The organism is Streptomyces sp. NBC_01233, assembly GCF_035989305.1.
Classification (GTDB): Bacteria; Actinomycetota; Actinomycetes; order Streptomycetales; family Streptomycetaceae; genus Streptomyces.
This window is the reverse complement of sequence record NZ_CP108514.1, coordinates 3,309,023-3,366,693: the sequence shown is the minus strand read 5'-3', so window position 1 is coordinate 3,366,693 and position 57,671 is coordinate 3,309,023. Positions and strand designations below refer to the sequence as shown.

The 57,671-nt window shown below is 73.0% G+C and carries 46 protein-coding genes and 1 tRNA gene (2 of these 47 running past the window's edge); 26 read left to right on the top strand and 21 right to left on the bottom strand.

Translation table 11 applies throughout. From position 1 onward, the window contains the following. From OG332_RS15765 to OG332_RS15730, 8 genes are all read left to right on the top strand, one after another. Positions 1–347, top strand: partial view of an aspartate aminotransferase family protein gene (locus OG332_RS15765; protein ID WP_327414077.1) — the final stretch only. The gene continues 1,012 nt to the left of window position 1, outside the view; 347 of the gene's 1,359 nt are visible here — the last part of the coding sequence; the start codon falls outside the window, past its left edge; it ends in the stop codon at positions 345–347. Between the two features lie 356 nt (positions 348–703). Continuing rightward, positions 704–1,603: a homoserine O-succinyltransferase gene (locus OG332_RS15760; RefSeq protein WP_327414076.1), complete on the top strand. Its 900-nt coding sequence runs from the start codon at positions 704–706 to the stop codon at positions 1,601–1,603. Between the two features lie 93 nt (positions 1,604–1,696). Beyond that, positions 1,697–2,965, top strand: a complete 1,269-nt coding sequence (locus OG332_RS15755) for an ATP-grasp domain-containing protein (protein ID WP_327414075.1) — start codon at positions 1,697–1,699, stop codon at positions 2,963–2,965. Continuing rightward, positions 2,962–4,242: an MFS transporter gene (locus OG332_RS15750; RefSeq protein WP_327414074.1), complete on the top strand. Its 1,281-nt coding sequence runs from the start codon at positions 2,962–2,964 to the stop codon at positions 4,240–4,242. Before OG332_RS15755 ends, OG332_RS15750 begins: the two co-directional genes overlap by 4 nt. Beyond that, entirely contained in the window at positions 4,239–5,519 is a 1,281-nt protein-coding gene (locus OG332_RS15745; RefSeq protein ID WP_327414073.1) for an aspartate kinase, read from the top strand. The genes OG332_RS15750 and OG332_RS15745 overlap by 4 nt, the downstream gene beginning before the upstream one ends. Before the next feature lie 14 nt (positions 5,520–5,533). Continuing rightward, entirely contained in the window at positions 5,534–6,076 is a 543-nt protein-coding gene (locus OG332_RS15740; RefSeq protein ID WP_327414072.1) for an FcoT family thioesterase, read from the top strand. Between the two features lie 41 nt (positions 6,077–6,117). Then, positions 6,118–6,987, top strand: coding sequence for a (3R)-3-[(carboxymethyl)amino]fatty acid oxygenase/decarboxylase (gene scoE / locus OG332_RS15735; protein ID WP_327414071.1), 870 nt, complete (start codon positions 6,118–6,120; stop codon positions 6,985–6,987). A gap of 141 nt (positions 6,988–7,128) precedes the next feature. Beyond that, positions 7,129–7,434 carry a cupin domain-containing protein gene (locus OG332_RS15730; RefSeq protein ID WP_327414070.1) on the top strand — a complete coding sequence of 102 codons (306 nt, stop codon included), beginning with the start codon at positions 7,129–7,131 and terminating at the stop codon, positions 7,432–7,434. A 74-nt stretch (positions 7,435–7,508) separates the two neighbouring features. On the opposite strand, the gene OG332_RS15725 is transcribed toward OG332_RS15730, so the two are convergent. After that, positions 7,509–7,581 (bottom strand) — tRNA-Arg (locus tag OG332_RS15725). 332 nt (positions 7,582–7,913) lie between these two features. On the opposite strand from OG332_RS15725, the gene OG332_RS15720 reads away from it, so the two are divergent. The 9 genes from OG332_RS15720 to OG332_RS15680 all read left to right on the top strand — a co-directional run bounded on the left by OG332_RS15720 (position 7,914) and on the right by OG332_RS15680 (position 18,712). Next, positions 7,914–9,533, top strand: a complete 1,620-nt coding sequence (locus OG332_RS15720) for a dynamin family protein (protein WP_327414069.1) — start codon at positions 7,914–7,916, stop codon at positions 9,531–9,533. Positions 9,534–9,537: 4 nt separating this feature from the next. Then, complete coding sequence (locus OG332_RS15715; RefSeq protein ID WP_327414068.1) at positions 9,538–11,391, top strand: GTPase; 1,854 nt, start codon at positions 9,538–9,540, stop codon at positions 11,389–11,391. 99 nt (positions 11,392–11,490) lie between these two features. After that, positions 11,491–11,898 carry a single-stranded DNA-binding protein gene (locus OG332_RS15710; RefSeq protein WP_327414067.1) on the top strand — a complete coding sequence of 136 codons (408 nt, stop codon included), beginning with the start codon at positions 11,491–11,493 and terminating at the stop codon, positions 11,896–11,898. Between the two features lie 161 nt (positions 11,899–12,059). Further along, positions 12,060–13,247: a thioester domain-containing protein gene (locus tag OG332_RS15705; RefSeq protein WP_327414066.1), complete on the top strand. Its 1,188-nt coding sequence runs from the start codon at positions 12,060–12,062 to the stop codon at positions 13,245–13,247. Between the two features lie 105 nt (positions 13,248–13,352). Next, positions 13,353–14,840: a bifunctional phosphatase PAP2/diacylglycerol kinase family protein gene (locus OG332_RS15700; protein ID WP_327414065.1), complete on the top strand. Its 1,488-nt coding sequence runs from the start codon at positions 13,353–13,355 to the stop codon at positions 14,838–14,840. Positions 14,841–15,033: 193 nt separating this feature from the next. Next, positions 15,034–15,546 (top strand): allene oxide cyclase barrel-like domain-containing protein, encoded by a 513-nt coding sequence (locus OG332_RS15695; protein WP_327414064.1) that lies wholly within the window; start codon positions 15,034–15,036, stop codon positions 15,544–15,546. A 310-nt stretch (positions 15,547–15,856) separates the two neighbouring features. Beyond that, positions 15,857–17,521: an energy-dependent translational throttle protein EttA gene (gene ettA / locus OG332_RS15690; protein ID WP_327414063.1), complete on the top strand. Its 1,665-nt coding sequence runs from the start codon at positions 15,857–15,859 to the stop codon at positions 17,519–17,521. A gap of 10 nt (positions 17,522–17,531) precedes the next feature. Next, positions 17,532–18,014, top strand: a complete 483-nt coding sequence (locus OG332_RS15685) for an acyl-CoA thioesterase (RefSeq protein ID WP_327414062.1) — start codon at positions 17,532–17,534, stop codon at positions 18,012–18,014. After that, positions 18,011–18,712 carry a hypothetical protein gene (locus tag OG332_RS15680; RefSeq protein ID WP_327414061.1) on the top strand — a complete coding sequence of 234 codons (702 nt, stop codon included), beginning with the start codon at positions 18,011–18,013 and terminating at the stop codon, positions 18,710–18,712. The genes OG332_RS15685 and OG332_RS15680 overlap by 4 nt, the downstream gene beginning before the upstream one ends. Before the next feature lie 15 nt (positions 18,713–18,727). Here OG332_RS15680 and OG332_RS15675 read toward each other — a convergent pair whose 3' ends face one another. Beyond that, complete coding sequence (locus OG332_RS15675; RefSeq protein WP_327414060.1) at positions 18,728–19,132, bottom strand: globin; 405 nt, start codon at positions 19,130–19,132, stop codon at positions 18,728–18,730. Positions 19,133–19,244: 112 nt separating this feature from the next. Between OG332_RS15675 and OG332_RS15670 the strand changes: the two genes are divergently transcribed. Then, complete coding sequence (locus OG332_RS15670) at positions 19,245–20,234, top strand: methyltransferase domain-containing protein (RefSeq protein ID WP_327414059.1); 990 nt, start codon at positions 19,245–19,247, stop codon at positions 20,232–20,234. Here OG332_RS15670 and OG332_RS15665 read toward each other — a convergent pair whose 3' ends face one another. From OG332_RS15665 to OG332_RS15600, 14 genes are all read right to left on the bottom strand, one after another. After that, complete coding sequence (locus OG332_RS15665; protein WP_327414058.1) at positions 20,235–21,269, bottom strand: FHA domain-containing protein; 1,035 nt, start codon at positions 21,267–21,269, stop codon at positions 20,235–20,237. A 44-nt stretch (positions 21,270–21,313) separates the two neighbouring features. Continuing rightward, positions 21,314–22,639 (bottom strand): VWA domain-containing protein, encoded by a 1,326-nt coding sequence (locus OG332_RS15660; protein WP_327414057.1) that lies wholly within the window; start codon positions 22,637–22,639, stop codon positions 21,314–21,316. 31 nt (positions 22,640–22,670) lie between these two features. Continuing rightward, positions 22,671–24,275, bottom strand: a complete 1,605-nt coding sequence (locus OG332_RS15655) for a protein phosphatase 2C domain-containing protein (protein ID WP_442816354.1) — start codon at positions 24,273–24,275, stop codon at positions 22,671–22,673. 9 nt (positions 24,276–24,284) lie between these two features. Beyond that, a complete protein-coding gene (locus tag OG332_RS15650) occupies positions 24,285–27,278 on the bottom strand; it encodes a serine/threonine-protein kinase (protein ID WP_327414055.1) in 2,994 nt (997 codons plus the stop codon). Then, positions 27,275–28,564 carry a hypothetical protein gene (locus OG332_RS15645; RefSeq protein WP_327419239.1) on the bottom strand — a complete coding sequence of 430 codons (1,290 nt, stop codon included), beginning with the start codon at positions 28,562–28,564 and terminating at the stop codon, positions 27,275–27,277. Before OG332_RS15645 ends, OG332_RS15650 begins: the two co-directional genes overlap by 4 nt. A 119-nt stretch (positions 28,565–28,683) precedes the next feature. Beyond that, positions 28,684–29,634, bottom strand: a complete 951-nt coding sequence (locus tag OG332_RS15640) for a glutamate ABC transporter substrate-binding protein (RefSeq protein ID WP_327419238.1) — start codon at positions 29,632–29,634, stop codon at positions 28,684–28,686. A 164-nt stretch (positions 29,635–29,798) separates the two neighbouring features. Continuing rightward, the gene (locus OG332_RS15635; RefSeq protein ID WP_327414054.1) at positions 29,799–31,208 is read right to left on the bottom strand and encodes a hypothetical protein; all 1,410 of its coding nucleotides are present in this window, start codon (positions 31,206–31,208) and stop codon (positions 29,799–29,801) included. Between the two features lie 207 nt (positions 31,209–31,415). Further along, the gene (locus tag OG332_RS15630; protein WP_327414053.1) at positions 31,416–32,411 is read right to left on the bottom strand and encodes an N-acetylglucosamine kinase; all 996 of its coding nucleotides are present in this window, start codon (positions 32,409–32,411) and stop codon (positions 31,416–31,418) included. After that, a complete protein-coding gene (locus tag OG332_RS15625) occupies positions 32,402–33,667 on the bottom strand; it encodes a 6-phospho-beta-glucosidase (protein WP_327414052.1) in 1,266 nt (421 codons plus the stop codon). Before OG332_RS15625 ends, OG332_RS15630 begins: the two co-directional genes overlap by 10 nt. A gap of 5 nt (positions 33,668–33,672) precedes the next feature. Continuing rightward, a complete protein-coding gene (locus OG332_RS15620; RefSeq protein WP_327414051.1) occupies positions 33,673–34,512 on the bottom strand; it encodes a carbohydrate ABC transporter permease in 840 nt (279 codons plus the stop codon). Further along, complete coding sequence (locus tag OG332_RS15615; RefSeq protein ID WP_327419237.1) at positions 34,509–35,390, bottom strand: carbohydrate ABC transporter permease; 882 nt, start codon at positions 35,388–35,390, stop codon at positions 34,509–34,511. The genes OG332_RS15620 and OG332_RS15615 overlap by 4 nt, the downstream gene beginning before the upstream one ends. Positions 35,391–35,513: 123 nt before the next feature. Then, a complete protein-coding gene (locus OG332_RS15610) occupies positions 35,514–36,848 on the bottom strand; it encodes an ABC transporter substrate-binding protein (RefSeq protein WP_327414050.1) in 1,335 nt (444 codons plus the stop codon). 142 nt (positions 36,849–36,990) lie between these two features. Further along, positions 36,991–38,235: an ROK family transcriptional regulator gene (locus OG332_RS15605; RefSeq protein ID WP_327414049.1), complete on the bottom strand. Its 1,245-nt coding sequence runs from the start codon at positions 38,233–38,235 to the stop codon at positions 36,991–36,993. A 134-nt stretch (positions 38,236–38,369) separates the two neighbouring features. Further along, on the bottom strand, positions 38,370–39,467 hold the full coding sequence (locus tag OG332_RS15600; RefSeq protein ID WP_327414048.1) for a mechanosensitive ion channel family protein: 1,098 nt from the start codon (positions 39,465–39,467) through the stop codon (positions 38,370–38,372). A gap of 270 nt (positions 39,468–39,737) precedes the next feature. Between OG332_RS15600 and OG332_RS15595 the strand changes: the two genes are divergently transcribed. Continuing rightward, entirely contained in the window at positions 39,738–40,274 is a 537-nt protein-coding gene (locus OG332_RS15595; RefSeq protein WP_189737015.1) for an HNH endonuclease, read from the top strand. 75 nt (positions 40,275–40,349) lie between these two features. Here OG332_RS15595 and OG332_RS15590 read toward each other — a convergent pair whose 3' ends face one another. After that, positions 40,350–43,352, bottom strand: coding sequence for a beta-N-acetylglucosaminidase domain-containing protein (locus tag OG332_RS15590; RefSeq protein WP_327414047.1), 3,003 nt, complete (start codon positions 43,350–43,352; stop codon positions 40,350–40,352). A gap of 201 nt (positions 43,353–43,553) precedes the next feature. On the opposite strand from OG332_RS15590, the gene OG332_RS15585 reads away from it, so the two are divergent. Continuing rightward, positions 43,554–45,590: a 4-alpha-glucanotransferase gene (locus OG332_RS15585; protein ID WP_327414046.1), complete on the top strand. Its 2,037-nt coding sequence runs from the start codon at positions 43,554–43,556 to the stop codon at positions 45,588–45,590. Between the two features lie 20 nt (positions 45,591–45,610). After that, the gene (locus tag OG332_RS15580) at positions 45,611–45,850 is read left to right on the top strand and encodes a hypothetical protein (protein WP_327414045.1); all 240 of its coding nucleotides are present in this window, start codon (positions 45,611–45,613) and stop codon (positions 45,848–45,850) included. A gap of 126 nt (positions 45,851–45,976) precedes the next feature. Here the strand turns inward: OG332_RS15580 and OG332_RS15575 are convergent, their stop codons facing one another. Beyond that, a complete protein-coding gene (locus tag OG332_RS15575; protein WP_327414044.1) occupies positions 45,977–46,390 on the bottom strand; it encodes a MarR family winged helix-turn-helix transcriptional regulator in 414 nt (137 codons plus the stop codon). A 50-nt stretch (positions 46,391–46,440) separates the two neighbouring features. On the opposite strand from OG332_RS15575, the gene OG332_RS15570 reads away from it, so the two are divergent. From OG332_RS15570 to OG332_RS15555, 4 genes are read left to right on the top strand one after another with little or no spacing between them, the layout of a single operon-like run. Further along, positions 46,441–47,751: an MFS transporter gene (locus OG332_RS15570; RefSeq protein WP_327414043.1), complete on the top strand. Its 1,311-nt coding sequence runs from the start codon at positions 46,441–46,443 to the stop codon at positions 47,749–47,751. 50 nt (positions 47,752–47,801) lie between these two features. After that, positions 47,802–48,734 (top strand): EamA family transporter, encoded by a 933-nt coding sequence (locus OG332_RS15565; protein ID WP_327414042.1) that lies wholly within the window; start codon positions 47,802–47,804, stop codon positions 48,732–48,734. Positions 48,735–48,787: 53 nt separating this feature from the next. Then, a complete protein-coding gene (locus OG332_RS15560; protein ID WP_327414041.1) occupies positions 48,788–49,717 on the top strand; it encodes a DMT family transporter in 930 nt (309 codons plus the stop codon). Between the two features lie 10 nt (positions 49,718–49,727). After that, a complete protein-coding gene (locus OG332_RS15555; protein ID WP_327414040.1) occupies positions 49,728–50,627 on the top strand; it encodes a LysR family transcriptional regulator in 900 nt (299 codons plus the stop codon). Between the two features lie 242 nt (positions 50,628–50,869). Here the strand turns inward: OG332_RS15555 and pepN are convergent, their stop codons facing one another. Further along, positions 50,870–53,464, bottom strand: coding sequence for an aminopeptidase N (gene pepN / locus OG332_RS15550; RefSeq protein WP_327414039.1), 2,595 nt, complete (start codon positions 53,462–53,464; stop codon positions 50,870–50,872). Positions 53,465–53,603: 139 nt separating this feature from the next. Here pepN and OG332_RS15545 point away from each other — a divergent pair, with 139 nt between their 5' ends. Beyond that, positions 53,604–54,104 (top strand): DUF1203 domain-containing protein, encoded by a 501-nt coding sequence (locus tag OG332_RS15545; RefSeq protein ID WP_327414038.1) that lies wholly within the window; start codon positions 53,604–53,606, stop codon positions 54,102–54,104. Between the two features lie 58 nt (positions 54,105–54,162). Here the strand turns inward: OG332_RS15545 and OG332_RS15540 are convergent, their stop codons facing one another. Together OG332_RS15540 and OG332_RS15535 are read right to left on the bottom strand one after the other, a co-directional pair. After that, entirely contained in the window at positions 54,163–55,194 is a 1,032-nt protein-coding gene (locus OG332_RS15540) for an aspartate-semialdehyde dehydrogenase (protein WP_327414037.1), read from the bottom strand. 660 nt (positions 55,195–55,854) lie between these two features. Further along, positions 55,855–57,671, bottom strand: the 3' portion of a protein-coding gene (locus OG332_RS15535) for a S8 family serine peptidase (RefSeq protein ID WP_327414036.1). 1,507 nt of this gene lie beyond the right edge of the window; 1,817 of the gene's 3,324 nt are visible here — the last part of the coding sequence; its start codon lies off the right edge, out of view — the gene reads right to left on this strand; the stop codon is at positions 55,855–55,857.

Sequence of the window (57,671 nt, the reverse complement as noted above, 5' to 3'; positions counted from 1 at the left end):
TGGTGCGCCGGGACGGGATCCTGCAGAACGTACGGGACCGCGGCGATCAGCTGATGGCCCGCCTGAACTCGCTGCGCGAGCGCTGCTCCTGGGTGAGCGACGTCCGTGGCCGCGGGCTGATGCTGGGCATCGAGCTGACCGACCCCGAGACCGGTGCCCGCGGATCCGCCCTGGCCAAGCAGGTGCAGTCCGAAGCACTGGCGCAGGGGCTGATCCTCGAACTCGGCGGCCGCGACGACTGCGTCGTCCGGCTGCTGCCGCCGCTCGTCCTCACCGAAGCGGAGGCCGACTTCGCGGCCGATGTCCTCGACCGCGTCCTCGACCGGCTGACCCCGCCCCGCGCCTGACGGCCGGGCGGGCCTCGGCCCGCGGGCCGCATCGGGCCCACCCCCTGGGCCGCCGACCGGTCGCCTTCGGCGGCCGGGCCCGGTGCGGCCCCCTCGAACCGGTGCGGGGGCCGGACGTCTCGGAGCCAACCGGCTTCCGGCCCCCGCACGCTTTCCGCGCGCCCGCACGCTTTCCGCGCGCCCGCACGCTTTCCGCGCGCCCGCACGCTTTCCGCGCGCCCGCACGCTTTCCGCGCGCCCGCAGCTTCCCCGCGCCCCACGCCTTTCCCGTGCCCGCGCGCTTCCGCGCCCCCGGCCCTCGTGCCACCGCCGCGCGGCCCGCGGCCACCCGTACCACCCGACCCGGAGCCCAGACGATGCCCCTCATCCTGCCCACACCCGTCGACGCCAAGGCCGAGCTGGCCAAGGAGAACATCCCGGTCCTGGACGAGGTCCCGGACGGCGCGGACTTCCTCGACGTCGCGGTCCTCAACATCATGCCGAACAAGCCGGTGACCGAGACCCAGCTGCTCAGGCTGCTGTCGGTCTCCCCGCTGCCGGTGCGCACGACGTGGCTGCGGCCCGCGGCGCACGTGTCCAAGAGCACCCCGCAGGCCTACCTGGACGAGCACTACCAGGTGCACGCCGAGGTCGCCGACCGCCGCTTCGACGCGCTCATCGTGACCGGGGCGCCGGTCGAGGAGCTGGACTTCGAAGAGGTCACGTACTGGGACGAGCTGCGCGAGATCATGGACTGGGCGCGCACCCACGTCACCTCCACGATGTACATCTGCTGGGGCGCGCAGGCCGCCCTCTACCACCACTACGGAATCTCCAAGCACCACCTGGGTTCCAAGATGTTCGGGAACTTCGCGACACGCGCAGTGGAGGAGAACGCGCCGCTGCTGGCGGGCTTCGACGAGGAATTCCACGTACCGCATTCCCGCTACACGGGCACCCTGCTGGCCGACCTCCAGGCCGAACCCGAGATCGAAGTGCTGGCGCAGGCGCAGGAGACCGGCTTCTACGTCGCCGGGCGGCGCGACGGCCGGGAGTTCTACGTCTCCGGGCACCCCGAGTACGACCGGAACACCCTGCGCGAGCAGTACGAGCGCGACACCGCCAAGGGCCTTCCCATGCACGTCCCGCCGGGCTACTACCCCGGCGACGACCCGGCCCGGACCCCGGTCCGCAACTGGCACGCCCACGGGCGGCTGCTCTACGCGAACTGGCTCGGCCACTACGTACACGGCCGGCGCGCGGCCGGCGCCCGCTGACGGCCGTCCCGGCTCACGAGGCAGACCGGCCGCCGCCCCGGCAGGCCCGGCACCACATCCCCCGTACCAACCACCCGTCGAGGAATGGACACCATGAGCACCCCGCTTGCGCATGAAGACGGAATTCTGCTCGTCATCGGCATCGGCAGCCAGAAGGACCGCGACAGCCGGCCCTATCGCGAGTACTTGCTCTCGGCGGCCGCGCGGCGTTTCACCCTGTGGCTCTTCGATTCGGACGAGCCCACCTGGCAGAAGGAATACGTCGTCGGCGCGACGGCCCTGAACTGCTACGACCCCGATGCCGTGGTCCAGGCGGCCAAGGCGCTGGCCGAGGAGCACCGGATCATCGGCATGTTCTGTCCCGACGAGGGCACCCTGCTCTCGGCCGCGCACGTCACCGAGGCACTGGGCGTGCCGGGCATGTCGGTCGACACCGTCCTCGGCTGCCGGGACAAGAAGCTCAGCCGCGCCCGCCTGACCCAGGCCGGCGTCCGCCAGCCGCAATTCGCGACCGTCCGGTCCGCGGAGGAGGCCCTCGAGGCCGCGGAGCGGCTGGAGTACCCGGTGGTGCTCAAGCCGCGGACCCTCGGTTCCAGCCTGGGCGTGGTCAAGGTCTCCGGGCCCGGCGAGATGGCCGACGCCTTCGCCGTGACCACGGCGGCCGTCTACCCGGGTGTGCACGTGCCGGACGACTACATCATCGAGCAGTACCTCGACGGCCCCGAGGTCAGCATCGACGGCGCCGTCTTCGAAGGCGAGTACACACCGATGTTCGTTGGCCGCAAGCAGCTGGGCGGTGAGCCCTACTTCGTGGAGACCGGCCACTACGTCTCCGGCAACGACCCGCTGCTGGCGGACGCCGGGATCATCGGAATGCTCCAGGAGGCGCACGCGGCCCTGGGCATCACCCACGGCACCACCCACACCGAGGTCAAGCTGACCTCGCGCGGCCCGGTCATCGTGGAGGTGAACGGGCGCCTCGGCGGCGACCTGATCCCCTACCTGGGCAAGCTCGCGACCGGCATCGACCCCGGCCTGGTCGCCGTGGACGTCGTCACCGGACGCCACCCCGTCATCGAACCGACCCACTCCAAGACCCTGGGCATCCGCTTCCTGGGCCCGTCCGAGGACCTGCGCGTCAAGGAGATCACCTTCGGCGACCCCGGTGCCTCGGACGGCATCCTGCAGATGACGGCCGCCGTCCCGCCGGGCGCCGAACTGCACACCCCGCCCGGGGACTTCGTGGCACGCTACGCGTTCGTCGTCGCCGAGGGGCAGGACGAGGCGGAGTGCGGCGAGCGGCTCGACAGGGCCGAGAGCCTCGTCCGGCTCGACTACGAGCCCCTGGGGCAGCAGCCGTGACGGTCCCCGATACCCGCCGGGAGACCGATACCCGCCGGGAGACCGAGGCCCCGGCGCCGGACGGCGCGGAGCCCGCCGGCCGGTACGCCCGGCTGGCACTGCCCCGCCCCATCGCCGTGGTCTCACTCGGTGTGTTCCTCAACCGGGTCGGCGGCTTCTTCTCGATCTTCCTCACCCTGGTGCTCGCCGACCGGGGCTACGGACCCCGCGAGATCACACTGGGCCTGGCCCTCGTCGCCGTCTCCGGCATGGCGGGCGCCGGGGTCTCGGGCTGGATCTCCGACCGTCTGGGCCGACGCCGCACCCTGCTGCTGGCCACGGGCCTGACGGCGGCCTTCTCCCTCGCCCTGGTGGAGATCTCCGGCTACTGGGGCACCCTGGTCCTCGCCTGCCTGATGGGCGCCGCAGTACAGGCGTACGGGCCGGTGGCCCAAGCCGTCGTGGGCGAGGCGGCGCCGGCCGACCGCCGTGTGACGCTCTTCGCGGTCTACCGCATGGCCCTGAACGTCGGCGCCGCCATCGGGCCTCTGATCGGCGGCTTCTGGGCAGCGAGCAACATGGGGTCGCTGCTCGTGGGCAACGCCGCGGTCTCCGCGGCCGCCATGCTGCTGCTCCTGTTCGGCCTGCCGAAGGACGCGCCGCGCACCTTCGCCTCTCCGGCGCGGGCGCAAGCCGGGGGAGACCCGGCACCGGATGCGCCGGAAGCGCAGGCCGGCGTGTTCCGCGACGCCCGGTTCGTCGGCGTGAGCGTGCTGCTGGGGGTCATCGCCCTGGTCTACGCGCAGCAGACCGGCCCCCTGCCCCTGGCCATGAAGGACAGCGGGTTCAGCACCAGTGCGTTCGGGGCCCTGCTCACCGTGAACGCCGTCGTGGTGATCCTCTGCGAGGTCCCCCTCTCGCTCGCGGTCGGGAAGCTGCCGAGGCGGATCCCGATCACGCTCGGCGCCGTCTGCGTGTTCCTGGGCTTCTTCGTCAACGCACTGGGGATCACCTGGCCGTTCCTCGTCTGCGGGGTCCTGCTGTGGACGGTGGGGGAAATGCTGATCTCACCGGTCGCGGCCGCCACGGCGGCCGACGCCGCTCCGCCGGGGGCCGGCGCCCGCTACCAGTCGTTCCTGGGGTTCTGCCAGTCGACCGGCATGTCGCTGGGCCCCGCGTTCGGCGTCCTTCTGTACGGCCTGGGGCCGCTGTGGCCGTGGTTCGTGAGCGGGGCCGTCGGCTGTGTCGCGGCGCCCCTGGTGTTCCGCCTGCTGAGTGGGGGTGAGGTACGGCGATGAGCCTTGTCGTGCAGAAGTACGGAGGCTCCTCCGTAGCCGATGCCGAGGGCATCAAGCGTGTCGCCAAGCGGATCGTGGATGCCAAGAAGAACGGCCACCAGGTGGTCGTCGTGGTTTCCGCGATGGGCGACACGACGGACGAGCTGATCGATCTCGCCGAGCAGGTGTCGCCGATGCCTGCCGGGCGTGAGTTCGACATGCTGCTGACCGCCGGAGAGCGGATCGCCATGGCCCTGCTGGCCATGGCGATCAAAAACCTGGGCCACGAGGCCCAGTCGTTCACCGGCAGCCAGGCAGGTGTGATCACCGACTCGGTCCACAACAAAGCGCGCATCATCGATGTCACGCCGGGCCGTATCCGCACCGCGCTGGACGAGGGCAACATCGCGATCGTCGCCGGCTTCCAGGGCGTGTCCGCGGACTCCAAGGACATCACCACCCTCGGCCGGGGCGGCTCGGACACCACGGCCGTCGCGCTCGCGGCGGCGCTGGACGCCGAGGTCTGCGAGATCTACACCGACGTCGACGGCGTCTTCACCGCGGACCCCCGTGTCGTGAAGAAGGCGAAGAAGATCGACTGGATCTCCTCCGAGGACATGCTGGAGCTCGCCGCTTCCGGTTCCAAGGTGCTGCTGCACCGCTGTGTCGAGTACGCACGCCGATACAACATCCCGATCCACGTCCGGTCGTCCTTCTCGGGACTGCCGGGCACCTGGGTCAGCAACGAGAAGCCCGAGCCGCAGGGGGATCAGCAGGTGGAGCACGCCATCATCGCCGGAGTCGCCCACGACGTCTCGACCGCCCAGGTGACGATCCGTGGTGTCCACGACAAACCGCAGGTCACCGCGAGGCTCTTCCGGGCCCTCGCGGACGCCCAGCTCAACGTCGACATGGTGGACGTCAAGGCCTCGCCGGTCTGGCCCGACCAGGCGGACATCTCCTTCCTGATACCGCGCAGCGAGGTGCACCAGGCGCTGCGGGCGGTGGAGGGCGTGCGGCCGGGCATCGGCTACTCCTGGCTGGGCTACAACACCGAGATCGCCAAGCTCTCGCTGGTCGGAATGGGCGTGCGCACCACCCCGGGCATCGCCGCCACCTTCGTCGAGGCGCTGTCCGCCGAGGGGGTCGACGTCCACCTCGTGGCGTCGTCCGGAATCAACATCGAGGCTGTCGTCCCGGAGCACCAGGTCGACACCGCCGTCCGTGCCGTGCACACCTTCTTCGGGCTCGACCGGAGCGCCGGTGAGGCAAAGGTGTACGCGGGGACCGGCCGTTAGAAAGGGCGCCATCCGTGCAGACTCGAGAAGCAGTCACCGGTCTGGAGACCGACCGGAATCTGCTGGACGAAATTCTCACGCCGTACCTGCCGCACTGCCGCTATCTGTGGAAGGCGTCGGTGTCGCTCTCGCCGGAGAACGGTCTCCCGTTGGCCCGCTGCGCATTCACGATCCCCGAGTCGTGCTACATCGCCGACACCGGACATTTCAACTCGGTTGAATTCAACATCTGCTACAACCAGATGGCCTACTACCTCCTGGCGAAGACGGTCAAGGAGGGGCTGGCCGCGCCCTTCGACCGCTGGGACATGGACGACTTCCGGGAGCGGCAGCTGTCGAGCATCCTGATCTCGGATTTCCAGAGCACGTTCCGCCGTCCGGTGAACGGGCGGCACTTCTCCGGAGAGATCTCCCTGACCGGCGTGAGGGAGCGTACCGGCGCCGGCGGCCGCAGGCCGCTGATCTTCGTCGAGAGCGCCTGCAGCTACTGGGACGACGCGGAGGGCCGCGCCGACGGCCGGGTCCGCTTCGCCGTCGTCGATCCGCCGCTGAAGTGAGAACCAGTCCCCTTCCGTACCGAACGACAAGGAGTACAGCAGTGGAGATCCGCCCGCAGGACGGAAAGAAACTGGGCGTGGTGGTGTCGGGATTCGACGCGAAAACCTCCTCCGACGAGGACGTCGAACTCGTCAAGAAGTCCGTCTACTCGGACAAGATAGTGGTCCTCAAGAACCAGCACATGGGACCGCAGGAGTTCCTGGAACTCGGCCGGAGGTTCGGGGAGCCAGAAACCTACTACCAGCCGATGTACCACCACCCCGAGGTGCCGGAGATCTTCGTCTCCTCGAACGTGGTGGAGAACGGCAAGCGGGTGGGTGTTCCGCAGACGGGCAAGTTCTGGCATTCGGACTACTCGTTCATGCCCCTGCCCTTCGCCCTGACGTTCATCTACCCGCAGGTCGTGCCCAAGAAGAACCGTGGCACCTACTTCATCGACATGGGGAAGGCCTACGAAAAGCTGCCCGAGGACCTCAAGTCCGCCATGGCCGGGACCCGCGCCCGGCACAGCGTCCGGCGCTACTTCAAGATCCGTCCCAGCGATGTCTACCGGCCCCTCGCCGAGGTGATCGCGGAGATGGAGGAGGAGACCCCGGACGTGTTCCACCCCACCGTGGTCACCCACCCGGTGACCGGCGAGGAGATTCTCTACATCAGCGCCGCGGTGGTACAGGATCTGATCGACGCGGACGACCGGCCGCTCGAAGACGGGCTCCTGCAGCAGTTGCTGGCGCAGACCGGGCAGTTCGACACGACCTTCGAGCACGAGAACATCCACCTCCAGACCTTCGAGGAGGGTGACCTGCTGATCTGGGACAACCGCAGCCTGATCCACCGGGCTCTGCACACCGCGCAGCCGGAGCCCGCGGTGTCCTTCCGGGTGACCGTCCAGGACGGTCGTCGCTGGTGACCCGTCGGGCGGACACGGGTTGGACGGCGGTCGCCCGCAGGTTTTACCCAGCGGTCGACCAACCGGCCTGCCGGCGGCGGTAGCGTCCAGGCATCCATCCGTCACCGTCCCCCCGTCCGGGGGGACTTCAGGAGGCATGCCATGAGTCTGGTCAACCTGTTCGACGCGGCATCCAGGATGCCTGCCGCCTGGAGCTCCGAGGTGCTCGGGCAGATCGGTACCGCCTCCGTGAAGCTGCTGCGCATGGACGGCACGCCGGTGGTGGAGGAGTCGCACGGCGCGGCCGAGATCCTCATCGTGCTCGACGGCCGGCTCGAACTGGTCGTCCAGGGCGCCGCGGTGGCCGTCGGACCCGGGGAGATGTGCCGGATCCCGGCCGGGGCGCACCACGAGGTGCGCCCCGGCAGCCGCGGGACCCTCCTGATCGTGGAGGTCCCGGAGGATTGACCGACCGGGCCACCCCGCCGACGGACAGAAAAAAGCCCTCCGCGGGGGAGGGCTTGAGGGTGGGACGTGGAGAGTGCCCCCGGCAGGACTCGAACCTGCGGCCAAGTGCTTAGAAGGCACCTGCTCTATCCACTGAGCTACGGGGGCCGGAAGGTGGCCGTGGTGGGCCTGGAGCCCCTGGTGGGGGTGGGGCTGCGGTCCGTGCCGGGTCAAGGATAGGGCTCCGGTCGCCTTGTCCCGGTTGCTTCACTCGCGGGCCACGATGTGGAGGTTCGGTGAAGCGGTCCCGATAATCGCAGGCAGGTGCGATTCTCGCATCGCTTTTGCGCCGCGGCGCCCCTGGTGTTGTGCACTCGTTATGCCTGCGCCCCACTCGTCCGTCGTGCCCAGAATGTCCCACTGGAGTCGCGGTCGGCGCGCAGAGGACGTATAAGCTTCAAAAATGGTCCTAAATTGGGCATTCTTCACATGTGGTGACCTTGGATGTTCGGCCTCAGCTGCTCGATGCCCTGTCCGCCCTGCGCGACCGGGTCGCGTCCGTGCGTCTGCCGCTGCCCCTGCCCGGCGCCCCGCGCGCCCGCCAGACCAGAGCCGAGCTGCTCGCGCAGCTCGACGACTACCTCGTACCCCGGCTGAAGGCGCCCGAGGCGCCGATGCTCGCCGTCGTCGGCGGGTCCACCGGGGCCGGTAAGTCCACTCTCGTCAACTCCCTCGTCGGACGGCAGGTCAGCGAAGCCGGAGTGCTGCGCCCGACCACGCGCACACCGGTGCTCGTCTGCCATCCGGATGACCATCACTGGTTCGCCGGAATGCGCGTGCTGCCCGATCTGATGCGCGTCTGGGTGCCCCACGAGGAGGAGGAGCCCCCCTCGGCCAGGTCCCGGGCCCGGCCCCGCGGCCGCGCCCACGGAGACACCCACGCCACCCGCGAGATGCGCATCGAGACCGTCTCCAGCCTGCCGCGCGGACTGGCCATCCTCGACGCACCCGACATCGACTCCCTCGTGGTCGAGAACCGGACGCTCGCCGCCGAACTCATCTGCGCCGCCGACGTCTGGGTGATGGTCACCACCGCCTCGCGGTACGCCGACGCCGTCCCCTGGCACCTGCTGCGCACCGCCAAGCAGTACAAGGCCACCCTCATCACCGTCCTCGACCGGGTCCCGCACCAGGTGCTGGCCGAGGTCTCGCGGCAGTACGGGGCCCTGCTCACCAAGGCCGGGCTGGGCGACGTACCGCGCTTCACCGTCCCGGAACTGCCCGAATCGGCCGGCGGGGGCGGGCTGCTGCCGGCCAGTGCCGTCGCCCCGCTGTTCGCCTGGCTCGCCCACCACGCCCAGGACCCGGCCGCCCGGCAGTACGCCGTCGGGCGGACCGCGCTCGGCGCGCTGGACTCCCTGCGCCGCCGGATGCCGGAACTCGCCTCCGCCGTCGCCGCCCAGCACGCCGCCGCCGTACGGCTGACCTCGGCCGTCGAAGACGCGTACCGGCGCGAGGGCAAGCGGGTCCGCAACCGCCTCGACCACGGCGCCGTACTGGCCGGCGACGCGCTGACCCGGTGGCGCGGCTACCCGCTGGACACGAGCGCCGACGAACTGCTCGACTCCCTCGCCGAGTCCCTCGCCGCACTGCTCCAGTGCGCCGTCGCCGCCGCCGACGAGCGGATCGCCGAGGCCTGGCGGCGCGAGCCCGCGGCCGGCGCGGTATCGCTGCCCGCGCCCGACAGGGAAGCGGGGGAACGCATCGGCATGGCCGTACGGCGCTGGCGGCGCGTGCTGGAGGAACTCGCCGAGGAGGAGGTGGCCCGGCTCGACAAGCAGCCCGCACCCGACCCCGACGGAGTCGCGGCCCTGCTCGTCGCCGCCCTCCTCGGGGGCAAACGCGCCCGGCCCGCGGGCGAGAAGCTCGCCGAACGCATCGGCGCACAGGCCGCCCTGCGACTGCGCGACCGGGGCGGCGAACTGGTCGGCGACCACCTCGACCAGGTGCTGCGCGCCGAGCGCGACCGCCGGCTCGCCCCGCTCGAAGCGCTCGAAGTGACCCCGGAACCACAGGCCGAGCTCATTGCCGCGCTGTCCGTACTGCAGAAGGAGAGGTGACGCGGTGACCGCCCTGACCGACCGGACCGACGACCGCTGGGACGACGGACTCATCGCTCGCTCGCGGCCCCGGGCCGCCGGTGGGTTCGAGGACGACGGGACCGACGAGGACGACGAGGGCGACGTCGGCGACGAGGCGCTCGTACGGGCCGTCTCCGGCGCGGGCAGCGACGGCGGCAAGTCGCACGCACCCCCGCTCAGCCCCGAGGCGCAGGCCCTGCGCCTGCGGCTCGACGCGCTGCGCCAGCTCGTCGGGCTGTCCCGGACCAGGCTCGACGGGAAGACCCTCGCCGAGGCCGGGCGGGTCCTCGACGAGGCGGCGGCGCGCCGCGGACTCTCCCCGCAGCACACGGTCGTCGCGATCGCCGGAGCCACCGGAAGCGGCAAGTCCACACTTTTCAATTCACTCGCCGGAGTGCAGATCTCCGAGACGGGGCTGCGCCGCCCGACCACCGCGGCGCCCATCGCGTGCAGCTGGTCGGACGGGGCCGCCGGACTGCTGGACCGCCTGGAGATCCCGGGGCGGCTGCGCCGCCGGCCCCGCGAGACCTCGGAGGCGGAAGCCCTGCGCGGGATGGTCCTCGTCGACCTGCCCGACCTGGACTCGGCGGTCGGCGCGCACCGGGACCACGTGGACCGCGTCCTGGCCCTGGTCGACGCCGTGGTGTGGGTGGTGGACCCGGAGAAGTACGCGGACGCGGTCCTGCACGAGCGGTACCTGCGGCCGCTGGCCGGGCACGCGGAGGTGACCTTCGTCGTGCTGAACCAGGTGGACCGGCTGCCCGGCGAAGCCGCCGACCTCGTACTGGACGACCTGCGCCGGCTCCTCGACGACGACGGCATCGCGCTCGGCGAGCACGGCGAGCCCGGCGCCACGGTCCTAGGGCTGTCGGCGCTGACCGGGGAGGGCGTCGGGGAACTGCGCGAACTCCTCGGACAGTTCACCCAGGAGAAGGGCGCCGCCACCCGGCGGATCTCCGCCGACGTCGACTGCGCCGCCGGACGCCTGCGGCCGCTCTACGTCGCCGACGGACACGCGGGGCCGGAGATCGGCGAGGCGGCGCGCGCCGAGTTCGAGGACCGCCTGGCCGAGGCGGTCGGGGCGTACGCGGCCGGGCTCGCCGCCGAGCGCGCCTGGCGGCGCAATGCCGGCAAGGCGTGCGGGACGCCCTGGCTGCGGCTGTGGCGGTGGTACGAGAGCCGGCGCGCGCCGCGCTCCCTGGCGGGTCTGGCCGCGCTGGCGGCGATCGGCGGCCGGGGCACGACGGTCGCGCAGGCGCCGGTCGAGGAGGAGGTGACCGCCCGCCAGCGGGTGGAGCAGGCCGTACGGGCGGTCGGCGACGAGGCGGTGGCCGGCCTGCCCGAGCCGTGGGCGCAGGCGGTCCGGGAGACCGCGGTGCGCGGCGCCGACCGGCTCCCGGAGGCGCTGGACGAGATCGCGGTGACGCTGGGGGCGGCGGTCGCGGTGCCCAGCGCCAAACCGCCGCGGCCCACGTGGTGGCCGGCGGCCGTGCTGGCGCAGGCGGCCATGACGCTCGTGCAGATTTACGGCGGGCTGTGGCTGGTCGGGCAGATCGTCGGGGTCCTGGAGCCCAGGTTGCTGCCGCCGGTGCTGATGATGGTGGCGGGCATCATCGGCGGGCCCCTCGTGGAATGGGCCTGCTCGATCGCGGCCCGGGGCCCGGCGCGCCGCTACGGGCAGGACGCGGAGCGCAGGCTGCGGCAGGCGGCGGCCGGGTGCGGGCGGGCCCGTGTGCTGGAACCGGTCGCGGCCGAGCTGCTGCGCTACCGGGAGGTGCGGGAGCAGTACGCCACGGTGGCCGCAGGGGGGAGCAGGTTGTCCACAACCCGGCAGTAATCCACAGGCCGGAGCCGGGATCCGCGGCCTGCCCCAGCATGGGTCGTAGCCCGTACGGATGGTCCGCACGGGCACGGACGACGGGGGAGGGCGGCCGGGATGAACGACACCCAGGTGACGCTGGTGGGCTGCGTGGCCACGCAGATCGACTACAAGGAAACGGCGAACGGTCCGGCGGCGCGGTTCCGGTTCGCGGTGACGGCGAGGTACTTCGACCGCCGCAAGGACGCCTGGACGGACGGGGCCACCAGCTTCTACACGGTGTGGGCGCGGCGGGCGCTCGCCGTCAATCTCGCCGGTTCCGTATCGGTCGGCGAACCGCTGGTGGTGCACGGGCGGCTGCGCGTGCGGGAGGACCCGCCCGACGGGGACGGCAAGCGGTGGGTCTCCGCGGAGATCGACGCTTCCGCCATCGGGCACGACCTGAACCGCGGTACGGCGGCCTTCCGGCGCGTGGTGCGGACGGACACTCCGCTGATGACCACTCAGAAGGCGGCGGTGGTCTGAGTGTTCGAGGCGGTTAGGATTCCCCGGTACTCACGGGCACCTGGGTCTTTGGCCCGAGGGGGAAGACTGTGTCGATTGCCGTTCCCGCATCCTCCGCTCCTGATCCCGCTCCTGGCTCCGCGCCTCGTCCCGCCGTCGGCCCGGTTCCTCGCTCCACTGCTGTGCCTGCTCCTCTCGAACCTCCCTCAGCGGTACGGGGCTCCGCGCGCCGGCCGCTGGCGGTGGCCCTGCTGGCCGCGGCCCTCGCCGCCGCGCCCGGCGCCAGGGCCGCCGCCGACTCCGACCCGGTGGCGCCCCGGGCGCCGGAGGGCGCGAGCGCCGTCCTGGACGGGCTCAAGACGTACGGGCAGGCGGTCCTGCGCTCCGGGGACGGCTCGGTCCGGCAGATCCCGGCCGGGCTCTACGAGATGCGGGTCGACGGCGGCGGGATGCTCCAGACGTACGGGGTCGGCGTGGCGGGCAACGCCCAGCCGCAGGCCCGGTATACCGAGAGCGGCTGGGGCGGCAGCACGCTCGCCGGCAACCGGGAGGCGGGCCGGATCCGATGGGTCCTGGAGCACTCCTACCCACAGCTGAACGATCTGGCCGGGCTCGCCAAGGCGGCCGGGGCCGGGGCGCTCACCGCGGAGAGCGCGGCGGCCGGGACCCAGGTGGCGATCTGGCGGCTGGCGGACGGGGTGCACGTCGAGGCGGCGGACCCGGCGGCGGAGAAGCTGGCCGACTACCTGCAGCGGGCGGCCGGGCAGCTGCCGGAGCCGCCGGCCTCGCTGGGGCTGGACCCGGGCGACGTGTCGGGGCCGGTCGGCAGCCGGCTCGGCCCGGTGACCGTGCGGACCGGGGCGCGGAGCGTGTCGGTCGTCCCGGATGCGGCGGCCGTCGCGATGGGGGTGCGCGTGGTGGACGCCGAGGGGCAGCCCGTGGACACCGCCGCCAACGGGAGCCGGCTGTACTTCGAGGTGCCCGCGGGCACCCCCGACGGGACGGCCTCGATCACCGTCCGCGGTGCGACCAAGGTGCCGGTCGGGCGGGTCTTCACCAGCGGGGTGCCCGCCCAGACGCAGATCGTGGCGGGCTCCAGCGAGTCCGCGGCCGCCGCCACGGCCACCGCGCTCTGGCCGCCGGCCCCCGTGACCGAGGCGGGCACGGCGTCCGGCTCGGAGGCGGTGGCGCTGGGCGCGCAGTCGGCGGCCGTCCCGACGACCTCCCCGGACGAGGAGCGGCTGGCGACCAGCGGCAGCTCGGCGGCCACCCCGGTCATCGCCTCCCTGGCGGTGGGCCTGGTGGTCCTGGGCGGCCTGGTGGTCCTGCTGCTGCGCAAGCGCCCGCTGGACGAGGAGGACGAGGCGTAGCCCTCTCGGGGCGCTGCCGGGGCTGCCGGGCGGGCCCGGTGGATCCGTTGGGCCGGGTGGCCTCCGGGGCAGGTTCGGATCCGCCGCCCCGGGTAGGGGCAGAAAATGGCTGATCAGCAACTGACCTGGCAGGGTGCCGTCGCGCGATGGGACCGGCTGCTGTTCGACGCGGTGGCCCGGCGGCACTGGCCGGGGGCCGACCGGGTGCTGCCCCGGCTCGGGCGGGCCGCGAACCACGGCGTGCTGTGGGGCGGCGCCGCCGCGGCGATCGCCGTCTTCGGCTCGGCCCGGGGCCGCAAGGCGGCCGGGCGTGCGGTCGCCTCGCTGGCGCTGGCCTCCGCGACCATCAACACCGTCGGCAAATGGTCCGTACGCCGGCCGCGGCCGCTGCTGCACGGGGTGCCCGCGGTGCGGCAGCTGGCGACGCAGCCGCAGACCACCTCCTTCCCGTCCGGACACTCGGCATCGGCCTTCGCCTTCACCGCCGGGCTGGCGCTGGAGTCCCCGGGCTGGGCGGTGGCGGTGGCCCCGGTGGCCGCGTCCGTGGCGTTCTCCCGGGTCTACACCGGCGTGCACTACCCCTCCGACGTGCTCGCGGGCGCGGCCCTGGGGGTGGCCGCGGCCGGAGTCGTACGCCGCCTCGCGCGGGACGTGCAGGAGGCCCGGGTCGTGCCGGGCGACGAGCGGAGGGCCGCCGGGGTGCCCGCGCTGTCCGACGGGGCCGGGCTGACCGTGGTGGTCAACACCGGGTCGGGGACGGCCGCGGACGCGGGACTCGACCTCCTGCGCACCCGGCTCCCCAAAGCCGAGGTGATCGAGTGCGAGGGTGCCGACCTGGTCCCCGCCCTGGCGCAGGCGGCCGAGCGGGCCACCGTGCTCGGGGTCTGCGGCGGCGACGGCACGGTCAACGCGGCCGCCACCGCCGCCCTGCGCGCCGGGGTGCCGCTGGCGGTGTTCCCCGGCGGCACCCTCAACCACTTCGCGATGGACCTCGGCCTCGGCGGCAGCGAGGACACCTGCCGCGCGCTGGCCGACGGGCACGCGGTCCGCGTCGGAGTGGGCCGCTTCTCCCCGGGCCCCGGGGATGCGCCGGCCGCGGACCCCGGCTACTTCCTGAACAACTTCAGCATGGGCGCCTACCCGGAGCTGCTGGGCCACCGGCTGCGCTGGGGCCCGCGCATCGGCGGCGGCCCCGCCGCGCTCCTGGCCGCCTGGCGGGTGCTGCGCGCCCAGCGGCCCGTGCGGCTGCGGCTGGCCGGGCGGCCCCGGAGCGTGTGGCTGCTGTTCGCCGGCAACGGCACCTACCACGGCACCGGCCCCACGCCCCGCCGCCGCGACAGCCTCGGCGAGGGCCTGCTCGACTTCCGGATCGTCTACGGCGGCGGCCGCCCCGGCCCCCGGCTCCTGGCCGCCGCCCTCGCGGGACCCCTGAGCCGCTCCCCGGTCCACACCGCCACCCGCCTGCGCAGCCTGCGCATCAACGACATCCCGCAGGGCACCCCGCTCGCCTACGACGGCGAATACGCCGAAGCCCCACCCGCACTGGTCCTCGACGAACTCCCCGAAGCCCTCACCGTCTACCGCCCCCGCTGATCCCGCTCACGGGCCGACCGCCGGCGGGCCGTCCGATGCCGGACCCACCCCCAGGTGTTGGTCCGATCGGTCGGATCTGCCAGTGGGTCGCACCGGGATGTTCCGGGCGGGGACGGAGCCGAGGTTATGAATGAAATCGCATGACGGTTTCGTCACCTGACCATCCATGAGCATCAATCTCAGGAGCCGCACGATGCGCCCCATCAGAGCAGCCTGTCTCGGCACGGCCACTGCGCTGGTCACCCTTCTCGCCTGCGCCCCCGGCGCGGCCGCCGCCGCGACGGACATCGATTCCGCCCACGACAAGGGCAAACACCGGGTCATCACACTCGTCGGCAGGCTCATTCAACAGACGCGCTTCCCCGTCGACCCCGCCGGCCCCGCCCAGGGCGATCGGACCGTTTTCCGCTCGGACCTCTATGACCAGGACGACGTCGACAAGGTCGGCGAGACCAACGGCACCTGCACCACCACCCGGGCCATCGACGGCGGAGCGGAGGTGTGCGTCGTGACCTACACCCTCCCGGGCCGCGGCCAGATCTCCGTGCAGGGGATGGTCTTCGGCCACCTCGACGCGGGGCCTCCCCCGTCGTTCGACAACGGGATCACCGGTGGCACCGGGGAATTCGACCGGGCTCGTGGCTCGGTCCACGCCGACACGATCGAAACGGGCAAGAGGCGCTTCACGATCGACCTCTACCTCTGACCGACCCTGACCCCGCCCGGTGAGAAGGCCGGCCCGTCCACGGCACGGCCCACCGGCTCGATCGGTCCCACCGGCGATGCCGCCACCGGGCTCGATCCCGGGCCGTCCGCCATCAGCGACATCTCGACCTGCGGACCGTCGAAGGGCCTCCAGCGGCTACCGATGACGACCGACGGTGACCAGAGCGTGAGACCCGCCCCCGGGCCGCGCTCCAGCTCAGGGGCCCGGACCATACGCGTTTCCCCCGAAGGGTGGACGGCTGGCAAGATGGGGTGTATCTGCCCACCATCGATCTGCCGGACGGTTTCTCTTGGCTGAGTTCATCTACACCATGCGCAAGACGCGCAAGGCGCACGGCGACAAGGTGATTCTTGATGACGTCACCCTGAACTTCCTGCCCGGCGCGAAGATCGGTGTGGTCGGCCCGAACGGTGCCGGCAAGTCCACCGTTCTGAAGATCATGGCGGGCCTGGAGCAGCCGTCCAACGGCGATGCCTTCATCACGCCCGGCTTCACCGTCGGCATCCTGATGCAGGAGCCCAAGCTCGACGAGTCGAAGACCGTTCTGGAGAACGTCCAGGACGGCGCCGCCGAGATCATGGGCAAGCTCAAGCGCTTCAACGAGGTCGCCGAGGAAATGGCGACCGACTACACCGATGCGCTGATGGACGAGATGGGCAAGCTCCAGGAAGTCCTGGACCACGCCAACGCCTGGGACCTCGACGCCCAGCTGGAGCAGGCCATGGACGCCCTGGGCTGCCCGCCCGGCGACTGGCCCGTCACCAACCTCTCCGGTGGCGAGAAGCGCCGCGTCGCGCTCTGCAAGCTGCTGATCGAGGCCCCGGACCTGCTCCTCCTCGACGAGCCCACCAACCACCTCGACGCCGAGTCGGTGAACTGGCTGGAGCAGCACCTCTCCCAGTACAAGGGCGCCGTCGTGGCCGTGACCCACGACCGCTACTTCCTGAACAACGTCGCCGAGTGGATCCTCGAGCTCGACCGCGGCCGCGCGCACCCGTACGAGGGCAACTACTCCACGTACCTGGAGAAGAAGGCCACCCGTCTCAAGGTCGAGGGCCGCAAGGACGAGAAGCGCCAGAAGCGCCTCAAGGAAGAGCTGGAGTGGGTGCGGTCCAACGCCAAGGGGCGTCAGACCAAGTCCAAGGCCCGTCTGGCCCGCTACGAGGAGATGGCGGCCGAGGCGGACAAGATGCGGAAGCTGGACTTCGAGGAGATCCAGATCCCGCCGGGCCCGCGCCTCGGTTCCATCGTCGTCGAGGTCAACAACCTCTCCAAGGCCTTCGGCGACAAGGTGCTGATCGACGACCTGTCCTTCACCCTGCCGCGCAACGGCATCGTGGGCATCATCGGCCCCAACGGTGCCGGCAAGACCACGCTCTTCAAGATGCTCCAGGGCCTGGAGGCGCCGGACTCCGGCACCGTCAAGATCGGCGAGACCGTCAAGATCTCGTACGTCGACCAGTCCCGCGCCAACATCGACCCCAAGAAGACCCTCTGGGCGGTCGTGTCGGACGAGCTGGACTACATCAACGTCGGCCAGGTCGAGATGCCGTCCCGCGCGTACGTCAGCGCCTTCGGCTTCAAGGGCCCGGACCAGCAGAAGCCGGCCGGCGTCCTGTCCGGTGGTGAGCGCAACCGCCTCAACCTGGCGCTGACGCTCAAGGAGGGCGGCAACCTGCTGCTCCTCGACGAGCCCACCAACGACCTCGACGTCGAGACCCTGTCCTCGCTCGAGAACGCGCTCCTCGAATTCCCCGGCGCGGCCGTGGTCATCTCCCACGACCGCTGGTTCCTCGACCGGGTCGCCACGCACATCCTGGCGTACGAGGGCGAGTCCAAGTGGTACTGGTTCGAGGGCAACTTCGAGTCGTACGAGAAGAACAAGGTCGAGCGTCTCGGTGCGGACGCCACCCGCCCGCACCGCGCCACCTACAAGAAGCTCACCCGAGGCTGAGGTAGCCGTCATGGCCAGACACCACTACCGGTGCCCCCTGCGCTGGGCGGACATGGATGCCTTCGGGCACGTCAACAACGTCGTCTTCCTCCGCTATCTGGAGGAGGCGCGGATCGACTTCATGTTCCGCCTCGCGCCGGGGGAGGGCAGCGAATCCTTCACGGGCGGCTCCGTCGTGGCCCGCCACGAGATCGACTACAAGCTGCCCCTCGTGCACCGTCACGAGCCGGTCCTCATCGAGTCCTGGGTGACCCGTATAGGCGCCGCGTCCCTGACCATCCGCTACGAGGTCAAGGACGAGGCGACCGAGGACGCGCCCGAGACGGTCTACGTGCGCGCCGAGACCGTGGTCGTGCCCTACGACCTCGCCGCGGGGCGGCCCCGCCGCATCACGGCCGAGGAGAGGCGCTTCCTGGAGGAGTACCTCGACGAGCCCGCGACGGCGTCCGCCCCCGCTTCCGGCGGCGGCCGGGAAGGACGCCTCGCGGCATGAACGAGCAGTTGCGCTTCGCCGATTCCGGGGAGGCGGCGGACCTCGCCGCCTTCCTGGGCCGGCTGGTGCACTACGACCGCGCCGCCGCCGTCCGCCTCCAGGCGGGCGGCGGTGCGCTCGGCGTCTTCGGACGGCCACCGTCCTTCGAGGTCCTGGCCATCCGTACGGTGCGGCTCGCCGCGCCCCTCGCCACGCCGCTCGACCTGACCGTGTCCGCCGGCGAGCTCCTGGAGTCCGTCGACGAGGCCTCGGCCGCGGCCACCGTGCCCGGGCCGGTCACCGGACCGCCCTGGACCGGGGTGCTCCCGCCCCGCGGCGGCTGGCGGCAGCTGCCGGGGCTGCCCGGCCCCTGGGCGATGGGAGAGGCCGTCGCGGCCGCCGTAGCCGAGTTCCGGGCCCGCGACGAGGCCCTGCCCGCGCAGCACCGGACCCGGTCCGAGCGCGACCGCATCGGCCGCGAGATCTGGTCCCGCACCCTGGGCGACACCGAACTCCCGCTGCGCGCCGTGCACGCCGCGCAGTCCCTGGGCTTCCTGCGGCCGGTACGGGCCGCCGTGCCCGCGTCCGCCGCCCCCGACCCCGTGGCGCTGCTCGCCGCCGGAAGCTGGCTGCGGCTGCGCACCCCGTACGGCTCCGTCGCCACCCGCCGCCCCGGCGTCACCGGCGGCCTGGGCGCCCTCCAGGTCCGTCCGGTCTGATCCGCAGGACGGGCCCTAACCCGCCGTGTTGATCATCGACGCCGCGGCGTACGTCAGGTACTTCCACAGCTGCGCCTCGTGCTCCGGCGCCAGGCCCAGCTCGTCCACCGCGACCCGCATGTGCTTGAGCCAGGCGTCGTGCGCCGCCGCGTCCACCTGGAACGGCGCGTGCCGCATCCGCAGGCGCGGATGCCCGCGGTGCTGGCTGTAGGTGGTCGGCCCGCCCCAGTACTGCATCAGGAACAGCGCGAACCGCTCCTCGGCGGGGCCCAGGTCCTCCTCCGGGTACATCGGGCGCAGCAGCGGGTCCTCCGCGACCCCCTGGTAGAAGCGCCGGACGAGGCGGCGGAAGGTGTCCTCGCCGCCCACCTGCTCGTAGAAGGTCTGCTCCTGAAGCGTGCCCCGCGGAATCTCATTCACCCGACCATCGTCTCAGACACCCGGACGCAGGACGGGGGTACCGGCTCTCTTGGACGGGGGCCGGCAGGGCCGCGCGTTCGCACGTGAAGGCCGTGCGCAGGACAGTGGAGGCATGGGCGCACACACCGCACACACCGAGACGCGCGATCTGCGCGAGACCGCGCACGCCGCCCAGGTGCGGGAGCTGACCGCTGCGGGGGTGCTGGAGGATCCGCGCTGGCGGTCGGCGTTCGCCGCCGTGCCCCGGCACCTCTTCGTCCCCTACTTCTGGACCGGCCGCGGCGCCGGCCACGAGCGGCTCTGGGCCGAGGACCCCGACCCCGAACGCCGGGCCCGCTGGCTGCGCGGGGTCTACGCCGACACTCCGCTGGCGACCCGGCTGCGCGACGGCCGGCTGGTCTCCTCCAGCAGCCAGCCCTCCCTGATGGCGAAGATGCTGGACGCCCTCGACGTGCACGACGGCGACGACGTCCTGGAGATCGGCGCGGGCACCGGCTACAACGCGGCCCTGCTCTGCCACCGGCTCGGCGAGGAGCACGTCACCACCGTGGACCTGGACGAGGAGATCACCGAGTCCGCACGGGCGCACCTGGCCCAGCTCGGCTATCATCCAGCCGTGGTCACCGGGGACGGCGCGCGCGGCTGCCCCTCCCGGGCCCCGTTCGACCGGATCATGGTGACCTGCACGCTGCCGCTGATCCCGCACGCCTGGCTGGGCCAGTGCCGGCCCGGGGCGCGGATCCTGGCCCCGCTGTCGACCGGACTGATCGCGCTCACGGTGCGGGACGCCGACTTCGCGGAGGGCCGCTTCCTGCACACCGCGGCGTACTTCGTCCCGGTGCGCGGGGCCACGGCCGCGCCGCCGCCCGACCCGGGCGGGGCGGCGTACGGGCTCCCGTACGAACTGGTGGAGAACGAGCGATTCCAGTTCATGCTCGTGCTGACCGCGGGCGTACTGCACCCCCGCGAGGCCCTGGACCTGTGGCGCAGCGAGGGGCGCCCGGCCCGCGAGCGCTTCGGGGTCTCGGTCAGCGCGGAGGGCCAGTGGTCGTGGCTCGACGATCCCCAGGGGCCCTATGTGTGGCCCCTGGGGGAGGGGTGATCAGCCGCGGCGGATGGTGATCGTGGTCCAGGCACCCACGTGGACGCGGTCGCCGTCGGTGAGCGGGACCGGGACGTAGGGCTGGATCGGCTCCTCGCCACCGTTGATGGTGGTGCCGTTGGTGGAGTTCTGGTCCACCACCGCCCAGCTGAGGTCGGGCTGCTGGACGAGGACCGCGTGCTGGTGGGAGACGCCCGGGTCCTCCGGGGGCACCGACAGGTCGATGTCGGGGGACTCGCCCGTGGAGGCGCGGCGGCGGCCGATGGTGATCTGGCTGCCGGCGAGCGGAAGGTGCTGCTCCGGGGAGTAGGCGGGCAGGTTGAGCCCGGCCGCCTCGGGGCCGCTGCGCTGCATCATCGCCATGAAGTACGAGCGGTCGGGGCCGATCGTCGCGGACCAGGCGCCGCCCTGGGGCGGGAACGGCTGGTGCTGCTGCGGCGGGGCCTGCTGCTGGTACTGCTGCTGCGGCGGGGCCTGCTGTTGGTACTCCTGCTGGTACTCCCGCTGCTGCGGCGGGGGCTGCTGCTGGTACTGGGGCTGCGCGGCCTGCTGGTACTCGTGCGGCTGCTCGTGCGCGGGCGGCGGCAGCAGCCAGTCGTCCTCGCGCTGCAGCGGCTCGGCCGGCCGGTTGACCCGGGACGGCCGCGAGCCCTGGTACTCGAAATGGTCCTGGGCGTAGTTCCCGGGAGCGGGCACGGGCGGCGCAGGCGTGCCACCGGGGCCGGGGCCGGGGCCGGGAACGGCACCCGCGCCGGTCGGCTGCGGGCCGGGGTCCGCCGCCGGCGGCGCGTACGAGGTCGCCGTACGAGTCAGGAAGTTGTACCGGCACTCCTCGCAGAACGGGGCCATGGCCTCGCGCGGGGTCCGGCACTGCGGGCAGAGCTCGGCCTGGGCGGTCGGCTCACCGGCGGTCGGGGGGAAACCGTAGCCGTAGGAGGGCACCGCGGGGGGGCCGTCCGGGGCACCCATGCGGTGGCCGCAGACCTCGCACCAGTCGTCGGAGGCGGACTGGTGCCCGTTCGGGCAGGTCGGCATGGCGGCGCTTCCCCCTTCTTCTCCCTGCGTCTTCACGTCAGGTCTCAGGTCTTCTTCACTCGGACGGTCTGCGTCGATCGCGTTTCAAGAGTCATCTCGTCTGCATCGGCGACCTTCGCTTTCAGCCGCACAGTACCCGCCACGGCGTCCACGACATCCACCACCTTCGACAGGAGTCTTGCCGTGTCGGCGTTCCCGGAGGCACTCGCCAGTTGTACCGCGCGCCCCAGTTTGGCCGTGGCCCCATCGACATCGCCCAGTTTGCGGGCTTCCAGACCCTGTTGGATAGCCTGCGCCAGCTCCGCCTGTCCGGTGTAGTGGGCGACCTGCGGGCTGATGGCGGTGGACGCGGCGAGATCGGTCGTCCAGACCGCGCGCACCAGGCCTTGGGCGAGGACGGTATCGGACCCGCCCGCCGCTCCCGGCAGGACGAGCGTGGTGCGGGCGGCGAGCATCTCCTGGCCGACGGCCGCACTCGGTACGCGCACGCACACGTGGTACTCGCGGGACTCGTCGCCCCACGAGCCGGTCGGATAGTCGCCGGCGCGCGGGCCCGCCGCGGTGCGGCGGTCGGTCAGGTCCTGGACGGTCGGCGCGACCTGCTTCACGTACTGGATCTCCGCGCCGACCGGGGTCCACAGGCGCAGCGCGACGTCCGCGACCTCCTTGCCCATGACGTTCTCCATCATGCGCGTGAAGTCCTCGGTGAGGTGTGCCGGGTCGGCCACGATGTCGGCGGAGCCGAGCAGCGCACTCGCGATGCCCGTGACCTCCTTCACCTCCCAGTAGGTGCCCACCCCGCGGGCGTCGCAGGTGAAGCGGCCCGCGCAGGCGTCGAGGGTGGCCCGGAGCATGGCCGGCTCCTCGTGCTCGTTGCGGCCGTCGGTGAGCAGGATGCCGTGCCGGATGACGGCCGTCGAGCTGCGCAGCAGGCCGTCGGCGAGGCGCAGCCAGGTGCCGATGGCGGTGCCGCCGCCGGAACTGAGCCCGCGCAGGGCCTCCTTGGCCTGGGCGCGGGTGGCCGGGTCGGCCACGGCGAGGCGGCCCTGGCCCGGGTAGACCTCCTTGGCCACGTGCGTACCGGCGATCACGGCGAAGGAGGTGCCGTCGCGCAGGGTGTCGACGGCCGCCGCCGTGGCCTCGCGGGCACCCCGCATCTTCTCCGCCGGGTACTCCATGGACCCCGAGCAGTCGACCATGATCACGACGGCGGCCGTGCCGTCGGCGGCAGCCGCCCGGGTGGCGGTGGCACCGCCGGTGGCGGTCACCGTGACGATGGCGTGGACGTCACGCCCGCCCTCGGGGAGGAACTCGTTCTGGTACACCTCCACGCTGAAGCGCGGGGCGCTCGGCTTGGCGAAATTCGCCATCGATGGGACTCCTAGGGCTCGGGCAGGCGGGTCAGACCTGCGGGCGCGCTTCCGGTTCCGGTCGTGCTGCCGGGCCCGGCTCCGCCTCGGGTCCCGGTTGCTGCCCGGGGTCCGTGGCGAACGGCACCACGGCCACGGTGACGTTGTCGTGGCCGCCGCCGTCGAGGGCGTGCCCCACCAGGACCTGCGCGCTGTGCAGCGGGCGGGTCGCGGCGTCCGCGGGCAGCACCTGGGCCAGCTCCCGCGCGGACTCCGCGTAGTTCCACAGTCCGTCGGTGCAGACCACCACCACCCCGGGGTGGTCCGGCTTGAAGGTCGCGGTGTGCGGTTCGAGCTCGTACGCGTCGGCCCCCAGCCAGCCGGTGATGGCGTGCGCGCGGACGTCCGCGTAGGCCTCGGCCTCGCCCATCAGCCCGGCGGCGACCATCTGCGCGGCCCACGAGTCGTCCTCGGTGAGACGGCGGGGCAGCGCGGCGCGGTCGTCGGGCACCCAGTAGGCACGGCTGTCGCCCACCCAGCCGATGGTCAGCAGGCCGCCGCTGACGACGGCGCCCACCAGGGTGCAGGCGGGGGCGTTCTGCGCGCCCGGGGTCTCCGGGGCCAGGGCGTTCACCGCGGCGGCGGCGGCCAGGATCGCCTCGTGCATGGCCTCCTGGGGGTGCGCGCCACGGGGGAGTGCGTCCAGCAGTGCCTCGTTGGCGGCGCCGGCCGCGGCGGCTGAAGCCTCGTCGGGGCGGCTCGCGGAGGAGACGCCGTCGCAGACGATGGCCACGGTGGCGGCGGATCCGTCGGGCAGGGCGGTGGCCGCCACCGCGAAGGAGTCCTCGTTGCGGTGGTGGCGCAGCCCCCGGTCACTGACGGCGGCGACGCTCCCCAGTTCCTCTTCGAGGTGGTCCCGCTCCCGGGGCTGTGCGTGCCCGCAGTGCTCGCAGTACCCGTCGGTGTCCACGTGGCCGGCCCGGCAGGCGACGCAGGTCTTCCCGCCGGTCGCTGCGCCGGACGGGGACGGGGTCTCGTACGGGGCTTCGCCGGCGCCCCAGGGCGTTCCCTCCGGGGGAGTGCCGGAGCTGTCGCCGGGCCGGTCGTGGCGGGTCTCGGGGCCGTCCGCCCAGCCCTGCGGGCCCGAGGGCCCGGACGGGCCGCCCGGCGCCGGCCCGGAGCCGTCCGCGGTGCTGCCCCGCGGCCGGCCGACGTGCCCCTGCTCCGGGGCGGACCCGGGGGCGTACGGGGCGTCGCCCGCTCCCCACGGGGTGCCCTCCGGGGGCGTACCGGTGCCGTACGGGCTCTCGTGGCCCGCGCTCCCGTACGCGGCCCCGGCCGGGCCCGGCTGCGCCAGCAGCCCGGGCTCCGCCGCGGTGGTGCTCCAGCCGGCTGGCTCGTCGACCAGCGTGGGCGCGGCCGCGGCCACGCTGCCCCAGCCGGGCGCCGGTTCGGCGGCGTCGTGGGACGCGCCGGGGGCCGGGCTCCCGTAACCGCCCGCGTGGGCGGCCGGCGGAGCCGACGGGATGGGCATGGTCGGGTGGTCCGCGGACGCAGCCGGGGGAGGAGCGGTCACGGCGTAGCCGCAGACGCCGCAGAAACGGTCACCCTCCTCCAGGGGTTCCGCGCAGCTGGGGCAGCCCGACAGCCGATGCATCGACATCACTCACACCCACGTCCGGGGACGGAAACGGTTTGCCCGCTCCACCAGTTCGATCCTCTCCTCGCCACGCCGCGCCAGCCGTGCGAGGACGCGGTACGAGCGCTCCAGTCCGAAGCGCAGGCCCCGCTCGTCCAGTTGACTGCCGAGCAGCGAGGTCCGGCCGGGGTCGGAACCCCGGCTGCCCGACAGTACCCAGTCCAGGGCCGAGCCCAGAACCTCCGCCGCGAGCCGCTCCTGCCGCTCCGGGTCCAGCCCGAACCGCCGCAGGGCCTCCACCTGGTCGGCTGCCGCCGCCAGGTCGGCCAGCAGCGGCTCCTGCGGGGACCGGTCGCGCAGACGTGCGCGTACGGCCGCCACCCGGGCGGCGGTGTAGTGGATGGACGCCTCCGGTACGGATTCCAGCGTGCGCACCGCTGCGTCCCGGTCGCCGGCGGCCAGCTGGACCCGGGCCAGCCCGAAGGCCGCGCTCACGAATCCGGGGTCGGTGATCCACACGAGCCGGTAGTACTCGGCGGCGTTGTCCAGCTGGCCCAGCACCTCCGCGCACAGCCCGAGGGCCAGCTTCGGCGCGGGCTCGCCCGGGAAGGCGTCGTAGATGGCGTCGAAGGACAGGGCCGCGATCTCGTTCTCACCGGTGGCCAGCGAGGCGATGCCGCGGGCCCACACCACCCGCCAGTCGTCCGGATGCCGGGCCTCCAGCTCCGCCAGGGTGCGCCCGGCCGAGGACAGCTCGCCCAGCTCCAGCCGGGCCCGCAGCTCGCGCAGCCGCAGCTCGGCCGAGTCGGCGGGCGCCGAGGCCAGCGCGCCCAGCAGGTCGCCCGGCGCGGAGGCCAGCAGACCGGTGAGGAAACCGGCGTTCGGATCGCCCGCGTCCACCAGCGGTACGGGCAGGGCCAGCGCGGTGTCGCCGGCGTCGAGGGTGGTCGCTCCCGCCCGGGCCGCTGCCGCGGTGGGAGCGGCCGGGGACACCGGGGCCGGTGCGGGCACCGCTGCCGGAACCTGACGGGCCCGGGGCACGGGCGCCGCCACATGCGTGGCGGTGCTCCCGAGGCCGGGCAGCGGCGCCCCGGCCGGCCCGGGCGCGGGCGTCCCGCCGAAGGGTGCGGCCGCCCACGGGCCGGCGCCCCCGGCGGGCGACGCCGAGCCTCCCGCCGCCCCGGGTGCTCCCGCAGGCGGGGCGACGCCTCCCGGCGGGGTGCCGGGCAGCCCGGAGCCACCGGAGTGGTTGCCTGCGGGCAGCGTCCCGCTGTGCGGAGGTCCCCACGGGCCGGAGGCCCCGGGCAGGGGCGCCCCGCCCGGCGGGCTGCCGCCGGCGAGCGTGTGGCCCTGCGGGCCGGACGCCCCGACGGGCGCCGCCGCGGGCAGGGCCGCTCCGCCCGGCACGTGCGCACCGGCCGCTGCCCCGCCGCGGCCGAGCAGCCCGCCACCCCGCCGGGAGGCAAGCGGCCGGGAGGCGATCGGGCGGTGGCCCAGCCGGGACACGACCGCGCCCGAGGCGGCGTCGGCGAACAACTGGTTGTCCGGAACACGCAGTTCCGGGCCGAAGAGGGTCGACAGCTGGGGCCGCGGCCGGCCCGTCTGGAGCGCGACCACCTCGCGCAGCACGCCCGTCAGCTGGTCCGCCATCTCCTGCGCCGAGGAGAACCGCCGCCCCGGATCCGGGTCCGTCGCCCGTACGAGCAGCCGGTAGAAGGACTCGTACCGTCTGAACACCTCGATGTGCTCGGGATCCGGCAGCGAATCCACGAACACATTGGTGTAGCCCTGGAAGTCGAAGGTCAGGACCGCCAGCGTCCGCGCCACCGTGTAGAGGTCGGAGGCGACCGACGGGCCCAGCTCCGCGACCTCCGGCGCCTGATACCCCACCGTGCCGTAGATGGCCGACTCCTCGTCGTCCATCCGGCGCACCGCGCCCATGTCGATCAGCTTCAACTGGTCCTGCTGCTGGATCGCGTTGTCGACCTTGAAGTCGCAGTACAGCAGGTTCCTGCTGTGCAGGTGGCCCAGCGCCTCCAGAGCCTCGATCCCGTACGCGCACGCCTGCTCCACCGGCAGCGGATCGCGCCGCCCGTCCGGCCGCCGCCGCTCGTTCGCGATCTCCTTCAGCGACTTGCCGCCGACGTACTCCATGACGATGTACCCGTCCAGCGAACCGGTCCGCTGGTCCAGGTGCTCCACGAAGTTGTAGATCCGCACGATGTTGGAGTGCTCGATCTCCGCGAGGAAGCGGCGCTCCGATATCGCGGCCTCCATCGCGTCCTGGTCGCCGGTGTCGAGCAGGCCCTTGAGGACCACCCAGCGGTCCGCGACCGCCCGGTCCACCGCCAGGTACACCCAGCCGAGACCGCCGTGCGCGAGGCAGCCCGCCACCTCGTACTGGCCGCGCACCACGTCGCCCGCGTTCAGCTTGGGCACGAAGGAGTAGGGGTGCCCGCACTTGGTGCAGAACCCTTCCGTCCGGCCCGGGCGGTCCCCGCGGGACCGGCCCACCGGGGCCCCGCAGTCCGAGCGCGAGCAGAACCGCTTGCGCTCCGGCACCTCCGGGTTCTCCAGGACCGCCGCCGAAGGATCCGGACGCGGCACCTCCGGAACGTTGACCAGACCGGCTCCCAGCCGACTGCGCCCCGAGGACGCCGCCGAACCCGAACTGCGCACCGACACCGACCGGGTGGACGCCGTCCCCGACAGGGACCGCGACAGCCGCCCCGACACCGAGCGGCGGGACGAGGAGGACCGGGAGGAGCGGGCCGAGGCCGAGGACCGCGCCGAGCCGTGCGAACCCTGCGAACCCATCGACCCACGGGACCCACCGGATCCCAGCGAACCCCGGGCCGCGCTCGTCATCCCCGTCGGGGGCGACACCAGATCGTCCGCACCCGCCGCGACAGCGCCGACCGGCGCCAGCCCACAGGTGTCGCAGTACAGCCCGCCGCCGCCCATGTCCTCGTACGTCCCCGGGCAGCCGGGGCGAACGCACGCGGTTCCGACCAGACTCATGCGTCCTCCTTCCCCGGCCCGTGGGGCCGGAACTGCTCGGGCCGGTGATCTTCGTGCCGCGGCTGCTGCGGTACCAGCGACTCCGCCGCCGCCTGCTGGTAGCGCAGGACGGCCTGCTCGGCGGCCCGCAGGTCGCAGGGCGCGCTCCACAGCATCCGGCGGGCCGCGTCGTACCGCTCGACCAGCACCGGATCCTCCGCCAACCCGTGGCGGGCCACCTTCGCCTTGTACGCGTCGAGCCGCCCGCGCAGCTCGGCCCGCACCGCCAGTGGCGCCGTCACAGCAGTCAACGATTCACGGGCCCGTCGCAGTTCCTCCTCGGCCCGCACCTCCAGCGATTCCAGCAGCGGCGACAGCCGGTGCCAGCGCGACTGGCGCCGGTGCTCGGCCGCCGCCGCCAGCTGCTCCTGCAGCACCGTGGGCGGGCCGCTCACCGCCGGCACCTCGGACGCGGCGATCTTCGCCAGCACCTCGCCGCGCGCCGTCCGCGCCTCCGCCAGGGTCCGGTCGGCCCGCGAGAGCACGTCCCGCAGGCTGATCAGCCGCTGCTCGGCGTCCTGGCGCACGTCCAGCACCGCCTCGACCTCCCGGCGTACGTCCTCCAGCGCGAGCGCGGCCCGGTCGTAGCGCCCCGTGTCCGGACGGCCGCCGCCGGGCGCCGCGCTCCCCGTCACCGGCAGCCAGAACGCCAGCGGGTCCGCGATCACCTGCGCCCGCAGCTGCGTCAGCTCCGCGGTGATGTCCTCCAGGTCGTCGCCCGAGGGATGCTCGCCCGGGCGCACGCCCACCGAGTGGGCGAGCGAGCGGGTGCGGTGCAGCTCGGCGGCGAGCAGGTCGATCCGGGCGGGCAGCGCCGACCACACGGCGTCGGCGGCGACCACCACGTCCAGCGAACGCGCGTACAGATCGTTCATCCGCGCCACCAGCTCGGCGAGCGAGAGCCGCTCCGCCAGCGCGACGCCCTCCGCCGCGGCGCCGGCGATCAGCACGCCGGGCCCGCGCAGCCGCTCCGTCAGCTCGATCAGGTCCTCGCGGTTCGGCCAGCGGCGCCGCTCCCGGACCTCCCGGGCGGCGGTCAGGGCCCCGCTGTAGGCGTCGAAGTACGTCCACAGCCGGCTGATGTCCGCGTCGGCGGCCGTCCACCGGTCCTTGGTGATCCCGGTCAGCGCGGCGCCCTCCAGCAGCCGGCGCCCCGCGTGGTCCTGGAGGGCGAGCAGCGAGGTCTCGACGGCCTCGTGCTCCGCGCCCAGCCGGGCCAGGGCGCGGTCGACGCCGTCCCGGTCCATCACTGCCGAACCCGCCTCCACCGACTGTGCCTCCGCTTCCGCTGCCGCCTCCGTGTCCCTCTCCGCGTGCTCCGTGTCCGGCCCCGCGCCCGGTCCCGTACCCGAAACCGCCACCGGCCTCAGCCGTCCCGGTACTTGGGAGCGGGCGGCGCGGACACGCCGGGCAGCACGGGCTGGAGGTGCTTGAGGTACGCCCTCATCCACGCGCTGTCATTGCCGCCCACGCGGTAGTTCTCCAGCACCTTGTTGACCCGGCGTACCAGGTCCGAGGCGTCCTTGTTCATCGCCACGCCGTAGAACTCCCGGGTGAAGGGCGAGCCCACCAGCTGCACCGAGGGGTCCTGCGCGGCCTGGCCGGCCGCGAGGGCGTTGTCCGTGATGATGCCGTCGACCTCGCCCAGCTGGAGCCGGACCAGGCAGTCCAGCTGGTTGGCCACGGTGACCGGGACCGAGCCGTACGACTGGGACCTCAGCGCCGCCTCCGCCGTGGAACCGGCGGCGAAGCAGATCCGCTTGTCCTTCAGCGAGGTGTCGTACCCGGTGATCGGCGAACCCTTGGGGGCCAGCACCTGCTGCCCGGCCTCGAAGTAGGCCGTCGAGAAGGCGACGTCCTCCAGCCGCTTGCAGTTGATGGTCATGGTCCGCACGACGACGTCGACACGGCCCTCCTGGAGCGCCGGGATGCGCTGGCTGGTGGGGATGGCCCGGTAGATGACCGCGTTCTCGTCGCCCAGGATGTCCTTGGCGATGGCCTTGACCAGGTCGATGTCGAAACCGTCGAGACGGCTGCCCTCGGCGGTCTGGTTGCGGTAGCCCCAGCGGAAGCTGTTCTGGTCCACGCCGGCGACGAGCTTGCCCGCCGCCTTGATCCGCGCGATGGCCGCCCCGTCCACGTCGGACGGGCGCAGGCTCGCCTCCGGGTCCTGACAGGTGTCGGTCTGGGTCCACGGCGCGGCCGGGGCCACCGCCATCGAGGCGGGCTTGCGGACCGCCGGCCCGCCGGTGTCGGGCGTCGCGTGGGCCAGCGGCAGCAGCACGACCGCGGCCGTCACCGCACAGGCGACGGCCATCGCGCTCACGCCGCCCCAGCCGCGCAGCCGGCCCGCGGCCCGCCGCACCCCGGACACGGCGCCGCCCGGAGCCCCGGCGCGGCCCTCAAGGGCCGCGTGTCCCGCGTGTCCCTCGTACTGCTCGTGGCCTTCGGCGGCCCGCCTCGCTCGTATCCGCATCGCTCTCACCTGTACTCCGAAAGCCTGCGCCCGATACCGAGCAGGGCAGCCGCCGCTCCGACGACGACCAGGATCGCCGATCCCGTCACGAGACCGCCCGTCGCGCCGATCCCGTCCCGGGCCGACCGGGTGAACTCCCGCTGTTCGTGGGCCACGGCCTGCTCCAAGGAGGCGTCCACCGTGTCGAAGGCGGCCCCGCTGCTCTCCTTGTGCCCCTCGTCCCCGACGACCTGGGGCAGCGCGGCTTCGTAGTCGCCCTTCAAGTCCGCCTCCCTGGCCGCCGTGTGCCGCTGCTTCCACTGCTCCACGCCGTCCACGGCGCGGTTCACCGGGCCCCGGCCGGCCTCGTCGTCGGCCAGTCGTAGTGCGGTCGCCAGCCCGGCGTCCAACTGCTTCATGTTGTTCGTGAAGTCCACGTCGTACTTGTCGGACTTCTTGTCCTCCGCCAGTACGGCGCCCCGCGCGATCAGAGTCAGGTTCTCACCGGCCCGCGCCTGCAAGGAGGCGATCCGCGCGTCGTTGAGCACCTTCATCGACTCCTGCCCGTCCGCCCGCGCTTCACTCAGCGAGGACCGCGCCACCGTGTGGCCGACGGCCAGCCACAGCAGCACCACCACCGACGCGGCCGTCGCGGCCAGCAGACCGTGGTTGAAGACCCGGTTCGTGTGCCGGTAGTTGCGCCGCTGCGCCCACACGAGGCCGGCGACCGCGAGCAGGCCCGCGCCGAGCGAGGCCAGCGGCCAGGACCGGGCGTCGTCGTAGTCCTTGTAGAGCCGGCCGGTCTCCGCCTCGTACAGCCGCTGCGCGGCGGGCAGCAGCTGGGTGGTCATCTGCTCGTTGGCGTAGCGGAGATAGGCGCCGCCCAGCGGCAGGCCCTGCCGGTTGGTGGCCCGGGCCTGCTCGATCAGGCCGGTGTAGCGCGGCAACTGCTCGCTCAGCAGGGCGATCTGCTCGCGGGAGTCCTCGTTGCCGCCGGTGTTGGCGGCCGCGCTCCCCAGCAGCTTGGAGGCGTTCGCGATGTCCTTCTCGTACCGCTGCCGGACCTCGCGCGGCTCCTGGGCGCCCAGCAGGAAGCCGCTGGAAGAGGTCGTGTCGGCGTCGGCGAGGGAGCGGTAGATGCTCGCCGCGTCCGCGCTCAGCGGCTGGCTGCGGCCCACCACGTCGTCGGCGGCGGTGGTCCGGCCGGAGATCTCCCAGACGCTCACGGTGCCGAACAGCACGATCAGGGCGGCGAGTGCGGCGCCGATGATCCGCAGCCGGCCGGGCTCGGTGGTCGCCGCCTCGCGCAGCCGCTCCACACCCTCGGCCCAGGCGGTGCTCCGCCCGGGCGGCCCGTCGGGCGGCGAAGCCGGTGCCCCCGCGGGCGGCACGGCACCACCGCCCCCGGGCGCGGGCGCGCGTGATGTGATCGCCACCGTGACCTCCCCCTCGGTCCTGTAGTCCCCCAGCCAACGGCGTGAGGCACCCCCTGCGCAGCAGTATGGACGTAGTGCCGGTCGACCACAGCACCCGGTGCTGCATCCGGGGAGATCCACCCCCTGGGGCGCCCTCCGTCACCCCTTCACCGTCAATACGCGTGCACGGGCGCCACGGTTCCAGACCGGCGGCCCTCCGGGGCGGGTTCAACCGAAATGGGCACGGAGTTTTCCGTAGGCGAGGGGTGGGGAGCCGAGGGCGTCGAGGCCGAGGAGGCCGGCGCCCAGGACCGGCGGGGCCGTGACCACGTGGATGCGGGCGCGCGGGGCCCGGTCGGCGAGGCGGGCCTCGATCCGGTCGTTCAGCTGCGGGTGCCGGGCCGCCAGGACGCCGCCGCCCAGTACCACGGGCACCTCCTCGCCCAGCAGGCCCAGGCGGCCCAGTGCCACCGAGGCCATGGCCACGATCTCGTCCGCCTGCCGGTGCACCAGCGACAGCGCCACCGGGTCTCCGGCGGCCGCCACCGCGAACAGCACCGGGGTCAGTTCGTGCCGCCGCCCGGCCGGGACCCGGCCCAGGTGCATCGCCTCGATCAGCGAGGCCATCGAGTCGAGGCCCAGGTGCGCGGGGAGCGCCCGGGCCAGTTCCGTCGGGTCGCCCCGACCGTCCTCGGCCCGGGCCGCGAACCACAGGGCCTCGTCGGCCAGTCCGCCCCCGCCGCCCCAGTCGCCGGAGATCCGCCCGATCGCGGGGAAGCGTGCGGTCCGCCCGTCCGGGGTCATCCCGACGCAGTTGATGCCGGCCCCGCACACCACCGCGACGCCGCGCGGCTCGGCGCCCACGGGCAGGCCGGCGCGCAGCAGGGCGAAGGTGTCGTTGTGCACTTCCGTCACGCGCCCCCAGTTGCGGCGCTTGATCTCGCGCGCCAGCTTCCGCTCCTCCACCGGGAAGTCCGCATTGGCCAGGCAGGCCGACACGTGCTCGGCGCAGGGCCCGGGGCCGCGCCCGTCCCGGTAGTCCAGGCCGGCGTCGGCCATCGCCTCGGCCAGTACGTCGACGGCCGCGGCCACCCCCGTCCGGGACGGCTGGAAGCCGCCGGCCTGCCCGGAGCACAGCACCGAACCGTCGGGGCCGAGCAGGGCCACGTCGGTCTTGCTGTTCCCCGCGTCGATCGCCAGGACGGAACAGAGGTTCACGCCCATGGCAGGTGCTCCTTGTTGTGCGCGAGGAGCCGGTCGGTCAGCCCCTCGGCCAGGTCGAACTGGCCGACCAGCGGGTGCGCGAGCAGTGCCTTGAAGACCCGCTCGCGCCCGCCGCGCAGCGCCGCGTCCAGTGCGAGGTCCTCGTACGCCGTCACGTGCGAGATCAGCCCGGTGTGGAGCGGGTCCAGCCGTGGGACCGCCAGTGGCCGCGGGCCCGAGGCGTCGACGCGCGCCTGTACCTCGACGACCGCGTCGTCCGGCAGGAAGGGCAGCGTGCCGTTGTTGTACGTGTTGACCACCTGCACGGCCGGGCCGCCGTCGGCCAGCAGGGAGGCGGCGAGGTCCACGGCCGCCTCGGAGTAGAAGGCGCCGCCCCGCTTCGCCAGCAGCGCCGGCTTCTCGTCGAGCGCAGGGTCGCCGTACAGGGCGAGCAGTTCCCGCTCCATCGCGGCGACCTCGGCGGCCCGCGACGGCTTCGTGCCGAGTTCCCGTACGACCTCGTCGTGGGCGTAGAAGTAGCGCAGGTAGTACGAGGGCACGACGCCGAGCCGGTCCAGCACCGCCCGCGGCAGGCGGAGGTCCCCGGCGATCGCCTCGCCGTGCGCGGCGAGCAGCCGCGGCAGCAGGTCCTCGCCGTCGGGGCCGCCCCGGCGCACGCCCAGTTCCCAGGTGAGGTGGTTGAGGCCCACGTGGTCCAAGTGGATGTCGCCGGGGGCCAGGTCCAGCAGGGCCGCGAACTTCCGCTGGAAGCCGATGGCGACGTTGCAGAGCCCGACGGCCTTGTGCCCGGCCCGGAGGAGGGCCCGGGTGACGATCCCGACCGGGTTGGTGAAGTCGATGATCCACGCGTCCGGGTTGGCCCGCCGGACCCGTTCGGCGATGTCGAGGACCACCGGGACCGTGCGCAGCGCCTTGGCGAGGCCGCCCGCGCCCGTGGTCTCCTGCCCGACGCAGCCGCACTCCAGGGGCCAGGTCTCGTCCTGCAGCCGGGCGGCCTGGCCGCCGATGCGCAGCTGGAGCAGGACCGCGTCGGCCCCGTCGACTCCCGCGTCGAGGTCGGCGGTCGTGGTCACCCGGCCCGGGTGCCCCTGCCGGGCGAAGATCCGCCGGGCCAGGCCGCCGATGAGTTCCAGCCGGTCGGTGGCCGGGTCGATCAGGACGAGCTCGCCGACCGGCAGGGTGTCGCGCAGCCGTGCGAAGCCGTCGATCAGTTCGGGGGTGTAGGTGGAACCGCCGCCCACCACTGCGAGTTTCATTGCCGTCAGCCTTTCACGCCGGTCAGGGTGACGCCTTCGACGAACGCCTTCTGGGCGAAGAAGAAGAGGACGATCACCGGGGCCATGACCAGTACGGTCGCGGCCATGGTCAGGTTCCAGTTGGTGTGGTGCGCCCCCTTGAAGGACTCCAGCCCGTAACTGAGGGTCCAGGCGGCCGGGTTGTCGGAGGCGTAGATCTGCGGGCCGAAGTAGTCGTTCCAGGCACAGAAGAACTGGAAGAGCGCGACGGCGGCGATTCCGGGTTTGGCCATCGGCAGCACCACGCGCAGCAGGGTGCGCACCTCGCCGCAGCCGTCGACACGGGCCGCGTCGAGGTACTCGTCGGGGATGGTCAGCAGGAACTGGCGGAGCAGGAAGATGGAGAAGGCGTCGCCGAAGGCCATCGGGACGATCAGCGGCCACAGGGTGCCGGACAGGTCGACCTGCTTGGCCCAGAAGAGGTACATGGGGATGACCACCACCTGCGGCGGCAGCATCATCATGGCGATCACGAGCAGCAGGGAGAGCCGCCGCAGGCGGAAGCGGAACTTGGCGAGCGCGTACGCGACGGGCACGGAGGAGACCACGGTCAACAGGGTGCCGAGACCGGCGTACAAGAGGGTGTTGCGCCACCAGGTCAGGAAGCCGGGCGTGTTCCAGACGGTGGCGTAGTTGTCCCATTCCCAGGTGTCGGGCCACAGGTCGCGGGTCAGCGCCTGCCGGTCGCCCATCAGGGAGGTGAGCAGGATGAAGACGAAGGGGAGGACGAAGAAGAGGGCCGCGGCCACGCCGAGCGCGTGGACGCCGATCCAGTGCAGTACGGCCTTGCGTCCGTGCGTGCTCACTCACCTGCTCCGATCAGTCCGCCACGGCGCCGCATCAGGAGCGCGGTGAAGGCCATGGAGAGGGCGAACAGGACGAGCGCGACGACACACGCCGTGCCGTAGTCGAAGCGCTGGAATCCGAGGTTGTAGACGAGCTGCGGCAGGGTCAGGGTGGACTTGTCGGGGTAGCCGGGCTCGAACTGCTGGCCGGAGCCGCCGATGACCCCGGCCGCGACCTTTCCCGCCACCAGTGGCTGGGCGTAGTACTGCATGGCCTGGATGACGCCGGTGACCACCGCGAACGCGATGATCGGCGAGATGTTGGGCAGGGTGATGTGCCGGAACCGCGCCCGGGCCCCGGCCCCGTCCAGCTCGGCGGCCTCGTACTGCTCCTTCGGTACGTCGAGCAGTGCGGCCATGAAGATGACCATCAGGTCGCCCACCCCCCACAGGGCGAGGGCGGTGAGCGCGGGCTTGGACCAGTCGGCGTCGGTGAACCAGCCCGGGGTGGGCAGTCCCACCGCGTCCAGCAGGGTGTTGGCGGGGCCGGTGCCGGGGTTGAGCAGGAAGACGAAGGCCAGGGTCGCGGCGACGGGCGGGGCCAGGTAGGGCAGGTAGAACAGGGTCCGGAAGATCCCGACCCCCGTCTTGATCTTCGTGACGAGCAGGCCGACGCCGAGGCCGAAGGCGACCCGGCAGGTCACCATCACCGCCACCAGCCACAGGGTGTTGCGCACGGCCGGCCAGAAGAGCGGATAGTCCGTGAAGACGTAGCTCCAGTTGTCCAGGCCGTTGAAGGACGGCTGCCGGAAGCCGTCGTACCGGGTGAAGGAGAAGTACAGGGTGGACAGCAGGGGGTAGGCGAAGAAGACCGCGAACCCGATGAGCCAGGGGGACATGAAGGCCGCGGTCCGCAGGGCGGACCGGCGGCTCTTCGACCGCAGGAGGCGTGCGCTGGTGGCGCCCGTCGTGCTGGTTGCGCTGGTCGTCCTACTCGTCCTGGTCGTCGTGGTCATGGCGGGCTACTTCGCCTTCGCGATGTCCGTGTCGATCTGCTGGTCGGCCTTGGCGAGACCGGCCGGGATGTCGGCCACGTCGCCCTTCTCGACCCCGTACGCGAAGTCCTCGAAGGTCAGCTGGTAGGTGCCGCCGTCGGCCTGGGCCGGGGTGGTGCTGGACTTCGGGTGCCGGGCGATGTCGAGGAAGGTCTTGAACTCCGGGGTCACCTGGAGCTTCGGGGACTCCAGGGCCGCCAGGGTGGAGGGCACGTTGTGGATGGCGTTGGCGAAGGCCACGACCGCCTCGGTGTCGGTGGTCATGTACTTGACCAGTTCCCAGGCGGCGTTCTGCTTCTTGCTGCCCGCGGCGATGCCCATGATCGTGCCCGAGAGGTAGCCCTTGCCGTAGTCGGCGGCCTGCTCGTCCGGGACGGGAAGCGGCGCGGTGCCGATCTCGAACGCGGCGCCCGCCTCCCTGGCCATCGGGGCCCGCCACTCGCCGTCGATCTGCATCGCGACCAGCCCCAGGTGGAAGGGGTGCTCGGCGCTCCACTCGTCACCGAAGGTGTTGCGGAACCTCTCCAGCTTCTCGTAGCCGCCGAGCTTGTCCACCAGGTCCTTCTGCGCGGTCAGCATCTTGGCGAAGGCCGGGTCCCCGGCCAGGTTGGACTTGCCGTCGGGGCCGAAGTACGTGGCGCCCCACTGCGCCGCGAGCCGCGTCGGCTTGGTCTCGTAGCCGTGGAAGGTGGGCATCAGACCGACCTGCTCGTACGAGTCCCCCTTGGGTTTCGTGAGCTTCTGTGCGGCTTCGGTGAACTGGCTCCACGTCCTGGGGGGTTCGGTGATGCCGGCGGCCGCGAAGGCGGTCTTGTTGTAGACGAGGCCGTACGCGTCGTGCAGCAGTGGCAGCGTGCACTGGTTGCCGTTGAACTGGGTGTACTCCAGCAGGGTCTTGGGGAAGACCTTCGTCTTGTCGACCCCCGACTTCTGGAGGAAGGGGTTCAGGTCGGCGAAGGCCCGGGAGTTGCAGAACTTGCCGACGCTGTCGGTGGTGAAGGAGGACACCACGTCGGGGGCCTTGTCCCCGCCCGCGCGCAGGGCCTGGTTGATCTTGTCGTCGGTCATGTTGCCCGTGACCTTGACCTCGATGTTCGGGTGCGCCTGTGTGAACCGGGCGATGTTGTCCTCGATCGCCTTGGTCTCGCTCGGCGCGGACCAGCCGTGCCAGAAGTTCAGGGTGACGTCCGCCTTCGGGTCGTCGGAGGCCGTGTCCGCGCTCTGGCCCGTGCAGGCCGTGGCGAGTGCGGATATCGCGGCGAGGAGGGCTGCTGCGGTGGTCAGGCGTCCGGTTCTGGGCATGGCGGGGCTCGCTCTCTGCGGAGGACGAAACTTCCGGTGGGGGGCTGGGGCCGGCGGGGGGCCTGTGGGGGTGTCAGGCCGGGCGGGTCTGTTGGGGTGGGCCCGGCGGAGGGCCTGCGGGGGCCGGGTCGGGCGGGGTGGTTCAGAGGGAGGTGTCGAACACTTCGTCCCGGGTGGCGGCCAGCGCGCTCTCCAGCGCGCCGTGCAGGACCGGCCGTTCCCGTACCTCCCCGGGGACCAGCAGGGGCCGGGAGGGGGCCAGCTCGGCGAGCTCGGCCTCCAGCAGCGCGCGCAGCGGCTCGCCGCCCGCGCTGATCGCGGCCCCGGACAGGACCACGATCTCCGGGTCCAGCACGGCGACGAGCGAGGCGAGACCGGTGGCGAGCGCGGTGGCGTACGACTGGAGGAAACTCAGGTGCGCACCTTCGGGAGCGGCGGCGGCCCGCCCGAGCAGGGCGACGGCGGCGGCGACCTCGGGGCTGTGCGGGCCGCCGGGGGCGTCGGAGTCGCAGGGGGCGTCGGAGGCGGGCCCGGGCGCGGTCTCCATGCCCAGTTCCGCGGCGAGCCGGGGCAGTCCCTCCACGCCGGCCAGCTCCTGGTAGCCGCCGGAGTTGGCCCGGGTGACCTGCCGGACCAGGGGGCGGCCGGGCACGGGCAGGAAGCCCACCTCGCCCGCGCCGCCGGTCCAGCCGCGGTGCAGCCGGCCGCCGAGCACCAGGGCGGCGCCGAGGCCCTCCTCGTTCCAGAGCAGGACGAAGTCCTCGTGGCCGCGGGCCGCGCCGAGGCGCTGCTCGGCGACGGCGGCGAGGTTGACGTCGTTCTCGTACTCCACGGGCATCGGCAGGGCCGCCGCCAGGTCTTCGAGCAGGGTGGGGGAGTGCCAGCCGGGCAGGTGGCTGGCGTAGCGCAGCCGGCCGCTCTGCGGATCGAAGGCGCCCGGGGTGGCGATGACCACCCGGTGCAGGTCGGAGCGGTGCAGCCCGGCGGCCTTGACGGCCCCGCCGAGGGCCTCGGTCACCTGGTCCACGGCCTGTGCGCCCTCGGTGTACGGGACCTCGTGGGAGGCGATCACCGTCCCGGTGAGGTCGGCGACGGCCGCCAGCACGCGCCCCGGGGTGACGTCGAGCCCGCCGACGTACGCGGCGCGGGGGTTGAGTGCGTACAGCTGGGCGCTGGGGCCGGGGCGGCCGCCGTCGGTGCCGGTGGCCAGGACGAGTCCGGCGGCTTCCAGGCGGGCCAGCAGTTGGGAGGCGGTGGGTTTGGACAGTCCGGTCAGGTGCCCGATGCGGGTCCGCGACAGCGGGCCGTGGGTCAGCAGGAGTTCGAGCGCGGCCCGGTCGTTCATGGCGCGCAACAGACTGGGCGTTCCGGGTGTGGCGGCGGGCATGGAGCGGCTCTCCCTCACCGAGGCGATCTGTTAGGTAAGTTTCCTATCACCGTGTGATCCGTGTCAATGCCGCTGCCCCGCAGGTCATTCGCGGATGACCTGCGGGGCAGCGGGGGCGGAAGCGGGCGGAGCGGCTACTTGGTGATCCGCGGGCCGGCCGGCGGCGGGATCGGGGCGGTGGCCAGCGACTGCGGGGAGGCCGGGTTCGCCAGCGCCGACGGCGCGGCGACGGAGGCCGACGGGTCCGCCGGGGCCTCGCCCTCGTCCTCCGCGGCCGGCACGCCGCCGATGATCCGGATGCCCGCGGCGTCGAAGGCCTCCTTGATCCGCCAGCGCAGTTCCCGCTCCACCGCGAACTGCTGGCCGGGCATCGTCTTCGCCGACACCTTCACCGTCATCGAGGCGAGCAGCACCTCGTCCAGGCCGAGGACCTCCACCGGACCCCACAGGCGCTCGTCCCACGGGGACTCCTTCGCCAGGGTGTCGGCGACCCCCTGGACCACCGCGCGGATCCGCGACAGGTCTTCCGTGGGCTTGACCTGGACGTCCACGCCCGCGGTCGCCCAGCCCTGGCTGAGGTTGCCGATCCGCTTGATCTCGCCGTTGCGCACGTACCAGATCTCGCCGTTGTCCCCGCGCAGCTTGGTCACGCGCAGTCCGACCTCTATGACCTCGCCCGAAGCCACGCCCGCGTCGATCTTGTCACCGACGCCGTACTGGTCCTCCATGATCATGAAGACGCCGGACAGGAAGTCCGTCACCAGGTTCCGGGCGCCGAAACCGATGGCCACACCGGCCACACCGGCACTCGCCAGCAGCGGGGCCAGATCGATCTTCAGTGCGGCCAGGACCATCAGCGCGGCCGTGCCGAGGATCAGGAACGAGGCCACCGAACGCAGGACCGAGCCGATCGCCTCCGAACGCTGGCGCCGCCGCTCGGCATTGACCAGCAGCCCGCCGAGCGCGGTGCCCTCCACGGCCTCTGCGCTGCTGTTCATCCGGGTTATCAGCTTGGTCAGCGCCTTGCGGACCGCCGAGCGTATGACCGCCGCGATCACCACGATCAGCAGGATCCGCAGGCCGATGCTCAGCCAGGTGGCCCAGTTCTGCTCGATGAAGCTCGCGGCCTCGGTGACGCTGGCCTGCGCCTCCTTGACCGAGGCGGGCGCGTCCGGAACGTCGGCTGCCAACGGCAGCAGAGCGGCGGGCCAGGGCACGACGGGAACCTCCATGTATAGCGGTCTGCCCGCTGGGGGTTCCCCCGGACGGAGTCCGGGAGAAGTCGTGCGGGCCAGACCAACCACACTAACGGGGCAATCCCTTCACCTTGGTGCCGTGTTCGAGGGAGAGACCAGACTCACCTGGGGATGACTGACTGTGGTTGAAAACACCTCGGACCCGTTACGGGCGCGTGGTGGCGCTTCGACCAGCCGTAAGGAGAGACTGGAGAGCAGATCGTCCCGGCGCGAGCCACGCGCCGCCGACGTACAAGGAGGCAGTCCGTGCCGCACGTCCTGGTCCTCAATGCGTCGTACGAGCCCCTCGGCGTCGTACCGCTCCGCCGCGCGCTCGTCCTCGTCCTGGAGAACAAAGCGGTCTCCCTGGAGGAATCCGGCGCCTATCTGCACAGCGCGACGAGGGTCGTCCCCGCTCCCAGCGTGGTACGGCTCAAGCGCTTCGTGCGGGTCCCCTACCGGGGGCCCGTTCCACTCACCCGGCGCGCCCTGTTCGCGCGGGACGGCGGCCGCTGCATGTACTGCGGCGCCGTCGCCACCAGCGTCGACCACGTCATCCCGCGCAGCCGGGGCGGGCAGCACGCCTGGGACAACGTCGTCGCCGCGTGCCGCCGCTGCAACCACGTCAAGGCCGACCGGCACCTGTTGGAGCTGGGCTGGCGCCTGCGGCACCAGCCGGCGCCTCCCTCCGGGCTGGCCTGGCGGATCATCGGGACGGGGCACCGGGACCCCCGTTGGATGCCGTACCTCCAGCCGTACGGGGCCGAGGACGCGCTGGAGCGCATCGGGGTCGCCGCGTCGTGACGGGCCCCCTGCCCGGGGGCTCCGCAGCCGTACCCCGCCGGGTTGCGCCCGTTCGCCGGCCGCGGCCCGGCGAGGCTACGGCGTGACCGCGTAGGCCTCCGCCGACCAGAGGGAGCAGCCGTAGCGGGTGGCGCGGCGGTCGCACGTGATGCGCAGGAAGCGGGTGTCGGGCGCGTCCAGACGCAGGGATTCGCGCCCGCCCGCCGAGGCCGTGACGGTCGCCTCCCGGCGCCAGGTGACGCCGTCCGCGGAGGTCTCCACCCGGTAGGCGGACGGGTACGCGTCCTGCCAGTGCAACTCCAGCCGGCCGACCCGGGCCGGAGCGGGCAGCTGTGCCTGCCACCACGCTCCGTCCACCGGCGGTGAGGACCAGCGGGTGGCCGCGGAGCCGTCCACGGCGGCCGAGGCCGGGAAATCGCGCGTCTCGTCCGCCGAGGAGCTCGCCCGCGCGGTGCGCAGCAGGTCCGGGCCGCCGGTGCGGGGCACGGCCCGTACGGTCAGGATCCGCGTCTCGCCGTCGAAGGCGACCGGGACCTGGTAGGTGCCGGGCGCGGTGGTCGGCGCCACCACGACCTCCAGCGGGATCGACACCTGCCCGCCGCGCGGCGCCACCGCGGCCGCCGGGAGGCGGACCTCGATGCCCGCCGGCGGACGCGCCGACAGCGGCCCGCGGACCTCGCCGGGGCCCAGCGCGGACAGCTGCGCCGAGACCCGCCGCGGGGCGCCGCCGATCTCGGCGTCGGCCGCGGCCCCGTCCGTCAGCTCGAAGCGGGCCCGCGGGCCGTCCCCGAACCACGGGACCACCTGGTGCACCACGGGTGCGGCGCCCGTTCCGGCCCAGGACAGCCGTACGGCGTCCGCGCTCAGCCCGGCCGTGTCCACCTGGGTCCAGCCCGAGGCCGCGGCGTCGGCGACCTTGCGCCAGCCCTCGCCCGGTAGGTGCGCCTCCACCGCCGCGCCCCGCGCCCCCGCCGGGAACGGCTCCGTCATCACGGTCACCGCCGACACCGGGCGCGCGGCATCCAGCCAGACCGTCCAGGCCTCCGGCTCCTTCGTCACCGTGCCCGTGGTGCGGGCGACGCCGGTCCAGGCGTCCGCCTCCGCCGCCGCCTTCGTCAGGAAGGGCTCCAGGACGGCCTTGTCCACCCGGGCCGTCCCCTGTTCCGCAAGTGCCTTGCGGGCCTCGGCCAGGGCCCGGGAGGCCTGCCAGGCGGCGGCCCCGTCCCCGCGGGCCTGGGCCTGGAGGACGTCCACGGCCAGTTCGCCGGCCGTTCCGTAGCGTGCCAGCCGCTCCAGCCAGGGCCCCGCCTCGTCCGACAGGGCCGGCAGCCGGCCGGGGGCCTCGCGCAGGACCGTGAACGCCTTGCGCAGCTCGGCCCCGGCCGCCGGATCGCCCGCGGCGCGGGCCTTCCAGAACTGCTCGACCAGCGGCTTCAGATAGGCCGACTCCTCCTGCTTCAGACCCGACGACACGGTGTTCCCGGCCAGCGCCGCCACCGCCTCCCGGGTCCGCGGGTCGGCGCCCGCCAGATCGCGCACCGCCGCCGCCCAGGACTCCGCGGCCCGGTAACCGCGCGGGTTCCACGCGAAGTCCGCCGCAGTGAAGAGCGGGATCCGGGACAGGGTGCCCTGCGGCATCGCGTTGGCCAGCAGCGCCGCCGAACCGCCCGCCACCGCCGGCTCGCGGCCGGCGTACGGGCCGAGGAAGATCCGGCCCGGATCCCAGTCGTTCACCGGGTAGTTGTCCATGGTGACCAGCGGGTGCCCCAGCACGGAGCGCGCCCCGGCCACTTCGTTCCCCGTGATCGTGCGCGGCACCACGCCCACGCCCGTCCAGGCCACCTGCACCCGCGGTTCCAGCGTGCCCGCCAGGGCCGTCCGGTAGGCGGTGGCGCCCTCCTGGTAGTACTCCGTCGGCAGCAGCGACAGCGCGGGCGCGCCCGGATACCGGGCGGCCAGGTGCGCGGCCAGCTCGTTCGCGACCTCCGCGTGCGCCTTGGCGGCCGCCGCCGGGCCCTTCCCGTACCGCTGCCGGTCCGCGCCGCAGCCCCATTCCGAGTAGCTGACGTCCTGGAACTGCACCTGGAAGGCGCGGAAGCCGAGGTCCCACATCGCGTCCAGCTTGCGTGCGAGCGCCGCCCGGTCGGCCGCCGAGGACAGGCACATCGACTGGCCGGGGGCGACCGCCCAGGCCAGGACCACCCGGTTGGCGCGGGCCCGTTCGGCCAGCGCGCGGAACTCCTCCTGCTGCGCCTGCGGGTAGTCCGTGCGCCAGCCCGTCGTCCGGTACGGGTCGTCCCCGGGCGCGACCAGCAGCCGGTTCTGCTTGGTGCGGCCCATGAAGTCCAGTTGGGCGAGGCGCTGTTCGCTGGTCCACGGCTGCCCGTAGAAGCCCTCGGTGATCCCGCGCACCGGCGCGATCGGCCAGTCGCGCACCAGGACCCCGGGCGCCTTCCCGCCGCCCGCCGCGAGCAGCTGACGCAGCGTCTGTGCCGCGTGGAACAGCCCCGCTTCCCCTACGCCGGCCAGCGCGATCGTGTCCCGGCCGCCGGGCCGCCCCACCGCCAGCCGGTAGCCCCCGTCCGGCAGGTCCGCGGCCGCGGCCGCGCCCAGTGCCCGCAATGCCTGCTCCGCACCCGCGTCGTCGAGCCGTATGACGGTGCCCCGCGCGGGCACCGGCGCCCCCGGAGCAGGCTCGTGGAGGGTGCGTACGCCCGCCCGGCGCAGGGCGTCCCGCACCACCTGGAGCGCGTACGGATCGGTGTCGGCCGGCGCCACCAGCACGGCCTCCGTGCCCAGCGGCACCTCGCGCGCCGGATCGGCGGTCATCGACTGCGGCCGCGGCCACACGGCGGGCCCCTCGGAGGCCGCCCGGGGAATGTCGGCGCCCGGGTCGAGCACGGCCCCTGCGGGGGTGGCTGCGGAGGCGGCTCCGGGTGACGGCGTGCGCGTCGGCCCGTCCGGTGCGGAGGGCCCCGCGAGGGACCCGGGTGGCGCGGCGGACACGGCGCCGCCCAGCAGCGTGCCGATCACCGCCACGGCGGCGGCGGTGGTCCGCCTCCTGCCCCTGAGCTGCACAGAGCCTCCTCGTCCCGAGACGTCACCCACTCGTACGAATGAGCCCGAGCCCACCATCCGTGCGGCCGGAGTGTCAATGTGAGTGGGTGATCTGCCCCGGATGTGGCAGGAATGCGGTGCCTCCGAGTGGGTATGGACGCGGTGTTCCCCGGCGGCGTCCGACCTCTGTGCACCACTCTTCTGACACATCCTCATGCCCTCATGCCCGCACGCACGAAGGAGCGCCCGCAGATGGACGACCTGGCCCGGCTCGCTGCCCAGTACGGCGTCGCCACCGACTACCGGCCCGCCGCGGACGTCACCGTCCCGGTGCCGCAGGCCACCGTCAAGGCGGTCCTCGGGCTGCTGGGGGCGGTCCTCGACACCCCCGACGGCGTGCGGGAGGGGGCCCGCGAGGCCGAGCGGGAGCAGGCCGCACGGCTGCTGCCGCCGACCCTGGTGCACTGGCGGGGGGACCCCGCCGGCGCCGCGCAGCCGCCCGCCCTGGCCGTGCTGCCGCCCGGGACCCGGCTCCGGGTGGCGCTGGAGGACACCGGCGAGCACGTGCCGTGGAGCCCCGCCCTGCCCCTCGGGGTCCACCGGGTGACCGCCGAGGCCCCCGACGGGCGGACCGCCGAGGCCACCCTGGTCGTGGCCCCGGAGCGGGCCCCGGCCGCGCCCGAGCGGACCCACGGGCTGCTCGTCCAGCTCTACTCCCTGCTCTCGGAGCGCTCCTGGGGCATGGGCGACCTCGGCGACCTCGCGGCGCTCGCCCGCTGGGCCGGCCGCACGCACGGCGCCGGCTTCATCCAGGTCAACCCGCTGCACGCGGCCGTGCCCGGTACCCCGACCGACCCCTCCCCGTACCGGCCGTCCTCGCGCCGCTTCCCGGACCCGGTCCACCTGCGGATCGCGGACGTCCCGGAGTACGCCGACTGCCCCGACCGCCAGGCCCTCGACGAGCTCGCCGCCCGCGGCGGGGAGCTGCGCCGCGAGGTGCTGGAGAAGGGCGCGCTCATCGACCGGGACGCCGTGTGGGACCTCAAGCGGCAGGCCCTGGAGCTGCTGTACGCCGTCCCGCGCACGCCCGAACGCGAGGCCGCCTACCGCGCGTTCCTCGCCGAGCAGGGCGCTCCGCTGGACGTGCACGCCGCCTGGTGCGCCGGGCACGCGGGGGAGGACCCGCAGGAGCGCGGCGACTTCCACCGCTGGCTGGTCTGGCTGACGGACGGCCAGCTCGCCGCCGCCCAGCGGGCCGCCCGGGAGGCGGGCATGGCGGTCGGCATCGTGCACGACCTCGCCGTCGGGGTGCACCCGCAGGGCTCCGACGTCTTCGGGTCGCCCTGCTACGCCCGGTCCATCTCCGTCGGCGCCCCGCCGGACGCCTTCAATGCGCGCGGCCAGGACTGGGGGCTGCCGCCGTGGCGCCCCGACGTGCTGGCCGCCACCGCCTACGCCCCCTTCCGGTCGCTGCTGCGCGGGGTGTTCAGCTACGCCGGCGCGCTGCGGATCGACCACGTCATGGGCCTGTTCCGGCTGTGGTGGATCCCGGAGGGGACCCCGCCCGCCGAAGGCACGTACGTCTGCTACGACGGCGAGGCCATGCTGGCGATCCTCGTCCTGGAGGCGTACCGGGCCGGCGCCCTGGTCATCGGCGAGGACCTAGGGACGGTGGAGCCGCGGGTCCGTCAGGAGCTGGCCCGGCGCGGGGTGCTCGGCACCTCGGTGCTCTGGTTCGAACGGGACTGGGCCGGCACCGGGAGCCCGCTACCGCCGCAGGCCTGGCGGGCCGACTGCCTGGCCACCGCCACCACCCACGACCTGCCGCCCACGGCAGCCAAGCTCGCCGGGGCGCATGTGGAACTGCGCGACCGGCTCGGCCTGCTGACCCGCCCGGCCGCGCAGGAACGGGCCGAGGACGCCGCCGACACCGCCGAGTGGCTGGACCTGCTGGACCGGCTCGGCCTGGAGACCAAGGGCGAGGAGGCCGCCGTACGGGCCCTGTACGAGTTCCTGCTGCGCACCCCGGCGCGGCTGGTCGGCGTATGGCTGCCGGACGCGGTGGGGGACCGGCGGCCGCAGAACCTGCCCGGCACCTGGGACCAGTACCCCAATTGGCGGCTTCCGGTGGCCGATGCCGGGGGGCGGCCGCTGACGCTGGAGGAGCTGGTCGCCTCGCCCCGGGCGAACGCCCTGCTGGGGGCGCTGGCAGAGGGCGTGCGACCTCGTACGGCACCCCCGGGCGCGCGCCCCGTTTAGGTGTTCGCTACGTTTGCACCGTGGACAAGAAGAACGCTCTGCGCGCCGGCGCCGTCACGGCCGGAACGACGCTGATGATGCTGCTGATGACGTCTCCCGCCCTCGCGCTGACCCGCGACGACGGTGACGACCCGGGGCCGGGCCTGAGCGTCGGCGCGACGCTCGGCCTGTACGTGGCCCTGCCGATCGTGCTGTTCCTGGTCATCGCGGGTCTCGTGATGGTCCTCGACAAGTCGGACAGGCAGCAGAAGCAGGCCTGAGCAGGTCCGACCCCGCGGGGTCGGGACCGCAGGACTTTCCGGGCGCCGGGGGTCCGCACCGTCGATTCGTCTCGGCCGTGTGGCGACCCCCGGCGCCTTGCCGTGTCCTCGGACCCCTCAGATGTCTCAGATGCCGGCCAGCAGCTTGCGCAGCAGGCCGGTGAGTACGTCGACCTCCTCGTCGCTCAGCCCGGTCAGCGCGTCGCGCTGCACCTCCAGGCCGGCGGCGACCGCCTCGTCGATGAGTGCGAGGCCGCGGTCGGTGATCGTCACCTGGAGCCCCCGCCGGTCGTGCGGATCGGGCTTGCGGCAGAGCAGCCCGGCCTTCTCCAGCTTGTCCAGCCGCCCGGTCATGCCGCCCGTGGTGAGCATGAGCGTGGCCGAGAGCTGGCGGGGCGAGAGCGTGTACGGGGCGCCCGAACGGCGCAGCGTGGCGACGACGTCGAACTCCCCGCGCGAGATGCCGAAGCGCGAGTAGCGCTCTTCCATCGCGTCGCCCATGGCCTTGGCGATCCGGTAGATGCGTCCGAAGACGGCCATGGGGGCCGTGTCCAGGTCGGGGCGAACGGCGAACCTGGGGAGAGGCCGTCATGGCAGTGTTCAGGAGCAGGACAGCGACAGCCGGGGAGGCGAAGGTCGCGGGGGAGCGGTCGCTGCTCCTCGGCATCGGCATCAGTGCGATCGGGATCGGCATGTACATCCCGTTCTCGCTCGTCTTCTTCCACCACGTCACCGGCCTCTCCCTCACCCTCGTCGGCCTGGTCATGACGGTCACCGGGCTGGCCGGGCTGGCGTTCATGCCGCTGGCAGGCTCTGCCGTCGACCGCTTCGGCGCCAAGAAGGTCAACCTGGTGCTCTACGGGATCCGGGCGCTCGGCTTCGCCCTCTACCCCTTCGCGAGCTCCCTGCCCGCCTTCGCGGCCGTCGCCCTCGTCACCGCGCTCGCCGAGCGCTCCTTCGGTGTCGTCCAGCAGTCCCTGATCGGCGAGGTGGCGCGGGGCGCCGCCCGCGACCGGCTCCAGGCGTCCACCCGGGCCCTGCAGAACGCCGGGATGGGTGCGGGCGCCCTGCTCGTCTCCGGAGTGCTGGCGCTGTGGGGGACCGGCGGATTCACGTACACCGCCTGGGGCAACTCCCTGGCCTTCGCCCTCGCCGGACTGCTCGTCAGCCGGGTCCGCCCGCTCCGCGAGGCCGCGGCCGGCTCCGCCAGGCGGGCGGCCGCCGGGTACCGGATGGTCCTGCGCGACCGCCCCTTCCTCGGACTCACCGCCGCCAACTTCCTCACCGCGCTCGGCTACTCCGCCCTCTCCGTCCTCTTCCCGCTCTACCTCTCCACCTGGCTGGCGGCCCCCGACTCCCTCACCGGAGCCGCCTTCACCGTCAACACCGTCCTGTGCGCCGGGATCGGCGTGCTGATCGCGGGCCGCGTCCGCCGCTCCGGCGCCCGCCGCACCCGCGCGGCAGCCCTCGGAGCCCTGCTCTTCGCCGCCGCCTTCGTCGCACAGATCGTCCTCGGCACGCTGCGCCCCGGCCAGACCGTGACCCTGGTCGCCCTGCTGGTCATCGTCGTCGTCTACACCCTCGGCGAACTCGTGCACAGCCCCTCCGGTGGCGCCCTGTCGGTCTCCGCTGCCCCCGAGGCCGTCCGCGGCCGGTACCTGGCCACCTACCAGCTGTCCTACTCGCTCGCCAGCGCGCTCGCCCCCTCCCTCTTCACCGGCCTGCTCACCGTCGACGGCCGCCTGCCCTGGGCCGTCCTCACCGTCGCCGCACTCGGCGCCGCCCTGGCACTGGTCCGGCTGGAGCGGCACCTGCCGGCCGAGGCCGTGCACGCCGAGCCGCCGGTCGCCGCCGCCGGGAGCGGGGCGGCCCCTGAGCGCTGGCCGGCCGCCGTCGCCTGAGCCGTCCCGCCCGGTCCTGCCTTCCTCACCCGATCGAGGAGCCACCCGCCGTGAAGCGCTTCGCCACCGTCGCCCTGACCGCCCTCGCCCCCATCTCCTGGGGCTCCACCTACGCCGTGGCCACCGAACTGCTGCCGCCCGACCGGCCGCTGTTCACCGGGGTCATGCGGGCCCTGCCCGCCGGCCTGCTGCTGACCGCCCTGGCCCGCACCCTGCCCAAGGGCGAGTGGTGGTGGAAGTCCGCGGTCCTCGGCATCCTCAACATCGGCGCCTTCTTCCCGCTCCTCTTCCTCTCCGCCTACCGGCTCCCCGGCGGTGTCGCCGCCGTACTGGGCGCTGCCGGCCCGCTGTTCGTCGTAGGACTCGCCGCCCTCGCCCTCGGGGAGCGGGCGAGCCTGCGCACCGTACTGGCGGCCGTCGTGGGGGCGTTCGGCGTGAGCATGGTCGTCCTCACCGCCGAGGCGGGACTCGACGCCGTCGGCGTCATCGCCGGTGTGATCTCCTCCGCCTCGATGGGCGCGGGCACCGTCATGACCAAGCGCTGGGGCCGCCCCGAAGGCGTCGGACCGCTGGCGATGACCGGCTGGCAGCTCACGGCGGGCGGGCTGTTCATCATCCCGGTCGCCGCCCTCGTCGAGGGAGCCCCGCCCGCACTCGACGGCCAGGCCTTCCTCGGCTACGGCTACATGATGCTGATCAACACCGGTATCGCGTACTGGCTCTGGTTCCGCGGCATCGGACAGCTCACCGCCACCTCGGTCACGCTGCTCGGACCGCTCTCCCCGCTCACCGCCGCCGTCATCGGCTGGGCCGCCCTCGGCCAGGCGCTGTCGCCCGTACAGCTCGCGGGCATGGCGATCGCCTTCGGAGCGACTATCGCCGGTCAGCAGGCGGCCGCCCGCACGCCCCGACCGTTCAGTTCTACTGAACAGAGCGATCAAAACATTTCGATGGACCTGACCGATGAGCGGGTGCGACGGTAGTCCGACGACAAAGAGCCAGACCGACTCCGAGGGGGAGACACACAGTGGCCGTCATGGACCGCGACCGCGACCGCGTCCGTACCGATGCGCACGCCGAGCCCGGCAGCACGGGGAAGAAGGGCTCCGCCGGACTCGGCGTCCTCCTCGCCCTGACCGCGACGGTCGTCTGGTCCGGCAGCTTCGTGGCCACCCGGGGAATGGCCGACACCGTCCCGCCCGTCCAGGCGGTGTTCTGGCGCTGGATCATCGCCCTGATCGCCGTCGCCCCCTTCGCCGCCCGCCAGGCCTGGCAGCAGCGGGCCCTGATCCGGCGGCACTTCGGCTACATCGCCCTCGCCTCGCTGTTCGGCGTCGCCCTCTACAACACGCTCGTGCACCAGGCCGGACTGACCACCTCCGCCTCCAACATGGGCATGATCATGGCTGCCTCGCCCGTCATCATGGCGCTCTACGCCCGCCTCGGAGGCGAACGGCTCGGCCCCCGGCGGACCTTCGGAATGCTGCTCGCCGCCTTCGGCGTGCTGCTGCTCGTCGGTGACGGCTCCCTCGGATTCGACTTCGGCGCCGGCGACCTGTGGATGTTCGGCGCCGCCCTCTCCTTCGCCACGTACAGCGCCCTGCTGCGGCGCAAGCCCGCCGAACTGGGCGGACTCGCCTTCCTGATCACCACCTTCGTCCTCGGCGCGCTGATGCTGGCACCCGTCTACGCCGTCTCCGTCTCCGTCCAGGGCGGCTTCGAGGTCACCACCGGGACCGTCGGCCCGCTGCTGTACGTCGGGGTGTTCTCCTCGGCCGTCGCCTTCTTCGCCTGGAACAAGGCGATCTCGATCATCGGGGCGGCCCGCGCCGGAGTCGTCTACTACCTCCAGCCGGTGTGCGTGGCGGGGCTCGGCTTCCTGCTGCTGGGCGAGCAGACCGGACCCGCGCAGCTGCTCTGCATGGCGCTGATCCTGGGCGGTGTCGGGCTCGGTGCCCGGCGGTAGGTTCGGGCCCATGACCGAGTGGGACATCAAGAAGCTGCGGATCCTGCGGGCCCTCGCCGAACAGGGGACCGTGACCGCGACGGCCGAGGCGCTGCACATGACGCCCTCGGCCGTTTCGCAGCAGCTGACGAACCTCGCCCGGCAGCTGGGGGTGACCCTGCTGGAGGCCGAGGGCCGGCGGGTCCGCCTCACCGACGCGGCCCACCTCGTCCTGCGGCACGCGGAGGCGGTGTTCGCACAGCTGGAGGCAGCCGACGCGGAGCTGGCCGGCTATCTGGCCGGGGACGCGGGAGAGGTGCGGGTCGGCGCCTTCTCCACGGCCGTGCCGGCGCTCGTGGTCCCGGCGGTGGCGGCGCTGCGCAAGACCCGTCCGGGGGTGGAGGTACGGGTCCGGGAGGCCGAGGCGGCGGAGTCGTACGAGCTCCTGTCGGCCGGGGGCGTCGACTTGGCGCTGTCGCTGGCGGCCCATGCGCCGACCGCGCGGGACGCCCGGTTCACCCGGATGACGCTCCTGGAGGACCCGCTGGACGTGGCGCTCCCGCCGGGGCATCCGCTGGCGGCCGCGGCCGGCCTGCGGCTGGCGGACCTGTCCGGCGACCGGTGGATCTACGGGGGCAGCGGCCCCTGGTCGGAGATCACCCGCACCGCGTGCGAGGCGGCGGGCTTCGTCCCGGAGCAGGCGCACTCGGCCTCCGGCTGGACGGCGATCCTGGCCATGGTCGAGGCGGGGATGGGGGTGGCGCTGGTCCCGCGCATGGTGTCGAGCCGGGCCTCGGGCGTGGCGGTGCGGGTCCTGTCGCGGGACCGGCCGACGCGGCACGTGATCGCGGCGGTCCGCCGGGGCGCCGAATCCGCGCCCGCCCTGTCCCACGTCCTGGCCGCCCTGCGCGCCGTGGCCGCGGGACGCTGAGCGCGGGCCGGCGGGTGGGCCGCTGCGCGGAGCCGTCTCCCCGCCCCGCCCTTTCACCGTTTCCCCGGGCGCCGCCCGGACCCCGTACGTGCGCTGCGCGCCCGTGCCCTCAAACGCCGGGCGGGCTGGATGTTCCAGCCCCTCCGGCGTTTGAGGAGCGGGGTCCGGGGCGGAGCCCCGGCGGGGGCGCCGCACCCGCGGGAGGCGCTGCTTCCGCGGGTGCGGGCAGAGCCCGGGGGCCCTTAGACCTGAGCGGCAGCGGCAGCGGCGGCGTCGGCCGCCTGGGCCTTCAGCGCGCGCTCGACGCCCGCGCGGGACTCCGAGACCAGGCGGCGCAGGGCCGCGTTCGGCTCGGCCGAGGCCAGCCACGCGTCCGTCGCGTCCAGGGTGTCCGCAGAGACCTGGAGCGTCGGGTACAGGCCCACCGCGATCTGCTGGGCGATCTCGTGGCTGCGGGTGTCCCAGACCTCCTTGACCGCCGCGAAGTACTTCGCGGTGTACGGGGCCAGCAGCTCGCGCTGGTCGGTCTGGACGAAGCCGCCGATCACGGCCTCCTGCACGGCGTTGGGGAGGTCCGCGGACTCCACCACCGAGGCCCACGCCTGAGCCTTGGCCTCCGCCGTCGGCCGCGCCGCCCGCGCGGTCGCCGCGTGGCGCTCACCGGCCGCAGTGGGGTCCCGGTCCAGCTCCGCCGCGATGGCCGCCTCCTCGGCGACGCCCGTCGCGGCGAGCCGCTCCAGGAACGTCCACCGCAGCTCGGTGTCGACGGCCAGGCCCTCGATCTCCGCCGCGCCGTCGAGCAGCGCCGACAGGTAGGTCAGCTGCCCCTCGGTACGGGCCGTGGCCGCGAAGGCCCGCGCCCACGCCAGCTGGTGGTCGCTGCCCGGCGCCGCCGCACGCAGGTGCTCCAGCGTGGCCTCGGTCCAGGCCGCCAGGCCCTGCTCCCGCCACGCCGGGTCGGCGTACAGGTCCACGGCCAGCTTCACCTGGCGGTGCAGCGACTGGACGACGCCGATGTCGGACTCCTTGCCGATGCCCGAGAGGACCAGCGCGAGGTAGTCGCGGGTGGCGAGCTCGCCGTCCCGCGTCATGTCCCAGGCGGAGGCCCAGCACAGCGCGCGCGGCAGGGACTCCGCGAAGTCGCCGATGTGCGCCGTGACCGTGGCGAGGGACTCCTCGTCGAGGCGGACCTTCGCGTACGACAGGTCGTCGTCGTTCAGCAGGACGACCGCCGGGCGGGCCCGGCCGACGAGCTCCGGCACCGTGGTGAGCGCGCCGTCGATGTCCAGCTCGATCCGGTCGGTGCGCACGAGGGCGCCGTCCTGGAGCTCGTACAGGCCGACCGCGATCCGGTGCGGGCGCAGGGTGGACTCGCCCTTGGCGCCGGCGGGCAGCGCGGGCGCCTCCTGGCGGATGCCGAAGGCGGTGATCAGGCCGTCCGCGCCGGTGGTGATCTCCGGGCGCAGGATGTTGATGCCGGCCGTCTCCAGCCATGCCTTCGACCAGGCGGTCAGGTCGCGGCCGGAGGTCTCCTCCAGGGCGCCCAGCAGGTCGGACAGGCGCGTGTTCCCGAAGGCGTGCGCCTTGAAGTACGCCTGCACGCCCTTGAAGAAGGCGTCCATGCCGACGTAGGCGACGAGCTGCTTGAGCACCGAGGCGCCCTTGGCGTACGTGATGCCGTCGAAGTTGACCATGACGTCGTCGAGGTCACGGATGTCCGCCATGATCGGGTGCGTGGACGGCAGCTGGTCCTGCCGGTACGCCCACGTCTTCATGGAGTTGGCGAACGTGGTCCACGCGTGCGGCCACTTCGAGCCCTCGGCGTATGCCTGGCAGGCGATCGACGTGTACGTCGCGAAGGACTCGTTCAGCCACAGGTCGTTCCACCACTCCATGGTGACCAGGTCGCCGAACCACATGTGTGCGAGCTCGTGGAGGATCGTCTCCGCGCGCACCTCGTACGCCGCGTCCGTCACCTTCGAGCGGAAGACGTACTGGTCGCGGATGGTGACCGCGCCCGCGTTCTCCATGGCGCCCGCGTTGAACTCGGGGACGAAGAGCTGGTCGTACTTGGCGAAGGGGTAGTCGTAGGCGAACTTCTCCTGGAACCAGTCGAAGCCCTGCCGGGTCACGTCGAAGATCGCGTCCGCGTCGAGGAACTCGGCGAGCGAGGGCCGGCAGTAGATGCCGAGCGGCACGGACTGGCCGTCCTTGCCCTCGTACGAGCTGTGCACCGCGTGGTACGGGCCGACGATGAGCGCCGTGATGTACGAGGAGATGCGCGGGGTCGGCTCGAAGCGCCAGACGTTGTCCTTGACGTCGGCGGCATCAGGCGTCGGGGAGTTCGAGATGACCGTCCAGCCCTCGGGGGCCGTCACGGTGAACTGGAACGTGGCCTTCAGGTCGGGCTGCTCGAAGCTGGCGAAGACCCGCCGCGCGTCCGGCACCTCGAACTGGGTGTAGAGGTAGGCCTGCTGGTCGACCGGGTCCACGAAGCGGTGCAGGCCCTCACCGGTGTTCGTGTACGCGCAGTCCGCGACGACCCGGAGCTCGTTGGCCCCGGCCGCCAGGTGGTCGAGTGCGATCCGGGAGTCCCGGAAGACCGCCGCTACATCCAGCGACCTGCCGTTGAGGACGACCTCGTGCACGGCCGGTGCGACCAGGTCGATGAAGGTCTCGGCCCCGGCCTCGGCCGACTGGAAGCGCACGGTGGTCACGGACGAGTAGGTGCCACCCTCCTGCGCTCCGCTGAGATCGAGTTCGATCTCGTAGGAGTCGACGGTGAGCAGCTTCGCCCGCTGCTGAGCCTCTTCACGGGTGAGATTCGTGCCTGGCACGCGGTCATCTCCTTTGATGGTGACGTTGCCCCGTCATCCTTCCATGCGGGGAGCGTCACCGGCGCGGAGTAATCCACCGGCGAACACGGGGTCGGAAACCTGCCGGACTGCGGCTTTCGGCTGCGCCATGCTGAGGGGTATGAACAGCACATACCGGGCGAGGCCCATCGAAGAGGCGGCGCTCAAGGAGCTCCGCGACCGCGACGACGCTGGCCGGGACTGCGTCCCGTACACCGACGACGAGGGCGGGGCGCCGCTGCGGTGCTGCCTGCGGCCCGGCACGGCCGGTGAGCTGATCGCGCTCGTCTCGTACGCACCGCTGCGGCGCTGGGCCGCCGCCACGGGGGTGGATCCGGGTGCTTACGACGAGCAGGGGCCCGTCTTCGTCCACGCCGAGGACTGCGGCGGGCCGCCGGACGGTCGGGGCTACCCGTTCGCCCGGCCCGGCGCGCAGCGCACGCTCCGGCGGTACGACGCCCGCGGGCACATCCTCGGCGGACGGGTCCTGGACCTCGGCGCAGATCCCGGCGGGCTGATCGAGCAGGCCCTCGACGAGGCCTTCGACGACCCCGAGGTGGCCCTCGTGCACGTGCGCGCCGCCGAGTTCGGCTGCTTCCTGTTCGAGGTGCGCAGGCCGTGACGGGCGGGAGGGGCGGGTGCCGTCCGGCACCCGCCCCCCAGCCGTACGCGCGCCGGGATCAGCCCTGGCGGAGCTCCTCCGCGACGAGCTCCGCGATCTGGACCGCGTTCAGGGCCGCGCCCTTGCGGAGGTTGTCGTTCGAGAGGAACAGCGCGAGGCCGTTCTCCACCGTCTCGTCGGAGCGGATGCGGCCCACGTACGAGGCGTCCTTGCCGGCGGCCTGGAGGGGGGTCGGGATCTCCGACAGCTCGACGCCCGGGGCGTCCTGGAGGAGCTCGTAGGCGCGCTCGACGCTGATCGGGCGGTCGAAGCGGGCGTTGATCTGGAGGGAGTGGCCGGAGAAGACCGGCACGCGCACGCAGGTGCCCGAGACCTTGAGCTCCGGGATCTCCAGGATCTTGCGGGACTCGTTGCGGAGCTTCTGCTCCTCGTCGGTCTCGAAGGAGCCGTCGTCGACGATCGAGCCCGCGAGCGGGACGACGTTGTAGGCGATGGGGCGCTTGTAGACGGCCGACTCCGGGAAGTCCACCGCGCCGCCGTCGAAGGTCAGCTGGTCGGCGGCCTCGGAGACCGCGCAGGCCTGGGTGCGCAGCTCGGCGACGCCGGCCAGGCCCGAGCCGGACACGGCCTGGTAGGTGGTGGCGATCAGCGCGGACAGGCCGGCCTCGTCGTGCAGCGGGCGCAGCACCGGCATCGCGGCCATGGTGGTGCAGTTCGGGTTCGCGATGATGCCCTTGGGGCGGTTCTTGATCGCGTGCGGGTTGACCTCGGAGACGACGAGGGGGACCTCGGGGTCCTTGCGCCAGGCGGAGGAGTTGTCGATCACGACGGCGCCCTGCGAGGCGACCTTCTCGGCCAGGGCCTTGGAGGTGGCGCCGCCCGCGGAGAAGAGCACGATGTCCAGGCCCGAGTAGTCGGCCGTGGACGCGTCCTCGATGGTGATCTCCCGTCCCTCCCACTCCACGGTGGAGCCCGCGGAGCGGGCCGAGGCGAACAGCCGCAGCTCGTCCACCGGGAACTTCCGCTCGGCGAGGATGCCGCGCATGACTCCGCCGACCTGTCCGGTGGCTCCGACGATTCCGACCCTCACGGTGACTCCTTTGGTACGTACGACGCGGGCGCGCGTGGAGCCATCATGCGTTCGACCCCACGAGCCTTGTCCAATCCATTGTCCGAGGAACGGACGGTGTCCTGAACGTGAACGCGTGTGACGAGTCCGCGGCAGGCGTGTTGCAGGGCCTCTGAACATCCGTTTTGCCAGGTCAGAGCCGGTTGACGTCCGATCTGTCATGACCCGTATTCCGGACACGGCCGACCGCAGAACGAACATCCGGCTCGGGGAGATCCACCGTGCGCGCCATCCGCCACCGCCGCCGGTTCATACCGGCGCTCGCCGCCCGCGGGGCCCACCGCCACCTGGCGAGTTCCAGCAGATCGCCGACGCCAACGGCGGCAACCGCGCCGCCGGTACGCCCGGCCACGCGGCCTCCGCCGCCTACGTGCACGACACGCTGAAGAAGGCTCCGCGGGGCCCCGTACGACCCGAACCACCACGGGGCGGGCGACAACCTGAAGAACCGGGACCCCAAGGTCTTCGACACCAACCTGGACGTGATCGCGCACGCGGTCGGCACCTACGCCGAGTCGCTGCGCTCGCTGGGCGCGTAGGCCCGTAGCGGGCCGGGGGAAACAGGCGGGGGCGGTGCTCGTACGAGCACCGCCCCCGCTGTCGTCTCGGGTTCCTACCGGGTTACGGGAGGACCTTCTCGATCTGCACGCTGCCGGTGCCGGCGGCGGTGCCGCGGGCGTTGAGCAGCTGGACCTGGCCGAAGAACTGCCGGCCCTCGGGGGCCGCGCTGTTGACCAGGACGTTCGCCGAGACGGACGCCGAGGCGCCGTTGGCGAGGTTCACCGCGGCGGCCTCGTCGACCTGGACGGAGCCCAGGGCGGCCGAGAAGTACACGTCGCGGTAGTCGTACGTGGTGGTGCCGGCCGGGACCGCGTAGCCGATGACCTTGACGCTGTAGGTGCCCGCGGCCGGGTTGACCAGGCTCACGGCCTCCTCGGAGTCGCCGTCGGCGGAGGAGCCGACCTTGACGCCGTCCTTGTAGACCTCGAGGTCGAGGTCCGCACCGGTGTCGGAGACCTTGCCGATGGCGACGTCGAGGCGGGAGACGCCCTCGCCGATCGTGACCTCGGAGGTCTGGGTCTCACCGTTCGCGATGGTCGGCTTGGCGACCTTCGCGGAGCCGAGCGGGCCGCCCTTGAGCTTGCCGCCGGAGATGGCCGCGGCGTCGTTCTTGACGGTCCACTGGACCGGCGCCGGGGTGCCCTGCTTGACCTCGGGGAGGACCTTGACCGCCGGATCGAAGCCCGCGCCGAGGACGGAGACGTCCAGCTTGAACGGGTTGTCGAGCAGCGGCGACGTACGGCGCGACTCGACCTCGATCTCCCAGACGCCCGGCTGCGGCTCGGCGTACGAGCGCAGGTCGGGGCGGCAGGTGTTGGCCGGGTTGTCGTAGTTCGGGTAGCACTGGGTGGTCGCGCTGTCCTCGACACCCACACCGTACGGGTGGATCGAGATGAAGCGCGTCTGGCTGCCCGGCTGGAGACCGCCGAGGGCGACCTCCAGCGTCTTCGCGCCCTGCGGCACGGTGACGAAGTACGACTTGTGGCTGTTGCGCTGCACGGAGGAGGTGTCCGAGAGCGTGAACGACGGCGCGGTCAGCGGGCTGGCCGCGACGACGGTCGTCAGGATCTGCTTGTCGATGCCCTCGGTGGTCTCGTCGTCCAGCTGCAGGATGCCGCTGTGGACGCCGCCCGACGTGGCCTTGGCCTCGACCTTGATGGTGACGGGCTTGTTCAGCGGCAGGGTGACGTAGTCGTAGCCGCCGATGACCTTGAAGGTGCCGTCGTTGTTGCGCCAGCTCAGGTTGTGCCGGGTGCCGTACTTCACGCCCGTGGTGCGGGTGACGACGACGTTGTAGACCTTCTTCTGGCCGACCTTGAGGCCGCCCTCGCGGTCGTAGAGGCCGGTGCCGAAGCCCGGGGTCTTCAGGAACTGGTCGATCGCGGTGTCGACCGGCGCCTTGACGGTGAACTCGTTGGCCTTCGCGTCGCGCTGGATGGACTCCCACGCGCCGGGGACGTTGATCAGGCCGGAGCCCTGGGCGTGCGCCGGGACGTCGTCGATCTTCTTCGCGGTGCTGGTGAGCGCCACGCGCAGGCTCGCCGGGGTCAGCTTGATGTTCTGCTGCTTGGCGGCCGAGATCAGCAGGGCGCTGGCGCCCGCCGCCTGCGGCGAGGACATCGAGGTGCCCTGGAGCATGCCGTAACCGGCCGGCAGGGTGTAGCCGGCCTCCTTCACGGGCGCGCCGGGCAGCCAGGTCTGGATGGTGTTGATGGCCGCGCCGGGGGCGGTGATGGTCGGCGTGAAGCCGCCGTCCTCACGCGGACCGCGCGAGGAGAAGGGGAACATGTTGTACTTCTTGGCCACGCCGGAGCCGTAGTTGGCCGCCCAGGTCTCCTTGGAGACCGCGGCGCCCACGGAGATGACCTTGTCCGCGA

Coding starts and splice junctions, on each gene's coding strand:
- OG332_RS15760 (WP_327414076.1), top strand. CDS start 704: ATGCCCCTCATCCTGCCCACACCCGTCGACGCCAAGGCCGAGCTGGCC.
- OG332_RS15755 (WP_327414075.1), top strand. CDS start 1,697: ATGAGCACCCCGCTTGCGCATGAAGACGGAATTCTGCTCGTCATCGGC.
- OG332_RS15745 (WP_327414073.1), top strand. CDS start 4,239: ATGAGCCTTGTCGTGCAGAAGTACGGAGGCTCCTCCGTAGCCGATGCC.
- OG332_RS15730 (WP_327414070.1), top strand. CDS start 7,129: ATGAGTCTGGTCAACCTGTTCGACGCGGCATCCAGGATGCCTGCCGCC.
- OG332_RS15710 (WP_327414067.1), top strand. CDS start 11,491: ATGAACGACACCCAGGTGACGCTGGTGGGCTGCGTGGCCACGCAGATC.
- OG332_RS15700 (WP_327414065.1), top strand. CDS start 13,353: ATGGCTGATCAGCAACTGACCTGGCAGGGTGCCGTCGCGCGATGGGAC.
- OG332_RS15695 (WP_327414064.1), top strand. CDS start 15,034: ATGCGCCCCATCAGAGCAGCCTGTCTCGGCACGGCCACTGCGCTGGTC.
- OG332_RS15685 (WP_327414062.1), top strand. CDS start 17,532: ATGGCCAGACACCACTACCGGTGCCCCCTGCGCTGGGCGGACATGGAT.
- OG332_RS15680 (WP_327414061.1), top strand. CDS start 18,011: ATGAACGAGCAGTTGCGCTTCGCCGATTCCGGGGAGGCGGCGGACCTC.
- OG332_RS15670 (WP_327414059.1), top strand. CDS start 19,245: ATGGGCGCACACACCGCACACACCGAGACGCGCGATCTGCGCGAGACC.
- OG332_RS15665 (WP_327414058.1), bottom strand. CDS start 21,269: ATGCCGACCTGCCCGAACGGGCACCAGTCCGCCTCCGACGACTGGTGC.
- OG332_RS15660 (WP_327414057.1), bottom strand. CDS start 22,639: ATGGCGAATTTCGCCAAGCCGAGCGCCCCGCGCTTCAGCGTGGAGGTG.
- OG332_RS15655 (WP_442816354.1), bottom strand. CDS start 24,275: ATGCATCGGCTGTCGGGCTGCCCCAGCTGCGCGGAACCCCTGGAGGAG.
- OG332_RS15650 (WP_327414055.1), bottom strand. CDS start 27,278: ATGAGTCTGGTCGGAACCGCGTGCGTTCGCCCCGGCTGCCCGGGGACG.
- OG332_RS15645 (WP_327419239.1), bottom strand. CDS start 28,564: ATGGACCGGGACGGCGTCGACCGCGCCCTGGCCCGGCTGGGCGCGGAG.
- OG332_RS15640 (WP_327419238.1), bottom strand. CDS start 29,634: ATGGCCGTCGCCTGTGCGGTGACGGCCGCGGTCGTGCTGCTGCCGCTG.
- OG332_RS15630 (WP_327414053.1), bottom strand. CDS start 32,411: ATGGGCGTGAACCTCTGTTCCGTCCTGGCGATCGACGCGGGGAACAGC.
- OG332_RS15625 (WP_327414052.1), bottom strand. CDS start 33,667: ATGAAACTCGCAGTGGTGGGCGGCGGTTCCACCTACACCCCCGAACTG.
- OG332_RS15615 (WP_327419237.1), bottom strand. CDS start 35,390: ATGTCCCCCTGGCTCATCGGGTTCGCGGTCTTCTTCGCCTACCCCCTG.
- OG332_RS15610 (WP_327414050.1), bottom strand. CDS start 36,848: ATGCCCAGAACCGGACGCCTGACCACCGCAGCAGCCCTCCTCGCCGCG.
- OG332_RS15605 (WP_327414049.1), bottom strand. CDS start 38,235: ATGCCCGCCGCCACACCCGGAACGCCCAGTCTGTTGCGCGCCATGAAC.
- OG332_RS15600 (WP_327414048.1), bottom strand. CDS start 39,467: ATGGAGGTTCCCGTCGTGCCCTGGCCCGCCGCTCTGCTGCCGTTGGCA.
- OG332_RS15585 (WP_327414046.1), top strand. CDS start 43,554: ATGCCCGCACGCACGAAGGAGCGCCCGCAGATGGACGACCTGGCCCGG.
- OG332_RS15575 (WP_327414044.1), bottom strand. CDS start 46,390: ATGGCCGTCTTCGGACGCATCTACCGGATCGCCAAGGCCATGGGCGAC.
- OG332_RS15570 (WP_327414043.1), top strand. CDS start 46,441: ATGGCAGTGTTCAGGAGCAGGACAGCGACAGCCGGGGAGGCGAAGGTC.
- OG332_RS15560 (WP_327414041.1), top strand. CDS start 48,788: ATGGACCGCGACCGCGACCGCGTCCGTACCGATGCGCACGCCGAGCCC.
- OG332_RS15555 (WP_327414040.1), top strand. CDS start 49,728: ATGACCGAGTGGGACATCAAGAAGCTGCGGATCCTGCGGGCCCTCGCC.
- OG332_RS15545 (WP_327414038.1), top strand. CDS start 53,604: ATGAACAGCACATACCGGGCGAGGCCCATCGAAGAGGCGGCGCTCAAG.